Here is a 53,029-nt window from a genome sequence, read left to right as displayed (position 1 = left end):
GGTGTGGTGCTGGACGGCACCCCGGCCTAGCAACAACTTGATGTCGCGCTGCATTTCCCGAAGCATATCGTTCTGTTCGGCGCGGTTGGCGCGGGCCTCGGCCCGGTCGTTCTCGATCTGTTTTTCGAGGCGCGTCAGTTCCCGGGCGTTGGCATTCACCCTGTTTTCTAGCCGCATCAACCAAGCCACAGGGGTAACGATGAACGCGACGACGAATGCAAGAACCTTTCCGATTGTTTCCAGCTCTGTCATGCTCCCTCACCCTCGACCGGCTCCGGCGGCACAAACACCCCACCCACATAGGTCCAGCCGATCCCGACCGTATTTTCGGGGCCGATGACCACCCATCCCTCCGGCGGCTCGATGCTGGCCGGGGACACCACGACGCGGATGACGATGCCGTCCTCGATCTGCGCCACATAGATCATACTACCATCTCCACATTGACCTGATCTGCACGGACCACGAGGAACAGGAACCCGTCCCCGCCTTTGCCAACACTGGCCGCGCCGAGCGTATACGCGCCGCTGGATCCGTTGCTCCAATCCTCATCCGGCGAACTGACCTCTGTGACGCCAACGGTTCCAGCTCCGCCCCGGCACACCGTCCGGGGGGTTGCGATCCAGTCAAGCAACCGGCCCGCGCCGCCTGCACCGCCTATCCCGGACTGACCCGCTGCACCAACACCGCCAGCACCGCCGCCACCGCCGCCTGACCGCAGGGTGTTGACGCCCCCGAAACTGTCGCCGCCGTTAAACCCCTGACCAGCAGTGCCGGCGCCGCCCACGAATGGCCCACCACCGCCAGCCGACGCGCCGCCACCAGACCCGCCGGGCAGACCAGCAATGGAGCCTACAGACCCGCCCTTGCCGCCGCCGGTCACGGTCACCGTCCCGTCGGGCATGGTCAAGCTGCTGTCAGACCCCGACGATGTCGCACCCACCGTCGCAGTAGATGGGGCGCCCGCCCCGATTGAGACAGTATGGATCCCTGCGGCCAGAGTGCGGATGGCGTCATACAATCCGCCAGCACCGCCGCCGCCGGCAGTCCATCCAATGTTACTCAACCCGCCAGCACCCGCGCCCGCTGCCAGCGCGATGTGAGCGTCTATCTGGTCGCTGACCTCAAACGACCCGCCCTGACGCCACAGCACCTCGACATAATCGACACCGCCCCGCGCAAACGGGGTGATCGTGCCGCCCGTAACGGTCAGGGTGGGGAGAGGATCGACGGGCGGGCCGTCACCTGCCGCCCGCCCCATGCCCATCGTCATCCCGATACCGATGCCGATAAACATCAGACCCATCCGGTGATCAGTGTGGCCGTCGTGCCAGTGGCAAGGATGCGCACAGCGCTGACCGGATAGGTGCCTGCGGGCAAAGCGGCGGTGACATAGTCAGCCCCGTCCCTGCCCCGCCAGGCAAGGCTGCCGCCGCCCCCGATTGTCACAGCGCGCACAACCTCGGGCAGGTCAGCGCTGTCGCTTGGCGTAACGACAAACGACCCGATAGCCGGGCCATTGACCCCCATCAGGTGGGCGGCGAAACGATCATTGGGCATGGGATTCTCCATGAAAAAGCCCGCCAGAGGCGGGCGGGTTGAGGTTGCTTGATTGCGGGTCAGATCGGGCTGGGTGCCTAACCACGACAGATTACAAGATTCAGAATGGGCATACAGACAGAAGCTGCTGTGACATAGCTTTCAAATCCGTCCTTGGTGCACAAAGCTCAAAGTCATAATCATTCGCCACAAACGGAAACTGCGCTTTTTGGGCGTCCTTTGCGCGGGCTTTGGCACCTATTGACATGAAATAGTCATCGAACTTCGCGCCATCGCCACTCAACTCGCTTACGCAAGGCTCAATCCAAGCGCAAGGAATGCCATATGCGTGAGACACAATAACGCCATGGAGAGAAGATGATATAGTACGTTCGCAAGATGTGATTTCATCAATCACACTTTCGAAACCCTGATCGAGATGGATGATTTTTACACCATCCGGAAGAAATCTTTCAACGGACCTCCAAAACACACTGTCAACCACATGGGCGATGACACCCAGTGAATGAGTTTTTTCCGAAGCGCCCTCGTAGAAAGCAGGCAGGCAAAGCCCAGGATCTCCGACAACTTCTGGCACGTCATAACCGTGACGCTTCAGCCTCTCCTGCGTCACTGGCCCCCGCACCGCCAAGGTACGCTTGGGACGAGAGAAACGCTTGGATGCGGTGATGACCCCAGATCCCCACACAATGGCGACATCGTTTCGCGTCAACAAATGCAGGATGCTACCGCACGTGTAAAAGACCGAACGGCCTCCTCCTGCCTGATGTGCATGAGCGAGCCGAGGCCTTACCCCCGTCCGCTTCAGATAGATGTAAGGGCCTATCCAATCACCGAAATTCGTCCGGTTGCGGGGCCAAGCCCAATACATGTTATGATCGTCAAGGCCGCCGTCGAGCAGAGACTTGAGATCTTCTTTCGATGGTCGATCGATTCCAAACATGCCCGCCCCGGCCGCAGCTACCGCACCCGCCAGTACATCTCATGCGCACAACCTTCAACCCCAAGGCAGCGACTCCGCTCTTTGCCAACCCGGCGCCGGCCCTGCACGAAGGCCGGTCGACCAGGAGGCTGTCCGCATCGTAGCAAAAAACTGCTCATTGCCCTTACTGCGCGAGGAAGCTAACTGTTCCGCCCAGTTAGACACCTCGCAGAGAGGGCTTCTGCCTACGTGCCCAGCCCGCGAGACGGAGGGATTATGACAAAAATAATTAGTATTTTTGAGCGGTTAGGCGCTGGCGGCGGCGGAAAGATCAAGGCGGTGTACCACCGACTGAACGCCTTTTCCGAGATGCCGGATTTCGAACCGATTCTTCTCAATCTCAGCCACGCCACAGCACAAAAAGAGAACTTCTTGAAGCTCCAGGCGGATGGCACCATCTTTCCCAAGGTCAAGTATCTGACCCTACCAGAAGCATGTGCGGCCACAGATGCATCAAATTCTTTACCATTATTCGATATCGCCGCAGAAATAGGGCAAGCAAATGCCTCTGTGCGGATGAAGAACACTGGAATTGGACGCGTATTAAAGTACACGATTCATGAGAAAGATGTACGGCGCATCTATACGATGATTAACGATGAGATATTTCAGCTATCGGTCAAGAAGCCGGACGGAATCAGTGAAACGACTGACTATGCGCAAAACAGAGCCATTCGCTGGACAAGAACCAAAGGTGATAAGTTCCTAGTGGGCCGGAACCTCATCAACGGTAAATCATATGGAATGAACCGAGCCTTTATTCGCAGTTTCTACGAGATAGTTCCATGGGGACCAGCAATAACATTTTTTGACGGCATAACTTCAGCATATCTGTCTGCGGCAACGAAATCTCCAAGAGTCCTGTTCCTTCATGCTGATCACATGAACTACGCTGGAAAAACTCTCCATCGAGCGAAGCTGCTTATCGAGGGGTTCGCAGGAGAGGCAATCATAACCGCAACCAACGCTCACAAAAAGCAAATCGCATCAGATTTGAAACCATCCGCCGAAGTTCACGTGCTTCCGCATTTCTGCGAGATAGAGCCAGGCGCTAAACTGCCGAGAAAGGACTTGGTAACAGTCTCGCGGCTTGATCTCGAAGGAAAACCTATCAATGAATGCATCGACGCCTTCGACCTGATCAAGGAAGAATTCCCAGAAGTAAACTATCTGATCTATGGGGAAGGCGCTGGGCGAGATCAATTGATCAAGCAGATCGACAAATTAGGCCTCGCGGACAGGGTTAAGTTGATGGGCTATACAACCGCCCCTCTGGATGTTTTCCGGGGAGCAACGGCCTCGGTTTATCCCACCATGACGGAAGGTTTCGGGCTTTCCATATTAGAAGCCCTTTCATGCGGATGTCCAGTTGTCTCCTATGACGTCAATTACGGCCCTCGTGAACTGATCAAGCCGGGCAAGAATGGTGACTTGGTTTCGCCCGGAGATATCGATGCCATCGCGGCATCATTGCGCCGGATCCTAAAAAATCCAAAGCGATTTCAGAGGAACACCGGATATCAGTTGGAACGGTATACTAGAGATTCCTACGTTAATAACTACAGGGCTATCGCAGACAAGTTGACCGCGAGCACCTGAAATGGCAGCACCGTTTCTGGACAAGGGAAATGGGGCTATTCCGAGATGCCCTGATTGTGGCGAACGCGTTTATCCTGACGCAGACTTTGAGTGGGGCAGATTTGGCGCACTGATATGCACAGAATGCGGATGGGAGCAAGATGATGCCCCCGACAGCCTATTGCCTCCGGAGGTTTGTGGCGATGTGTCATCGCTCAACGAGGGCGAGCGACTGGTCTTGGCGTGTATCGCCGCAACGCCATATCCGTTCAAATCCCTAGCCGAATCGGTGGAGCAACATTGCCAAGCCCTATGCTCAAAGGGCTTCGTTCGCGTCGTATTTGTAGCGGGTGAGTTTCGCTATACCTTGGCCAGCGCATAGAAATGTGTCCTTGTCCTGTGCCCAGATCGGCACTGGATCGTCTGTCACTGACCGATCCACGCATTGATCGCAGCCCGTTGCTCTGGCGTGACGTCGCCTGACCCGAGCAAAACGATCCTGCGCACATCATGCTCGGCGCTAGTCGATGGCACGGTGTCTCCGATGGTCAAATAGTTACCGGACAGCGCCGTTCCGGCCGACCCCAAAGGCCGAGGCCCGGATCCGTCCGCATCAATCTGCGCAACGTCCACCCCGCTCTTGCTGAAGGTGAAACGATGCCATCCCAAAACTGGCGCTGCAATCGCCGTAGAGCCTGATGTCCCCAATCCCGCAAACTGCCAGGAAGGCGTCCCCATGGTCGAGCGGAAATAGAACTCCGGCGTGCCGAAATCGAGGATCTTCTGAAAATTGGTCGTGTCGTTCGAGAAATAGGCCCGACAGGCATATGTCAACTCCGACAAGGGCAGCGGTTCGCCCGCGCCGGAATTCACAAAAGCCTTGCTGTTGATCGCAAAGCGCAGGACCGGCGCATTGTCTCGCGTGGCTGGAACGGGCATCGACCCCGCACCAGATGGAAGGATGGAAGCCCCCGAACCGACGCGCGGCATCCAAGCTCCCGATCCTGCATAATCCACCGCGTCCCACGCCCCCAAAAGGCTGGGGATCGACGCGATAATATCATCCAGCAGCGGTTGATCCGAGAAGAATGCCTGCTCGGGATAGGACGATGCGTCCGCCAGAAAACTCAATGCCATCTCGCCCTCACAACTGAATGGTGCCGCCAAGGGCAGCACGAATAATCCGCTCGCCGGACAGAAACAGGGATGGCGCCTCGAAAGCGTCCCGAACCGCCCCGGTGCTGATCGGCCAGACGTCCGATACATCCTGAGCGTCTTGCTGCCGCCAAGCATACGCAAGGGTCTGACCCGCAGGGCTTGCGCTGCATTGCAGGGTGATCTGCCGTTGCCCGGTCTGAGTGACCGATTGAACGGTGATCGAGCCATCGCCCACCTTGAAACCCATATCCTGCCGGACTTTGCAGAAACTCGGGTCCAACCGTATGGGCGTCAGGCTATCGAACTCGACCGTGATGCTGTTGCCATCGACCGCGCCACCCACCATTTGCGGACAGCTCCATTCCCGGCCTTCCATGACCTCGCGCATGGCATGGGCATAGGTTTCACCCTGCAGGATGCGATCATAGTAGGCGTGATGGATATCTTCGAGCGATCCGTTATTGATGCCGAAACGCATGTGATAGCGCGGCATAACCATCGTGGCGTTCGCCCTTGCCTCAACAGCATCCACAACGGCCAGCCGCGACGGCCAAGCCCCGCCAAGATAGCTACCGGACCTCAAGCCGGATCCGCTGGCCTGATCGCAAAACCAGCGCACCGGCATGCCCGGCATGTCAGTCTCGATCAGTGCCTCGCGATCCGCCATCATTTCCAGCAGATCCGCGGAATATGAGGCGCGGGGTGTCTGCCAATCGGCCTCCTGGTGGGTAAAGCAGATATGGACCGCATCGACCTCATAGCCGCGAGCAGTCAGCAAATCATGCATGTATTTCAGGTCAGCCGTCCAGTTATTCCAGGACTGCACATAAGCGCCGGTGCTGTCCTTCCAGATTCCTGCCCCGGCTGTGTTCCCGACAAGTTTGTTCCCGCCCACTGCCGATGAGCGGCAGGCGAAAACCGGATAGGGTGCGCCGAGCAGGGCACCGAGCCGCGCAGCCGCAGCGGTCGAATAGGTCTGCAACGTGATCGCCGACCACGCGTCCGCATGGGCAGGCACCAAACGCTTCACCCCGGTTGGAGCCGCAACCCCGAGCCAACCGCGAAGCCCGCCACGGGGGCCTGAGACATCGTTGAGGGTAAAGATATGGTTTGGCATCGGCGGCAGCACCCACAGGAGCGGGTCATCCATCTCTGTGCAATCCGCGTTTGACTGGCCATAGACGCTGATGATGATCGCCCGGCGCGCGGCGCCGTTGACCACAGCGACAGGATATCGCACCCCGTCGACAGTCTCGAACTGATCCATTGCCATGATGCCGCGATCACCGGCCTGGTCCCACCCGCCACTGCCGCCGAGCCCCGACAAGCGCGGCCCATCAGGATACATGCGCATGATGTCGCGACCGCCGAATCTCATCAGCGCGCGGCTACCATCCGCATAGGACGGCGCATCCTCGAGAATGGTCAGTTTGGTGTCCACATAATCCCGGCCCGCAGCTTGGTCGACCAGATCCTCCGCCCGCGTTTTGGGATAGGCAAAGAGTCGCAGGAATTGCGAACCATAGGTCTCGAACACATAAGTCCGCCCCGCCTTCAGGACCGGCGCCGTGAAGGCAGAAAGATCAGTGTCACGGATCGTGCGCGTGACGCCTGCAACTGTCAGCGTAGCACTGGCGATCGTCGCATCCGTAACCGGAACGATCCTGACCAACCGGCCAGCCGTGAACGATTGCGTCCCGGCGCCTGCGGCAAAATCCGCTGTGATCGCGTCGGGCGTTCCTGCGACATTGACCAGGTTGATGACACCAGCATCCGCCGCAACGGCCCGGTCGCCACTTGCCCGGAGAGCGGCCTCGGCATTGGTTTCAGCCATCGTCACATCGCCGGTCGACACCCGCAAGACCGAGTTGCGGCGGCGCAGCTTGTAGGACCGGCCAGTGACAAATCCTTGCGCTGGCCACGCCTCGCCGTTTGGCCCCCGAATGTCATATTCCACGCCCGCAATCGTGATCTTGGGGTTGGCGGCGGCGTTGGTTTGCGCCGGAATATATTCAACCTCGGACAGCGCGCTCAGCGCCGTCACGCCAGCATCCAGAATGGATTGATGCAGCTCAGCTGTGATCGCGTCACCCGTGCCCGCGATATTGACCAGCGGCAACACCCTGGAATTGCGGATCGCCGCCGCCGTATCGACACGGGTCGCAACGCCCCACTGCGGATAGGTGCTGAACAGCGCGTCCGTTGTGGATCCGGGGCCACGGTAGACAATCGAGGACCCTTCAATCGTGACAATCCGCCCAATTGCGGGCGCCAGCGCGGCCTGACCAGCATCAACCGCCAGCTGGCGGGTTGCAAAGATCGGACCCGAATTGGCCGCGTCCGCCTTGCCCGCAATATCGCTGCGCACAAGTCCGGATATCCGCCATGCCCCCTGAAACCGCCGCAGCAGCAGCGGCGCGTTCGGCGACAGGTCGCCCGGCTCCAAAGGCTGGCCGCGATCACGAAACACGTCCCGCACAGCGTCACCCGCGATCGACAGCGTGACCGGGCCGGTGTTTGTCCCATTCGGCGACAAGATCACCTTGGCCAAACCGGTCACACCGACATCGACGCCGGACAACACCGAATAGACCTCTGCCGTGATATCATTCGCGGTGCCGCCGATGTTTTGCAATTCGAACAGGCCCATGATCTGGTTCGACGTGATGCGGCGATTGTCCAGAGCGGCGGAAAGGCCGTTGGCGGCGGCCTCAAGCCCTTCCTCGGTCGCATATTGGTTCGGCGCGGACCCTTGGACTGGCAGATTAAAGGTCGGTGCAGGCATTATCGGCCCCTATTTCAGGTGGTGGTTGCGCTCGCCGATGGCGAGAATTCAGACAGGTTGCCCCACTGGTCGCGCGCTCGCGTCCAGTAATATCGGGTGGTGCCGCTGGTCAGGCCGGTTTCCGAGGCCTGCACGGTCACAGATGCCCCCGCGTTGATCGGGGCGCCAAGCTGGGTGGCGGCCAGCGGGTTATCGACAGCGCCCGAATAGATCAGCAGCGCGCGGGCATTGCGATCATTGGACTGCTGCGCGGTCAGGTTGATCCGCAAAGGTCCCGGCGCCACCGCATTTGGCGCGGGTGGGGCGGCAATCGTGACCGCTGGTCCCTGCGCGGTGATCGCATCAGACACAACCCACTCGGATCGCCCCTGACTGCCGATCGTCTGGACCCTGATCTGATAGCGCCTGCCGACCTCAATCCATGGGATAGACGCGACATAAACGCCATCCGCATCAGAGGCGCTGCGGTCTATGACGCCTCCGGCGCGCCAGGATGACAGCACACCGTCCCCACTGACCGGCAGGAGCTTCCACTCCCACTGATACCGGGCCGCCGAGGCGGACGGTGACGCCGTCCATGCACCTACGACGCCCGGCACCGTCTCATCCCCGCTCGGATGCGCGGCGGCGGTGCCTGTGGTCATCACGGGCTTGGGCGGCGGCAGAACCCGGCCACGATTGCCGGTGAAACTGCCTGCAATCGTGTCCTTTTCTTCGGTTTCCGCATCCCGGGCATAGATTTCATCTGCGGTTTCGGTCAGGGTGACAGGCAGCCTGATCGTGATGGCATCCTCGTCGGCCAGGCCCGCTGTCGGGATGATGCTTTCGATCTCATACTTTCTGTTCCACGCCGTATATGGGGCAGGAAACTCCACCCGCGCGACCGATCCGGCCACCAGATCGAAACAATCCGGAAACAGTTCTGCGCTGATCTGGCGCTGCATGCGGCTGCGCATAGCCATGATTTTCGCCAGCCGCTGCGCCTGACGATGATCCGTCACGAATTCCAGGTCATGGGTCAGCCGCTTGGCGACGCCGCCATCTTCGGCCTGTGCGCCCACGACGATATAGGCCGGTGCCTCGGCGCTTTCATAGGCGCGGTCGGGCGCGGTGAAACGCACAACGGCCTCGGTATACAGGTCATCTGATGATCGCCACCGGACCAGCTCGACAGGCTGGCCATCGGTGACATCGCTGATCATCTTGACCGCAGGCCGGGCAATGGCCGGGATGATCGCCAGCTTGCCGCCGATCCGCGTGAAACGGGACGCGCCAGCATCCAGCAGCGGCTGCAACTGCCCCTCCAACTCGCTGCCCTCGGAAAACACCAGAATGCCATCGGCGCGATAGCGGGGGATCGTCCCGCCACCCTTTACGGCGACTTGCTGCCCCGCGACATCCGCCGCCCATGCGAAGGTATCCAGCCGCAGATAACTGTCGTCATAGGCCCGCAGCAGGTTGCTGCGCAGCGCATCCAGCACGATCAGCCCCTGATTGCGGGTGAATTTGGTCTGCCCGTCTCGCGGATCTTCGACAAGCGACCAGTTGCCATCGACGTTCAGCTCCGGCGGGCTGGCAGGCCAGCGTTCGGCCCGGTCATCATCGCTGCCAAGCCGGAAGCGCGCCCACAGCACCGTGCGACCGCGCCACCTGTCCATTGTGCTGAAATAGCCGCCCGAATTCGTGACGATATAGTCCGGGCATTTGGTCTGTGTGCCGTCACCGATCCAGATCCAGACATGCGGCCCGTTGTCCCCGGAATTGAACGGCCAGTTGGTGCCATTCGCGCCCGGCCCATCAAAATCAAACGGATCGCCGGTCAGATTGACCTGCCGCTTGTCCAGATAGACCGTAAACGGCCCGGCGCTTTGACGGCTGTTCAGCAGGTAACAGATATAAAGATCACGCCCCTTTACCGTCCAGCCAACGGGCGTTCCGGGCGCCCAGGTCTTGCCATAGACAAACCGATAGGCAGGCAGCGATGTCGGGCGGGTCAGCTCCTGCCGCATTGCATCCTGCCCGATGCGCTGGTTGATCAGCCGCTGCGCAATCATCGACAGACCGATGGACGCCGCCATTGATACGACGCCCGCGACGACGGCAAATGCAGCGCTGCCAGCAGCGCCAGCACCAAATATAGCTGTCGCAACCCACGCCCCGACCGGCGCGGCACTGGCTGGACCGGCAAAGGCGAATCCGACCAGGGCGGTCGAAATCAGCAAGAGCTTACGCAAGATACCACCCCTTGGCCGCCGCCCGCACCATGGCGATGCCGCGCGGCGATTTTCCGGCCCAAAGGCCCGGCTGAATGCAAATCAACAGCGACTGCCGCCGCCCCGGAAAGCAGGACAGAGCCAGCCCGCCCGTTCGATGCCCGTCACAAAGACCGACGCGCCGCGCCAGCACATCCGCCAGGCCGCCAAGGCCGCCATGACGCGCCATCAGGCGATGGGCTGCCAGTGCGCCGCTGTAGCCGCGAACAGAGGCCATCGGATCGACACCCCACAGCGCCCCGAACACGTCGCAAGCCGCCGAACAGCAGTCACATGGGCCCCATGCGAAAGACCGCGCCATGATCCTTTCCGCCTCGGCCATGACCCTTGCCGGGGTCACGGCTCTGGCCATTGGGTTTTCTGCGCCTCTGCCTGTGCCAGGATCAAATGCCGCCCCGCCGTATCTGCGGGATATTGGCGCTGTTGATCCTCGTGGCTGTGGGCGATGGCAGCCATCGACCGATAAGATGGGCCGGTCGAAAACGCGACCGTCAGCGTGTAGATCGTGACCACCTGATCACCATCCGCCACCTCGGACCGCAGCACCATGCCGTCGCAGGTGCCCGATATCACGTCAGCAGCGCCGATCAGATCGGTCCCGCCGCGCGATGCCGTCGCGCCCAGATAGACAGTCCCACGGCGCCCGCGGATGACGGTATCCGCATAGGTGGCAAGCTCTGGCAGGTCGCAGGCGATCGACATCGTGAATTCTTCGGGGATGCCCGCGAATGCCTCGCCCGGCAGATCGACCGATCCGAATTTTCCGACGCCGACAAAGGCCTGACCGCCAAAGGTGATCGTGCCCGCATTGCTATGCGCCCGCAGGCGCGCGCCGGGCCAGTCAACATCGACCAGCACCACCGGATAAAAAAACGGCCCCGAAAGGGCCGTGAGAAGCGCCGGGGGCGTGCCGCGCGTCAGGTCCATGGTGATCGCTCCGTAAATCCACCGACCTCATCGGCAAAAACCTCGCGAAACGACCAGGTATAGGACCAGTCGCCGGTGACCGGCTGCACAGCCCGGGGCAATGCGCCATCGACCCGGAAAACGCCCTCATCCTGTCCTGCCAGATTGACCCGCCCGCCGCTGATCGTCGGCACCCGGTCCAGCCGCAGGGTCACCGCACCCGATCCATCCGTCACGGCCGGACGCACCACGCGCGCAACCTCTGTTATCGAGACATCGGCCAGATTATGGATGCGGATGAAATCGCCGGGCCGCGCGACCAGCGTGTTCGCCGGGGCATTGGTAATCGGCAGCAGGCCCCACATCCCGGAAGCCGACGGCACCCCGCCGGTAATCACAGACCCTGTGAAAAACAACAGCCGGTTCGGACCTGCCCCGGCCTGCCACGCAAGCGGATTGCCGCCCGTTCGCCAGGCTAGAGGATCCCCGTTGAGTGCAGCGCCACTCCGATCCACCTCATCAAGCCACCAGTTGATCGGCGACGATTGCAGCCGCACCGCATGGATTCCGCCTTCCAGAAGCTGCTTGAGCATTTCGCAAAATCCGGCACCCATGCGGCCATTTGCCAGCGCGGAAACCACCACCGTGGCAATCCGACGCTTGCGCTGGCTGGCCTGCATCTGATCGCGCCCCGTCAGGGCCGAACGGAGCCGCGCGACCGGCGCGATTTCGGTCCATTCGGCCCCGACCGCACCCACAGGTGGCCATGGATAGACATTGATGGCCATGGATCATTTCCCCAGGAATCTGCTGGATTTGCGGTTCATTTTCACGGTCTGCTGCACCGCGCCGCTCTGGATCGAGGGCGCGGCTTGAGTGACCACATTGCCCGCGATGTCATACATCGTTGCGGTCAGTGACCCCGTGGACCTGTCAAACCCGATCGAGATATTCCCGCCGCCCTGTCTGGCCGCCCCCTTGCTATGGTCAAGGACTGTCTCATCAGGATGCAGCATGGCGAGGAAACCACCCTTGCCATCCAATCCGCCGGAACGGGGCGCATCCCCGTATATCCGCCACCATCGAACGACAGCAGGCCGCCGACCGTGCTGATCAGATTGCTGCCGAAAGATGTCCCGCCCAGCAAACCAAGGGCGGCTTTCGCGAATTGAACCTTGGCGATCTCCATCAGCAGGTTCGCCAGGGCCTTCTTTGCGCTGTCGGAACCTTCAAGGATCGAACCGAACATATCCTTGAACGCATACCTACCACGCTCTGTCGCGGTGCGAATCCGCTCAAGGGCTTCCTCGGCGGTCACATGGGCCTCGGCCATTTCCTTGATGCTTTGGGTCAGCTCTGGGGTGATCGCGACTCCGGCCTTTTGGGCAGCGTTCAGAAGTTTTTGCTCTTCCTCGATGACGGCCAGCGCATGCTCCCAATCGCCGCCCACAGACACGATCTGCGCGATGGCATCCGCCTGCCTCAGATAGGCGTCCGTTTCCGACTGGATGTCAGCGACGGCGCGCTCAAACCCGTCGATGCGCGCGGCCTTCCTGCCGCCACCCGACGCCTTCCGCCGGGATCCAGCACCGCCGGATTTCCGATCTGCCGTGATCAGCGCGGACCATTCGCCCTGCAGGGCAGCGTCAAGGTCGACCTGGTCGAGATGTGCCTGCAATTCAGCATCCGACATGCCAAAATATTCAGATCCGAACGTATTGCGGCCATTCAGAATTTCTTGCTTGCGACCTGCGATTTCACCGGCACGGCGCGCGTCCAGGGCAGAGCCTCCGGCTTCACGAACCGCCCTGGCCGCGTTGATCTTGGCATTCATGATCATACCGCCGCCGATGGCTGAAATCAGTGAATAAGCGCCCTGCAGCTCCGCATTGACCTGCGCCATGGCACTGGCCCATGCCAATGTCTGGCTTTCATTGTCATGCAGCGCCGCCAGCGCGTCATACAGGGCATCTTTCTGTTCGTCGGTGATATTCAGGCTTTCGATAGCGGCGACCTGCTTGTCATATTCCGCATCAAGTTCCGCCTGCCGAACCACCAGGGATTCCTCGCCATGTTCGGCGATCAGCTGGTTCATGTACAACTGCTGTTCCAGCGTCCCGAGCATTTCCTGCGCCTTGGCCTCATCCGCCGCCCGGATCTGCGCGCGCCCGGCCTCGCCTTCCAGCAGCGCCTGCTGCAAGGGGATCATCTTTTCATCGATCGCGACAAGGGCAGCCTCATCGGCCCCGGCGTCCTTCAGATCGCGCAGTTGCTGCGAATATTCGTCCAGCCGCTCACGCAGACCCGTGAGGTAATCATCCAGCCCGCCCTCTGCGATGGGCTGGTTCACATAGGCATAGATTTCGCGCAGCGTGTTGCCAAGCGCCTCGGCCATGGCAATGTTTTCACGGTTGACACCGCCCACACCGAAAAGCGTGTCTCCCCACGTTTTGTTATCCAGACCAAGCCGGATGGCGGCCTCGGCGCTATTGCTGGACTCGATCCGCCCTGCACCGTCGATCCCACGATCCCCGAACGCATCAAACCCAAGATCGCTATAGGCCTTGGATATGATCGACGATACCGCTCCCCTTGTCTTGTTCGCCTCCATGATCATGACGCGGCGGGCGATTTCGGCACCCTTCTGTGCTTCTGCGCCGTATTTGCCTTCCGAGGCCCCGGTGTAAAGCAACGACAGGCTCAGCGCGTCATTATAGGTCGACATGCTGTCCGTCAGCTGATCGAACGCGGATTTGGCGTTCTTGGCTTCCTCCTTGGCTGGCATCAGCCACTGCACGGCGGCAGCCCCGAATCCGATGACGCCAATCGTGGCCAGGGAAATGGGGTTGAGCATACCGACAAATGCAGACCCAAGCGCCCTGAGCGCGCCGACGCCACCACCCATCTGCGTCAGGACCTGACTGATCTGGGTGCCCTGCTGCAGTGCCAGCTGCAGCGGGTTTTGACCCGCAGCCAACATCACGCCAATATCGTTGAACTGCGAAACCAGGTTGGCATTTGCGGCAGACGCGGACCGCATGTCCTTGCTGGCAGATACCGCCGCGCCCTTGATCGCTCCGATTTCGGCTTTGGCCTTGGTCGCGCCCGCCGTAAACCCTGCCGTATCAAGGCCAAGCGTGGCCTTCAGGACGCCGATATTGGAGGCCATTAGCTAAATCCCAAAAACATGATGTCAGGCGATCAGACCGCGCCCCAGGTGGCAGCAAGGACCCGCAAGGCGGCTTCCTGCTGTTCCGGGCTTTGCGGACCCCGGTCCACAGCGGTATCGCTGCGGAAAAACTCATCGAAACGCGGAAGTTTCCCGGCCATCGCGGACCCGACCAGCGCGGCAGTGTTCCATGCGCTGCGGTTGCGCATGGTCATTTCGATCTTCAGGCGGGACATCGCCCCATGCATCTGTATCGCGTAAAGTCGCGGTGTCAGATCCCAGAAATCAACCGCCCGAAAGCCCGCCGCGACATAATTCCGATAGAGCTGCGGCAGGCTTATTTCGCGCGGCGCCTCTTCGGGCGCCGGCGCTTTCCCTCGCCACCGCCTTCCTTGGGCACGTCGCCGTCCTGCGGTAAGGAGGACTGAAGCGCCCTCACAAGCGCATCCGGGTTGGAATCGAGGATTTCACCGGCAAGCTCGATGGTGACATCCGCATCATGCGTTTTCAGCCCGCCAAAGATCAGCGCGCGCAGATCCCGCGCACTGACCAGACCGGCCTGCAGGCCGCCAGCGGCAAGCAGGTTCAGCATTGCAAAGCCGTTCTTGCCGGTCTCTTCCTCGAATGTGCACAGCGCCGCATAGTTGATTGTCAGCCCATAGGACCGCCCATCATGGCTGAGCGTGATCTTGCCCTGCAGGTTCATGGCGCGACCTTACGGGGCCGGAACGGCAACAAGCGCCGGCTTGCCGGACGGCTTGATGGTCACCGACGCGGACAGCTTACCTTCCGGCGAAATCTCGCCCGGCCTGAATTCTGTCACCACCCCCGCGAACTGCATCGCCACGGTGCCCGACGGGAAAGTCAGTTGGAAATCACCCTTGCCAGCCTCAAAAGCCGCAAGCAGGGGATCGGATGCGGCCGGAATCCAGTTCACGTCGAACGTGCAGTCCGAAGCGGTTTTCAGGCCAGCGATGAACTCGGCCCAACCGTCCGGGCTTTCGAGATGCGTGGCATCGACGGTGTTGCGAGACCAGCCCGCAGGCGTGATGCGCGTGACTTCGGCCACCGCCGTATAGGTCGCGCCGCTCTTGATGCCGAACTTGGCACCAAGCCCGATCTGAGCATTGGTTGCAGGCATGATCAATTCTCCATGTCGATATGTTGGGGACGCGCGGCATGAGCGGCCCGGATTGGCTGTTTCAGGGGGTTTCCGGCAGGGTGGCCTCGGGCCGCATCGTGGCGACCTCGAAGGTCATCACCAGCGTGCCGATGTTCCGGGCGCCGTCGGTGTTGCTGACAACGGTGGTTTCGCGCAGAAAACAGAACCTGTTCTGCCCCCGGATCGCTGCCAGCACGATGGCCTCGATAAACTCGCTGTCTTGGTCAAGGATATCCTCGACATCCTCACCGCCTTTGCGCCGGACAGCCACCTGCACAAGCGTCTTGCGTTCGGTGCTGGTAAAGCTCTCCATGCGGCTGGTGTCTTGCGGCGTCAGAACGCCGATGACAGGCAGGCTGGCGTCATCGACAGCACCGGGCCAGACCTTGGGCGCGGTAAAACCCGCAAATCGCGAATGCGCAATAAGTGCTGTGCGAGCCAGCGCCCGGATATCAGTGCGATAATGGCTCATGGAGTGTCCTCGATCTGACATTCGCAGATGTAAAAAGCATCAGCCGCTGGCGAACCCGTCGGGTGAACGACCATGACGCGGAACATTCGCCCATCCGGAACCTCGATCCGGTCACCACGCGCAACCCCCGGCGCCAGATCACGACGCACCCGCCAGGTGGGCGCGTCGATCCGAACGATTTGACCATCAGCGCCATCGACTTCGATCGGGGTTTCCCGAAAAATCGACTGGATGGCGCCACCCGGACCTAAAGCCGGATGCCAGATGACGGGGGACCCGAACACGTCGGACAGAATCCCCGTCATCCCGTCGAAGATCGAGGCCATCAGCGGATGGTGCCGTCCAGCAGCACGATGCCCGTGGCCGAGGGGTTCGCCGCAACCTCAACGGCCGCGCCGATCAAGGTGTTGCCCGATGCCGTGGTCGTGACCACCTTGTTGGCCGCATCCCAATAGACCTTGGCGCCCGCCGTCCAGGCCTGGGCCGAGGTCTTCGGCAACTCGAAAACGCCGCGGCGAACCAGAACGACCGGTTCGCCCAGGTCAGCATCGCCCTGCGCGACACCGAAAATGGCGCCGACCAGAACACCCTCGCCGCCGGTGACAGCCGCCGCCGCTTCTAGGGTGATATGCTCACCCGGCTGAATCCAGTTTTTCATGTCATGTCCTTTCCCGAAGGGTTGAAACGACGAAGGGCGGCTAAAGCCGCCCCTTCGTCACAGGTGTTTGGCCGACATCAGGCCCCGTTGTTCTTGTAGGAGCCCTTATATTCGACGGCGGCAGCGCCGAAGATGTGGCGCGCGTTCATCGTGACCGCATCGGGGTTCATCCCTTCGATCGTCTGCACGGTGGGCGCGTTGTAGCCTTCCAGATAGGCATGGGCGATAGGCGGCAGGTCGCTGGAAATCAGATACCACGCCGTGTCCGAACCACCCGCCGCCGCGCCGAGGTTCGGCACCACGCTCGGCTCCAGGCTCGACTTGTAGGGGTTCACCGATCCATCCGTGGCCGGAACGGTGTTCAGCTTGAACTGCAGCGCCAGCAGTTCCAGCGCCGGGGGCACGATCAGGCGGTCGGGTTCGACCTGCATGAAATCGTCCTTGTCCTTGCTGCCGAAGACGCGCTGTTCCCACATCGCTTTGCGGGCCGCAGCGACCGAGGTAGCCGAGATCGGCGCTGCCGCCGCGCCCGAACCCAGGTTGCCGTGGCTGGCGTGAAACAGCGCGGTATTGTCGGATTTCAGCGCCGCGTTTTCCCGGATCAGCGCCCAGACCATCGAGTTTTCCATGGACCGCGCCGCCATGGCGAATTCGGTGGGGATGCGCTGGAACGCGCCCATGTCATCGTTGATCACCGCTTCAAAGGTCAGCTTGATCGTGCGACCACGGCGCTCGACCTTCAGGCCCTCGGCTTCATCTGCCAGCGTTGCCGACTTGTATTCGCCGTTTTCGGCCACCGGCTTCAGCGAAAAATCACCGCCGAAACGAACCGAATGCAGCTCGCGGAAATCGGTGGCAAGCAACGGCGCACCGGTCACCAGATGCCAGGTTGCCGCGCGGCGCTGATAGGCCGCCAGCAGGCTGCGGTTCATGACCTCGGTGGTCACATAGGCGAAATCGCTGATGCCATAAGCACCGCCCATCATGGTGGTGGCCCGCATCCCGCGACGGATTGTCTCCGCATCGTTGAAGCCGCGACCGGGGCCGGCCAGTTCCATCGCCAGGTGACGCAGGCGCATACCCCGGAACTGCTGCGCGGGGCCTTCGACCTGCCCCATCATGGCGCCGATCATGCCCTCCATCCGCGTTTCGGTCTCATCGCGGGTGATGGTCGCGCGCTGGCCGCCGGTGCGACCGGCAGGTTCAGCCGCCGCCATGGTGGCCATCAGCCGGGTTCCGGCGGCATCCGCCGTGACGCCCTCGTCAATCAGGACATCGACGTCCGCCTGCATCAAACGGCCAGACCCGACAAAGGGCGATGCCATTTCGCGGATCGCCCGCACCCGCGCCCGTTCGGCGCTGATAACATCTGCTGCCGACAGGGCGGACATTTCCGGCGCGACCGGCGCAGGCCGCCGCGCAGCAGCGGCGTTGGCCGCAGCGGGCGCAGCAGCCTGCATCTCGGCGGGCGTGCCGCCTGCAACCGGCGCGGCGGCTTCCGGCGCGGCAGTCGTGTTTCCTTCGGCATGACGCCCTCCTTTCGCTGTTTGCCGCGCGCAGCGGCGGAGGAAAAATTCGGATCGTTGCTTGCCTGCATGCGATCGAGCAGCAGGCGGCCGCCATCCATGCAAGCGGCCTTGGCCGCGTCCAGCGTGGCAGCGGCCGGAATGGCCGGGGCAGCGTCGACAAGGCCGTCGGCAAAGCCTTCGGCAATCGCAGCCTCGGGACCAAACCACATTTCGGCCTTCATGATGGCCCGCGCCTCTTCCGGGGACTTGCCCGAGGCAGCGGCATAGACCGTCGCATAAGTCGTGGCGATGACGCCGAGCTGGTCGGCGTGGCGCCGGGCTTCGTCTTCATTGCCCCAGATCGCACCGGACGGATCGTGGATCATGATATGCGATCCCGCCGACATCAGCCGTTCCGCCCCGGACATCAGGATCAGGGACGCCGCCGAGGCCGCGATCCCTTCGACAATGATGCGGCAACCGCCCGGATGCCCCGCCAGGGTGGCCCGGATCTGTTCGCCCGCATCCGCATGCCCGCCGCCGGAATTGATGCGGACGGTCACGCGACCATCGCCCAGCTCATTCAGGGCAGCGCGCACCATCGACGGGCTGAAGAAGACGTCTTCTTCCCACATCCAGCCAACATAATCGTCAAGGATCACGTTGCCGCTCAGGATCAACTCATCATTCACGATCAGATCACTGCCGGTTCTCATCCTGCCCATCCTCTTGCTGTTCTTTTCCGCGAGACGAGCGGGACGGCTCTTTACTGCGCAGCCCAGCCCGCTCATCGTCCGTTTCGTCTGCAACTCGCTCCTCACGGATGCGGTCGGGGTCGCGGCCCAGCTCACGCTGGACGCCTTGCCGACCGTTCAGACCGGCGTCGATTTCCTCGATCATGGCCGGGATTTCCCTGGTCGGATCGACAAGGATCCGCCGGGGCGGCGTCCAGTCCATGGTGAAAGCAATTCCGCCATGTCCGACCAGTCGCAACCCGTCCCGGAACCAGCGTTCCATGCCGGCGCCGAACTGGGCGATCATCAGGCCGCGCTGCCACATCCGGACCAGTCGATCCATTTCGTTGCGGCCAAGCCTGCCGGAAGAAAAGTTGACCTTTTCCAGATCCACGGCCAGCGATTCATATGTAATACCGATCCCCGCCGCGACGGCCCGCAGGCCCTGCTTCATGAAATCAGGATACCCCTCGACCGTGGGCGGATTGACCGGGACAGGCTCGGCACCTTCCGGCAGCTCCACCACCGCACCCGGCGCCAGTTCCTCAAGCCCCTTTCCGGCCGATGCCGGGCGGGGCGCGCCACCTGTCCACTTCAGCATGATCGCCATCAGCGATGACATCCGCTGCTTGAGGATCTGGGCCTCTTGGTAATCCGACAGCTCACCCAGGGTCATCATGACCGGGGCAAGCCACGGGACGCCGCGCAACTGTCCCGGCCTGTCGAAACGGCGCATATGGATGACATCCGACCAATGCACCCGGGACGATTCCTGCGGGCGCCGATGCCGAACGGCACCGGGATGCTCGGGCAGAAAGTGATAGGCCTCGATGGCGCCCGTCGGGCCGTATTCGACGCCCTCGACAACAAGGTTTTCGCCGTGGTTCTGGACCGTGAGGTCCAGGCAATCCGCCTCAAGCATCTCGACCTGATAGGGCAAGGCCAGCCCTGCCCCATACCGGGCGTTTCTGGCGCGGCGGCGCAGAAAGACCTCGCCGTCGCTGAACACCGTGGACATGCAGATCTGCTGCATCTCCTGAAGGTCATATTCGCCAAGTGCGTCAAGATCGTTCGACAGCAAGTGCCGGCGGATCAGATCCTCGATCACCGGCTTGGCGTTTTCGTCGGATGATCGGATCGAGGGCAAAATCCCCTCGCCCACTACGTTCGCAACCACCACATCGCGGGCGCGGGCGGCATAGGCGCGGTTGCGGATCATGTCACGGCTGAGCTGCCGCAGACGCTCGCGCTGGCCATATGCCGCAGCATCGGCTGCCGTCGACGGAGCTTTCCAGCCGTAAGCCCGGCGCCCGCGCGATGCCGCGTCATAGTTCATGACGACCGATGTCTGCGCCCGGGCCGTCGCCCTGCGCAGCCCGGCCTGCGGGCTGAAATATCCGACAACGCGGTCGATGATGTTCATCACAGGCCCCGCGTGGTCAGCGGATAGCTGACACGAAAAGACGATGCAGACTGGCCCGCAAGCTCGGCCTCGATCATGTTTAGCGCCTCGCGCATCTCTGCCAGCGAACGAAAGCGGACCCGCTCGCCGTTGACCTGCACTTCTGCAGCGCCCTTTGCGATGGCTGCGCGCAGCTGGTCCGCATCGGCGCGGGTATATGGCATGGCTCACCGCCTCCTTAGAAAGTTGATACTGCGCGGCAGTTCCGGTTCTGGCCGGACGCGCGCGCTGTCTGGATCGCCCGGGCGTTCCAGCTGGACGGCATTCGGGTTCGAAAGCCCGGCAAGGCACCATGCCGGGGGTGCTTCCCAGTTCACCCGGTTCAGGCCCAGATGTTCGGCCAGCGCGAGGCCCTGCACCGAATGGTCGAATCCTTCGTTGCGCAGGATGCCCTTGCGCGGCTCCCAACCTTTTTCACCACGCCGCTCGGCCAGATGCTCGGCGACATGCTCAGCGTCCATCCAGACCGGGATGTGCTGGGCCCCTACCGTCGTATCAAAGCGCCCGAGGGCGGCGGAAACCGAATCCTTCAGCCTGTCCACGGCCATGTTGAGCAACTTGATACCGCGGGCTTTCTTGCCGCCCGATGCCCGTTCGGGCGCCTCATGCCAAACCCGGTCGCGCTGGTTGAACCCAGGGCGACCTATCGACAGAAAGAATCTCCTGCCGCGCCCTTCCCGCGCCTGTCGACGCCAGAACTTTTCGGCATTGTCCGACCAGCCCTTGGGGCCGTTGAAGTCGATCACCACCGCGACCGGCTTCAGGCCCCAATCTGCCCCATCGACCGGATAGACCCTGTCCACTAGTTCGGCCAGGACCCAGGCATCTTCTGCATATCGCCCCGGATCGACCGCCCGGTATTTGCCATCATCACCCTTGGCACTGGGGGCCTCGTCCGGCGGCTGATGGATTGCAAACCGATCTACCGCTACCCGTTCGCCCTTCTGCCCCCAGGCCATGACCATGACCTCGAAACGGTTGCCCTGCACGTCCACCATGACCGTGACAAATCGCGCCCAGGACGGGGCGACCCCCTTCGGCAGTCGCAGGGCGTGATCGCGCAGCGCCTCGACCGTCAGATCATCCTCATCGCCATCTTTCGGCCGACGATAGGGGACGCCGATTTCCGTGTAGTGCACCCCGGCAAAATCCAGATCGTCGCCGTCGATTTCGAACGACCTGCGCGCCGTCTCGTAGCGCTCGACCAATCCTGACCACGACGAAAACGCTGCCGCAACGCCGTTGAAGCCGTAGCTGGCGAAAGGCGTGTTGCGGATATCCGCATCATCTATCCTGACCAGACGGCGCTGGCCCGTGGCCTCGTCAACGCTGCGCCCTTCATGCAGCCACCCGCCATGATGTTGCGCGGCGCGCCGGTTCAGTTCGGCCTTGTGCCGATGCGGCAGGACCGACCCGCAATGTGGGCATACCATGACGGCGGTATCACCCGCCTCGCCGGGGTCCAGATCGCGATTGCAATCCAGCCGGTCATACGTTGGTTCGAATAGACCATCACAATCCGGGCATTGCCAATACCAGCGCCCGCGCGTGCCCTCGTTATACAGGTTCACGATGCCGCCCGTGGTGGCAGGCATCAGATGCGGCTCAAGCGGGTTGGCCGCGCGAAACTTGCCCTCATCCACCGGAAAGGCGGGTGTGCTTTCGGCAAAGACGCAGCCCCGGCTCAAGAAGGTCCTGATCCGCTGCAACGCCATACCCCAGGGCGATGCTTCCGGGGCATCCTTCGGGCCAAGGCGTTGCGGCATGTGGTCGTAATCCGTCAGCAGCACCATGCGCTGCGACCGCGACGAAAGCTGGTTGGGCACCGGATAGCCGATTCCCCAGGCGCATCCCCTTGAACCGCTTCCGGCTGAAGGTGCTGTCATCACGGGCCTTGCCCAACCGCTCGTAGAGCAGCGGGCTGTTCATGATCGCCGGGTCCAGCTTTTCCTCGACCCAGGCATCCGCATCCGTCTTGGTCATATGGATCAGCTGCACCGGCCCCGGCGCGCAGGTGATCGCATGTGCCGAAACCGACAGCAGCATCTGGCTTTTCCCGCTCTGCGACGGGCCGACGAAGATCACGCCCTTGAATCGCCGCGACTGCGAAATGTCCTGCGGCTCGATCGTATAGGGCGCGACACCGCGATCATAGGCGCTCCAGCGCCCGGCCACCGGCACACGCAAAGCCCTCTCGGCGGCATCGGTCACCGAAATCCGGCTGGGCGGATCAAGGAGCGGCAGCGCATCGGCAACGATTTCCTCGGCCGTGATGAACGGCGGCAGGGGCGGAATCTTGCCGCCACCTGACCAGCCCTGCATGACAACCATGTCAGCCCAGGTCCATGGCCGATTGTGTGCCGGGCAAGGCTACAACTGCGCCGCCGCGCCCGATCCGATCCTCGACCAGCCGCCGCGCTTCACCGCGCGCCTGGTCGCAATAATCCTGCATCTGCGCGACCTGCGACGGCGACAGTCCGAAATTCATCTCGGCGAAGTCCGGCAGGTTGTCCATGGCGGCGCCGAAGGCCACCAGAAGATCCTCGATCAGCGCCCGCGTCCTGTCCGCGCGCAGCAGGTCGCCCCGCTGTTCGGCCACCCGGTTGCGGTGATATTCGGCCTCGGACCATTTCCGCAGATCGTCGGCGGTCAGCTCGGCCTCTTCCTCGGCCTGGTCATCATCCAGATTCCGAAACGCAAGGGCCGCCTGCGCCGCCAGCTGATCGCCGCGCAATTTCGCCGCTCGGGACCGTTCGTCGCGATCCTGCCGCCACGCCCAGCAATGGGCGAGGCGGAATTCGTAGGACACGCCGTTCTGGCCTGCGCTCTCGACGGGCATGCCCTGAGAAAGCCATTTGGTGATGGTGTTTTCCGAAACAGCGAAGGCCTTGGCCAACTGCGCGCGGTTCAGCGGCGTGCCATCATCGACCACACCATCCGGCAACGGATAGCGCGCGACATCCAGCACGCCCCCATCCGCCAGAGTGATGGTGGTCATGTCAGCATCTCCAAGATCAAGATGAACAACAGCAACCCCAACCACAGCATCAGGTTGAAATTGCTAGCGTAAATGTAACGGGGCCCGAATTACCCCCGTGCGCGACCTCGCGGGGAAGGACCCAAGGGGGTGTTGCACGGGTGCCACAGGTTGCGGATCGGCACCAAATCGCGGTCAGCCCTGCCCCCGCGCCGCCGCCCGCGCGATCCGCGCCTCGATCTGCTGCCGCAGGTGGATGGGCAGGCGCATCTCGAAGACCTCATCCGCGCCCTCATAAAACCCGAGCCTCTTTTGATATTGAGGCACAACGCGAGTGAACCGCAGGACCTGGTAAATCACCCCGTCAGGGTCGCGCTTCCAGATCCCCGCAGGCAGGCGACTGTCCTTGCCCGGCACGAAAAAGCCCGCCCTCTTGCGATTGCGGCGGCGTGACGCCCGGGTCGTGTTCGCCGTCGCATCCCGCTGCGCCTGCACCGCCGACAGGGCCTGATTTCGCTCGCCTTTCGACCAGTTGCCATAGGCATCGAGGGTGGCGAAGGGCGCAGGCACGGCGGCGGTGATCAGCCCGTCATAGGCCAACCTTGAATTCAGCAGTTCCTCCAGCCCGGTGCGCGGCCTCAACCCGCCCGCTTCCTGAACTTTGAGATAGTCACGGTTTGCCTGTCGTGGCCGCTCAAAGACGGTGGCCTCAAGCCGCTCGGTATGAGCCTTGCGCATCCCGAAGGCGTTGCGGGTGAAGCTGGTTGGACGATCAAAGACCGCATCCACCCTGCCCCGCACATGGGCAAGAACATCAGCCGCTGTCAGGTCCAGCGCGTCCTTGGCCGCCCATTTGACTTTCTGCCCGGACAGGCCGGACAGCCCAATCTGAAGGTCCCGATCATCAAGCTTGAGCGTGATCATGGCACCCCCGGAAACGAAGAACGCCCGCGCGGGGATGATCCCGCCGGGCGCACGTCTAGATGATATTCAGATCCTTACACGCGTGTGACTTAAGCCGTCAAGATGTTTTGTCGCCCTCCATCCTCGCCAGACAGCGCCGCAGCGCGTCAACCAGCAGGCCAGCGTGCCGCGCGTTCACCCCCCAACCATGGCGGCGCAGAACGGCCCTGAACGATTGCCCGCGCAAACAGATCGCATCGACAAGATCACGATCAGTTATATTCCGGGCCAGATCACCACTGCGCGCAGAGCGCCGCGCGCGCCGAACCTCGATCGCGACACCCGACCCGATGCGCCGGCGCAACCATTCAATCTCGCGCCCCTCATCCACATATGCATCCATGAACTCGCCGCCGGTGGACGGCCCCGCAGCATTGCGCACCTCAAGACTGGCGCATTTCATCCCGGCCGCGTCATGACGCTCGACCAGATCACGATACCGCCGCGCAACCGCAACCTGCCCCTTGGTGAACGGAGAGACACAGGGGGTACCATCCTTGCCTTTGATACGCTCCGCCCGGCGCGCAAGATCATCAAAGATATCGATCTGGCGCGTTGCCATGAATCCTCGCCAGCCCGTGCGCTCGACCTTGTATCCATCCGCCGTCTTTTCGTCCGGCATCACGACATGAGGAGCGAAAGCAGACTGCGGCCCACGCGCCGGCGCAACCGGGATAAGCGGGCCGCAGCCATCGGGCGGGACAGCCCGCGCCTTGATCGCCGCCAGCCGCGCCCGCTCTGCCGCAAGCCGCTTTGCTCCCAGATCTGGATTATACGCCGTCATGCCGCGCCCCCTTCCGTGATATCCCTGCACTTCTGCAATGCAGCCAGACGCCGCTCCCGCCATGCCACCTCGTCCGGTGAAAGCGTCTCCGTGCGGGCAAGCCGCGCATCCAGATCCCGCATCCGGCGCACAGCATCACCAGCCGCATCGCGCACCGTTTTCAGCGACCACGATCCCGGCCAGCGGCGGGTTTTCCGGATCTCCGCCAGCAGCTCGGGGCCCCAACCCTCGGCGATTGCATTCTGCCCGATCTGATGGGCAAACACCGCCCGCATCAGCGGCGAGGCGCTATCACCCGGCGGCTGAATTTCAGCAGCCCATTGCAGGATCTGGTTGGCGATCGGGAAGCGATCACGGTCCTTGCCGCCCGGATTGGCCGCCACCTGTTCCTCCAGCGCGGCCAGACTGATTTCGCTCATATAGGCCAGCTTGGCGCACATGGCCGATACCATCTCATCAAACCCCGTCACCGTCAGGGACGAAGGCTTCGCCAGCCCGCGCGCCTTCAAAGGATCGACCAAAATACGCATCACGCGCTTTTCGCCCTCGGCTTGCTCTACAGCGTCCATCATCCTTCCTTTCTCAGCAAAGTCCCGACTTATCCACAGGCGATGCGCCCGACAGTCCGGGGATGGGGTGTGTTTTGTCTTTTCTTTTCATTGTCTATGTCCCTGTCGTGCAGGACAGTCCGAGACTGTCCGAGACTGTCTTAAAGTGTCCTTCGGACAATTCAGGACAGTCTTAGCGCCGCCCTGCCGGCCCTTTTCCAGCCAATGAAAATGAATGATCCATCCAGCGCTGAATGCCGCGCTCGATCCATGATGACGTGCGATATTCACAGCCTTCGCTGATCAACCATTCGTCAATCCAGCGAACCGCAGCATCATTTGCCGCAAGGTCCTTGTGATAGCCCGCGACCGTGATGCGCAGCCGCTGTAAACGTTTCGCGGCATTCGCCGCCTCATTCTTGGCGCGGTTATCCTCGCGCCGCGCCAAGGCATCCTGCAATGATCTGACAACCATCGGATGCATCAGGCGAATTTCCGCGCCGCAGCGGACGTGAACCCACTTGTGCAACGGGCCGAATTCCAACCGGCAAATCTGGCGGAAATGCGCAGGATCGACCATCAGCATCTTTGCCAGTAGATCCTGATCATCCGGCAACGTGCCAATGGGCGCCTGATCGTAAGATATATTGATCAGATCAAAGAAAAGCGCCCGGCATTCGGGCGTACCGCGCAGGCGCATTTCGCTGTTCAGCCAGCGCCGCCGTTCCCATGCCATGAAGTAGTGGCTATCCAGCCGATCATCCAGGGTGAACGGATATTCCGGCAGGTCATCGGTCGACACGGGGCCAACCACGCGCAGCGTGGAACTCATGCGTGCGCCCCTTCCTGCGGATCGCTATCGGTTGCCAGCTCACCACCACAAGCGGCGTACCCGGCCAGATCGATCCAGTTGTCGAGATGCGCGGGATTGCCCCATGCCCGGCAGGTTTTCAGATCCGCCAAAAGGATGCAGACCTTGGCGGGCGTCAGATCGACACCGATCCGTGCGCTCCAGACGCTGGCAATCATGCCGAACGTATCCTCTGGTCGGCCATGGGTGGCGGCGCGGTCGCGCGTTACGCAATCCTTTGCTGTGTCAAGAATCGGGCCGCGCTTCATATCAGGACCTCCTGGCGCAAAGCTTCACCATCAGCCCGGTCCATGAAACGAAACGCAGGCTCCGAGCCCTCATAATCCCGATCCCACACGAACCAGGCATTGCGCTGCGGCGGGCTGCCTTCGCCGGTGAAATCCAGCTTCCAGCGCATCAGATAGCAGTAGGAAAACGGCCGCTGATCCAATAGCGCACCGAGGCCATTCGCCCGCGCCGCCGGCCAATCCCACGACAGAAGAAGCGCGAGATAGCGCCATCCGGGCATATCCAGGGTGTGGCGCAGCCAGCGCCCGTGGCCATCCCGCGCATTGATCAGGTTGAACGGCGGATTCGTGATGACCGCAGGCGCCCGGGCGCAATCGCATTCAAAGAAATCCGCCTGATCACTATCAGGGCAACCCCGGTCGATCAGGTCGGTGGCAATGCAGGGCAAGCCGAAATCGCGGATCTCGCGCACAAGCGCCCCATCCCCGCAGGCCGGTTCCCAAACCGAACCGCAGGCACGGATGGCATCACCATCACGCGCCAGCAGCCCCCGGATCGCCTCAGGCTGTCCGGTGGGATAGAAATCATGCTCGCGCCGCACCTCGACACGCGGACGGGTGCGCACAGGCGCATCAGGCAGCAGCGGCAGCGGCTCTTTGACTGTCGATCCTTGACCACTGATGGCCCGGAAAAGAGGCTTGGCAGAAAGGGCGGTCATATACACTCTCCGCTCACCGGCATGGCCACGTTCGCAGATCGCGCCGATATCTCGCGCGCCGCAATTTCTGCAATCAGTACAAGCGCCATTCTTGACCGGTCCCCCTCTCCCATCGCCAAATAAGTGGTTGTCAGAGACCGGCAAAAATCAGCAGGATTGGCAAATCGGCTCAGCGCCTTATCAATAATGGATGCAGCATCAGACATGAGACAGATCCCCATAGATTGCCCGCATTGCTCGACGCGCAACGTTGCCGCGACAGTGCGGGCGGTATCGCCAGAAACACCCACCACCTCGTCCGCATTCGCGACCTGCAACAAGTGTCGCGTAGGAGTGGTTTTGTATTGTGAAAACCCCCCGCTGCCGGACACCCTGCTTACTGGCAGGGACTTGGATATTTCCACCGCCGAGGGCGTAAGACTGGTCAACACGCTGGCCGTCGCGCGAATGGAACCCCAGTACCCCAGCCCAAGACCTATCCTGCATATGCCGCAGCCAGTCCAAAACGCGTTTGAAGAGGCCGAGGCCAACTTTGCCGACCAGCGATGGCCAAGTGCTGCTACCGGATACAGACGCGCGATTGAACGCGCGCTCAAGGTTTTGCACCCCGAGGCGAGGGGCATGCTGAACGAACGCATTAGGGCACTCGAGAAGCAGAACTCGCTGCCCCCATCCATGATTGCCCTCATGGACAATATCAAATTTCTTGGGAATGACGGGGCCCATGAGATGGAGGACCCAGAGGCGAATGATGTCGCAGTAGGTCGTGACTTTGCCACGCTGCTGCTGACTTACCTCTTCGAACTGCCCGAGCGCGTTCGCTTGGCGACAGTAAGGCGAAACAAGGCTGCCATGACTGAACAGTAACGAATCCGACATGATCATCATACCGCACCCTCCTTTGCCCGCGCCTTCGCGGCGGCGGCCATGCGCGCGGCATCGGCCTGCATCAAGGCCATATAGATGCGGTCATATTGGCCAGACGACAGCCATCGATAGGCCGTGGTGGGGCTCACGCCAAGCGCCACATAAAATGCCGATCGGGAAGGCCATTCGCGACCGAACAAGGTGACAGGTCGGGCGGGCGCGCCGGCGCTCCTGTTATTCGGACCGGTCCCCGACCCGACACCCAGAAATTCGAGGCTACCGTGCCGGGCCAGATGCCACTGGACGGTTCGCAAGTGCACACCCGCCGCCTCAGCCACCGCTCTCGCCCCAACATACTCGTGACCGCGCCAAAAATAGACCCCCGGGCCACCCCGGCGATCTGGCATGTCGGGCGGGCGGTTCGTCCCCACCACCCGCCCGACAACATCACCGGCGCAGGGAGGTCGTGACCGCCGGTGAATTTTCGCCCCGCCGCCATTCTGACGGCTCTCGGCCGGGCCAGCCGCAGGTTTCGTGATCGCCGTGGTTCCCCTACCCGGGGCGGCGGCAATCACGGCGGGCTTCCCGGCTGTAAGTCCGGCGGACAGGTGCTGCGCCCCGCCCGTGTCATGCCCGCCCCGGGCAACCTGAAACCCCGCGACCGTCATCCGCGCATCACCCGCTGATAATCAGGAAGCGCGCGCATCGCGAAATCGACCACATCGCCATAGGGGCGGTGGGTGGCGTCCATCCAGTTGCAGGCTGTCTGCTTGGTGACGCCGAAAAACTGGCCGCACTGGGCGGCGCTGGAAAAGCTGACGATCATCAGCGCAGACCAGCGGCGCATGAACCCATCGGGATCAGGGCGCGCGCTGGCATGGGCGCGGCGGGTCGACCGGACGCACCGGCCGCGACCGCCCCGCGGCGGCAAGGACTTTTTCGCGCAGACATGCGCAGGCTGACCGCGATCAGCAGCCTTCAGAGGATTCGACATGACAGGACTCGTTGGAAGGGGCCGCAGATGCGGCGGGTTGAGGGATGGAAGCACCGAGCGCAGACGCCAGATCGGGGCGAACGTCCCGAACCTGAACCCCAATCGCCGCAGCGAAGGCAGCAGCGCGAGCTATGCCAATGCGCCGCTGCCCGCTTTCGATCAGGCTCAGCATCCCCGGAGAGATACCTACTTCGCGACAAATTTCAGTGCGCGAACGCCCGCTGGCGGCGATATGATCGGTGATTTCCATGCGCGATGGTTTACACACAGTAAACGCAAGATCAAGCAGAAATGTTTACACACAGAAAGTTTCCAGCCGATCGCGCGAATGGCATCTTTGTAAACACCATGAAATTTCGCATAAAAGAACATCGAGACGCACGGGGGTGGTCCCAACTTCACTTGGGTCAACTGGCAGGTCTATCAAAGGGATACGTGTCACTGCTGGAGAACGGGCGCCGTGATCCTAGCGCCGAAGCCTTGCGGTCGATAGCTGCGGCGTTCGGCATCGACGTCACAGAATTGATTGAGCCTAGCTCTGATGGGGCGCAGAAGCTCATCGATCACCTTACTGTTTTTCAACAGCTTTCCGAAGATGATCAGGACGCGATTGCCCGGATTGCTCGAAAGATGCTTCCAAACGAAGACGGTTAACATCGCGGATCAATTCGTCTTTTTTGACAGGATCGAGCCCCATCAAGATAATCACGTAATCGAACACATCTAACCGCAAGACATCCTCCCTCGCCATCAACCCGAACAGACCTAGAGAACGTTAGCAGAACAAAAATTGACCTGTCTCAACCATGACGCGATTCGCGACCTGTCCTTTCAGGCAGTCAAGACGGAATTATCGCCAATGCCCCAGAACCCTGATGCCGACGATCTGACCGCCCTGCGCGGGTTCCTTCCGGGCCAGATGGTAGAGGCTCCGGTCGAACCAACGAAAGGTTGAGAAATGACTGACAAAGATAGAATTATTGCCCTAGAAGAGCAGTTGGCGCAGTTGACCGAGAACGCCCGGCAAGCCGACGCAACCCTGGCTCTCTTCCTTGGGATGCTTATCGAGCTATCACCGTCAACATTTTCGTTCGACCCGACGGCAACGCTGGGGACGATAGGTGCGCCGGGGTGGCCCGATACATTGATCGAGCGGATATCCGAAGGTCAAGAGATGATACGCCGGTCTAGGAATCATCATCATTAGCGACCACGGAAGCCTTTAGGGTTCCGTCGCTACCCAGCCCTATATGGATCGTGTAACCTTTGTCTCCTGGGGTGATATTGCCGCCGGCGCGTGTGCGCGCTACCCGTTCCCAATGCCGCACACCGTTATCTTCCCAGGCACCGATCAACAGGGCGTCGCCCTCAATCGATAGTTCCCACTGGTCTTGCGGAAGCAGTTTCATCTTCTCTCCTTGCCCGCCCCACGGCGGGCTTTTTCATGCACCGCTGCCCGGCGCTGGCTTTGTGCGGCGGGACTGGACAGCAGTCCCGCCGCAACCCCATCATCAGGTCACCACAACCAACAGATGAAAGGGAACTGAATGGAAAAGCTTATCGAAACCATCCTGTGCCGTGACGACAGCGGCAATGAATACAAGGTCGAGGTCCGCCAGAAGTTCACTCTCAGCCGCCATATGCAAGGCGAAGACTGGATTCCCGGCCTAAAGCGGGCGTCCCTGCCCACAGGTGAGAACGTCAACTACATTGACGAATTCACCTTTAAGATCGTCCCAACCGGGATAATCCTCCATCGGCTCTGAAGGCACGAACTTGACCCAGTGAAGAAACCCGTAATCTTGCCAGGCACCAAGCAAAAGACAACCGCCCTGAAGGCTGACGCACCACTCCTCGCGCGGTAACAACTCCATCGCACCCCCTCAGCCCGCCCCACGGCGGGCTTTTTCATGCGCCGCTGCCCGGCGCTGGCAGGCGGACTTTAGCACGGGCGAATCGGTTCAGCTATCGGAAGTTTACACACAGTAACTTTTCGGTTGACCCGTAAAGTTTACATATAGTAAACATAGCCCCAGCAACCCGATGGAGCGACCCATGTCCCCAATCCCTCACAGCCGTGCCCCTTGGTGGGCAGAATATGACGAAGACGCCGCTGCTTGGTTCGTCTCTTCGACCGAAAGCCGCCAGGAAGGCAGCACGATCTGCCATGTGTTCCGGGGTGAAGCCGACGCCCGCCTGATCGCCGCCGCCCCGGATATGCTGGCCGCGCTGAAGGCCGTTGTTGCGGGCGATCCTCATGCCGTGGATCTGGCCCATTCCGCCATCGACAAGTCGCGGGGGGCCTGACCATGGAGACCCGCCACCCCGATCCAGATGTTGGCCCCTGCCTGCCCCTGATCGGCGTCATTGCCACCGCGATGCTGGTGGTGGTCGCAACCATGGGTCTGATCCTGATCGCCGCCAGCATCGACTGGCAGGCCGTCGCGGATTTCATCGCCCCCACCGCCGCCCAGTCCCGCGAAACCGGCTGGCAGCAGATCGCCGAGGGCCTGTGATGATCGTCAACGGCATGCACATCCTGACCAACTGGCGCACCAACCGGACGGTGGTGCTGACGCGCACCGAACTCGATCGGTTTTTCGACAACCGCGACCCGCGCGACTGGATCGTCTGATGCATTGCGCGTCCAACCGAAACAACAGGAGGCCTGATGGCACCCTTTCTCACAATCATTGGCGGCGTCGTCGTCATTGTCCTGATGGTCTGCGGGGTTCTGTGGATCGTCGAACGCTCAAATTCTGACGAATAAGTCATGAGGTATCAGATGGTAGGATTTCCACAAATCGTAGGTGCCACGGCAGTAATCTGCGCGGTCATCGGCATCGGCGGGCTGTTCGGGTCATATTACACCGTGGACGAAGGGGACCGTGGGGTCGTCGTCAAGCTCGGGGTTGTCAAAGGTACATCCGAGCCGGGCATCCACTTCAAGGCGCCCTTTGTCACCAGCGTCTACCACATTCCGGTGCGCAATCAGATCAAGTCCTATGAGGGCTTGGAAGCATACACGACCGACCAGCAAATCGCGACAATCGAGGGGATCAGCATCAGCTACCGCATCCCGACAGATCGGGTAGAAGACGTATATCGTGAATACAGGACCCCGGATGCGGTTGTTGATCGGTTTGTCGGGCGGCGCGTCAATGCCGAGCTGGAAAAGGTTTTCGGCCAGTATTCGGCCGAGCGTTCTGTTCGCGAACGGTCCGCGCTTTCAGCCGACGTTTCTAATGCTCTGAAAAAGCTGCCAGACGGCGCCCCCATTGAAATCCTGTCCGTCGAGCTGACCTCGATTGCCTATTCCGAAGAATACAGCCGCAAGATCAACGAGCGCATGGGCGCCGAGGTCGAGGTTGCCAGGAAGATGCAGGAGGTTCGGCAGGCCGATCAGGATCGGCAGGCCGCACAGCATCAGGCAGATGCGCGGGCGTACGAAATCAAAGCCAACGCAGACGCGCAGGCCCACTCTATCCGCGTCAAAGGTGAAGCCGAGGCAGAGGCGATCCGCCTGCGCAGCACAGCACTCGCCAACAATCCGGCGCTGATCGAACTGACGAAGGCCGAGAAATGGGACGGCGTTTTGCCGACCAGCATGCCACCGCAATCGACGGTCCCGTTCCTGAACGTGAAGTGACCATTCGGCCCTGCGCGCCCCCTCTGCTTGTCGCGCGCCCGGCCATAACTGCCCCCGGTCACTGCTCGGACCGGGGGCCTTTTCCAAAGTTATCTCTAACCTTGAAAGGCACTCAAGTGGACGAACCCCGAAAACCGCCCGAACTTCGCAGTCTCGATCAGATGCTGTCGCTGGCCGATGCTGGTGATTATCTGCCTGACCTGCTGTCCAGGATCGAGGCGAACAACGTCGAAATGCGCAGCTTCGCTCAGCAGTATTCCACTACTGCGAAGGGCAAGATCACACTGACAATCGATGTGAAGGTCGATCCTTTCGGCGCCACCGAAATGGTCATCGACGACAAGATCGTCGGGCCGAAACCACCCAAGCGCAAAGCGGTCGCATGGATGACCGGCGACGGCGCAATCACCACCCACAACCCCGCGCAATCCCGAATGGAAATCCGCGATGCCGGGAACGGCCGCCGCGAATTGCGCGCCGCTGAATAAGGACCAGCACCATGACCGAGACCCCCAAGAACATCGCTGAAACGATTATCGACGAACTGCGCCGCGTCGGTTCTTACGAGATCGTCAGCCACGCCACCAGCGAACAGCCCCTTGCCCCCTACATCGTCAGCGCGCCGCAGGACATGCAGCTGCATGACCTGACCGATAAGGTTCTGGCGGCGGCACAGTCGCTGAAACCTATTCAGCGCACCGGCAAGGCCCATCTGGCAGACCTCGACAGCCTGATCGAGTGGACCAACCGCTTTAAGGGCGCCGACACGGTGATCTTCGGCCAGATCCATCCCGCGCCCCGACTGACCACCGTGATTGATTACCATGGCCAGGGCGCACCCATCAATTCGCCCACCGACGCCGATCCGCTGGCAAATTACGGTCGCCACCGTGCGGTCTACGACTTCCCGGTGTCCGAAGAATGGAAGCGCTGGACCGCCATCGACGGCAAGGCCCTGGACAAAGACGTGTTTGGCGAATTCATCGAGGCACAGGCCGGTGACTTCCTCGACCCCACACCCGCTCTGATCGGCAGCACCGTCAAAGATGACGACATCGAGGCTTGGGAACGTCGCATGATAGAGGTCGCGGCCAAGATCCAAGGCCGGTTCGGCCAGTATTCCGCGATCAACCTGCTGTCGCGCGAACTGAAGATCCACGAGGTCGGCCATATCGAGGTCAAGACCAACCGAGACACGGGCGAAGCGCAGGTGCAGTTCCTGACCGAACACCGCAGCCCTGACGGGACGCCCCTGACACTGCCAAACCTGTTCATGATCGCGATCCCGGTATTCGAGGAAGGCGCCCTGTATCGGTTGGCTGTCCGCTTCCGCTACCGCAAAGCCGGTTCGGACGTGAAATTCATCGTCTCGATCTACAACCCCGACGCCGCACTGCGCGATGCCGCGCGCGAAGCCATGGCCACTGCCAAGGAGGCGACCAATGTCCCGCTCATGATGGGCATCCCCGAAATTGGCGCGGCCTGATCCTTCCGGTGCGCAGCGCTGCGGCGCTGCCATCCCGAACGATCAAGAGGTATCCAGCATGAGCAGCAGCTATCGCGGCATCACCATCCTGCGCCCCGAAGTGCCGGGCGCTCTCTACATCTGGGCGCACGATGAAACAGACGCGCACGGCGCCGCAGAGACGATAGACGAAGCGAAAACCCAGATCGATCGGCATCTGGGTTGGGATGACGCTCAGGGAGAACCTGCCTGATGCCGATCTATCCTCCCCATCCCGATCCCTTCGACTGCGCCATCTGCGGCAAGGTGCGCCCGCTGCAATGGCAAGACCCGTCGCATATGGACTATCCACCGGTCTGTTGGAGGTGCGAGCAATTCGGGTGGAGGCTGGGGCCGATCACCCGCAAGCCCGACATGCGTCTTGCCAAGCAGATTGCGGCGCTGGCCGAGGCGCTGGACGAAGAAGCCAGCCGGAAAATCTATGAGGCTCGCCATGGCTGAGCGGGACTATGTCAGCACACCGGTCGCGGACAGCCTTGGGCTGCGCGATATCATCCTCGGCCTTGCCGCCGACCTCCAGCAGCTGCGCGACGGAAAGATCAGCCCGACCGAGGCGCTCGCGCGTGCTGCACTGGCCAAGCAGATGTTCAACGGCGTCCGGCTCTACATGCAGGCGGTGAAGACAATCGAGGCCGCCGCGAGAGATGTGACCGCGCCGCGCGCGATAAAGGGCGCAGACCAATGACCTTCCAACCCCACCTCCCCATGATCATCGACAGCTTCGCGGGCGGCGGCGGCGCGTCGACCGGGATCGAGATGGCCCTGGGCCGCTCGCCCGATGTGGCCATCAACCACAGCGCCAAGGCGCTGGCCCTGCACGCGGCCAACCACCCCGAGACGCTGCACTTGGACAGCAATATTTGGGACGTTGACCCGCTGACCGTTACGCAGGGGCGCCATGTCGGCCTGCTCTGGGCCAGCCCGGATTGCAAGCATTTTTCGAAAGCCAAGGGCGGGGCCCCGCGCGACCGCAATATCCGGGATCTGGCGTGGATCGTGGTGAAATGGGCCGAGGAAGCCAAGCCCGACGTGATCGCTATGGAAAACGTCGAGGAATTTGTGACATGGGGGCCTATTGATGATGACGGCCGCCCCATCAAGGAATTTGCTGGCGTCACGTTTGAACTCTGGTTGTCCCGCCTGAAAAAGGCCGGATACAAAGTCCAGTGGCGCGAACTGCGCGCCTGCGACTATGGCGCGCCCACGATCCGCAAGCGGTGGTTTCTGGTAGCGCGCCGCGACGGGCGCCCCATCACCTGGCCTAAGCCGACCCATGGCGACCCGAAATCGCCCGCAGTGCGCAAGGGCAAGCTGCTCCCTTGGGTCGGCGCGCATACCTGCATCGACTGGTCGCAGCCCTGCCCCTCGATCTTCGACACCGGCCCCGAAATCATGGCCAAGCACGGCCTGCGCGCGGTGCGACCGCTGGCCAAGAACACCATGGCCCGCGTGGCGCGCGGCATGGGCCGCTATGTCATCGAGGCGGACCGGCCGTTTCTGGTCAACCTGACCCACGGCGGGCGGGTCGAGGATGTCACCGCGCCCATTAAGACCATCACCGGCGCGCACCGGGGCGAAAAGGCTGTTGTGGTGCCGACCATCGTCGGTTGCGGCGGCAGGGCCGGGCAGAGTCGCCCGCGCGGCGGGGATGAGCCTTTCGCGACCGTGACGGCCAAGGCCGATGCCTGTGTCACCACGGCCCACCTGATGAGCCTCAAGGGCACGGCGCGGCGCGACAGCGCGATCAGCACGCCACATCCCACGGTGCTGGCCGGTGGCGGGCATAGCGCGCTGATCGCGGCCAGCCTGCAGCGCTTCAACAGCGGCGCGACCGGGCAGGATCTGCGCGATCCACTGGCGACCATCACCGCGAATAGCTGGATCAAGAAACCGGGCGGCGCGGCACCCCTTGGGCTGCTGGCGCCCTATCTGGCCAGCATCGCGCACGGCGACAGTGGCGGGCGGCGCGAATACCCCCTGACCGATCCGCTCGGCACCGTCACGGTCGGCGGCATCCAGCACGCGGTTATTTCGCCCGTGCTGACCTATGCACAGCAGGGCGGCGGCAATCGCTCGATCGAGGATCCGCACCATACGATTTGCGCCTCGAAAAAGGATCAGAACAGCTTGATCGCGGCTACCATGGTGCAGACCGGCTATGGTGAGCGTCAGGGCCAAGCCCCGCGCGCGCTGGACGTGCAGGCACCGCTTGGCACGGTGGTCGCCGGCGGTGCGAAGCACGCGCCCATCGCCGCATTTCTGGCCCAGCAGAACGGCGGGCCCCGCATGAGCGCGCACGCGGGCCACGATCCGCGCGACCCGATCAGCACCATCGCCGGATCGGGCAGCCACCAGACCCCGGTCGCAGCCTTTTTTGCCAAATACTACGGCACCGGCGACGGCGCGCGCACGGACGATCCGCTGCACACCGTCACGGTCAAGGATCGCATGGCGCACATGCAGGCCGAGCTGGCCGCGCCGCCCTTCGCACCCGAGCATCACGCCCGCGCGCGCCAGGTGGCCGAGTTCCTGCGCGATCATGGCGCATGGACCGGGGGCGAGTTCGTCACGCTGGAAATCGACGGCGCGACCTATGTCGTCATCGACATCGGCATGCGGATGCTGACCCCACGCGAACTGTTCCGCGCCCAGGGTTTCCCGAACGATTACGTAATCGAGGGCGTTTGGCAGCAGGATGAGGCCGGGGAATGGGTCTGGCAGGGATTTGCCAAGGACGTGCAGGTCAGCTGCTGTGGCAACAGCGTTTGCCCACCCATCGCCGCCGCCATCATCAGCGCGAATTGCCAGCATCTGGCCGCCGCGCGCGAAAGGGTGACGGCATGACCGAAGCACCGCACGGCGTCCTCGATCTGATTATGACCGGCCCGGTCTGGGTCCTCGCCAGATCCGATGACTGGACCGATTTCCTCGGCCGCGAAATCCACAGCCGCCTGACCTGGCGCGAGGCGCTGCAGATCCGCGCCGAGCTGCTGACCACTGATCCCGACCGGATCATCCACATGACGATTTGCCAAAAGGAGCTGGACAGATGCCGACAATGCAGCTGCTGACACCCACCGAAGCGGCCGCCATGCTGCAGGTTTCGACCAAGACCCTCACCCGCCTCAGGTCAAAAGGTTTGGCCTACGTCATGCTGACCGGTGGAACTATCAGATTCAGAAGCGATGATCTGGCATCATTCATCAACAACCGGACAATACAATGCCATACCGTCCCAAAAACTCGTCCTACTGGCACTACGACTTCCAGATCCGGGGTCGTAGATTTCACGGAAGTTGCGGCACAGCGGACTTTGAAGAAGCGAAAGCGGTAGAGGCGCAGGCTCGCGTTGCTGCCAAAGCATCGTCATCCGTCACAGGCAGGTTCACCCTTGCCGAAGCCCTCGGAACATACTGGACCGATGTCTGTCAGCACCAAAGCAGCGCCAGGACCGCGAAAAGCCAGGCGGCGATGATCCTCGAAACGATGGACGGAAGGAAATCAATGGCGGACCTGTCCAACGCTGATCTGGCACGATTTGTTGCGACACGACGCGCACATGCATCCAATGCAACCGTAAACCGTCATCTGCAAATGCTTGGCCGGGCGCTGCGCTACATGGGCCGCGTCCACAAGGCGCAGATGCCAGACATCGACCTCAAGGCGGCCGAGACGCCCGAACCGGTCGAACGAATCCGCGAACTGTCACAGGACGAACAAAAGCGCCTGTTCGAACACCTGCGCCCCGATCTGCATGCCTTTGTCAAATTCGCACTGATGACCGGCGCGCGCCTGTCCACGATCACCGAGCTGCGGTGGAGCGATATCGATCAGTCTACCCGCAGAATGACTTTCCGCCTGAAAGGCGGCACGTCTATGCAATTCCCGATCAGCCCCGAAATCTCCGCGCTGCTGTCAGCCCTGCCGAAGTCTGAACTGCCTGAACATCGCCGGTTCGTCTTCACGTTCGAAGTCCAGAACCGCAAGGGCAACCCACGCCGCAAGATCGTGCCGAATGGCGGCGGTCTCATGGAGGATTTCCGGGCCGCGCTTGATGCAGCAGACATCGAGAATTTCCGATTCCACGATCTGCGTCACACATTTGCAACCCGGCTGCTGCGCCGCACAGGCAACCTCAAGCTGGTCAGCCGCCTGTTAGGCCACACCAGCGTCGATACCACCACGCGCTATGCCCATGTGCTGGACAACGACCTTGCCGACGCCCTGGACGATTTCAGCGTCTTGCAATCAGCCGAATCCCGAAGTAAATCCCGAAGGAGAAATAAAAGTGCTTAATCACAAACCCCTATGCGTGGTGTCCGCAGCTTCCCAAGCTGAATACGAGGGTTCGATTCCCTTCACCCGCTCCAACATCCTTTTCGGGCGGGACCTGCCAGATGAGCGTTACGATTCTGCGCGCAGCCGATCATCGGCGAATGCCGTGGAAAAACGGCAAGGGCGAAACCATCGAAATCGCGATCCATCCCGAAACCTCCGGGATCGACAGTTTCGACTGGCGCATCAGCACCGCATCCGTGACCGAAGACGGGCCGTTTTCGGGTTTTGCCGGGATCGACCGCAACCTGTCTGTGCTGACCGGGGACGGCATCCTGCTGACGGTCGGCGGCGATGAAACCCGGCTGACCCAGGGCAGCGCGCCCTCTGGCTTTGCGGGCGACCAGCCGACCTTTGCCCGGCTGATCGGGTCGGCCATCACGGATCTGAACATCATGACGCGGCGCGGGCGTTACGACGCGCAGGTGACGCGGATCGACCTTGACGGCGCGCGCCTGATCGAGCCGCAGGGCACCGCCTTTCTGTTCATGGCCGAAGGCGCGGCCAGCATTGGCGACAGCCCGGTCGCGCCGCTCGATTGCGCGAAACTGCATGGCCCGGCGGGGGTCACCGGCCGGGCAAGACTGTTCCTGATCGAGTTCACCCCTGCCGCGCCCCAAAGCTGACGCATCCCGCGCTTGCCCTTGCCCTTGCCGGGCCGCGCTGCCATTCTGCCCAAGGTTTCAACAGAAAAAGGGGCAGCCCGCGGGTCGCCTTTGACATGTCAGATCTGATCCTGCTTTTCGTCGCGGGCCTTGTCGCGGGCATTCTGAATGCCGTCGCGGGCGGGGGCACCTTTGTCACCTTTCCGGCGCTGGTCGCGACCGGGGTGCCCATCGTCATGGCCAATGCCACGGCGACGGTGGCCGCCCTGCCCGGCTATCTGTCGGGCACCATCGGCTTTCGCAGCGACATCGCCCAGACCGACCGCCGGCTGATGCTGCGCCTGACATGGCTGACGCTGATCGGCGGCGTGATCGGGTCGCTGCTGCTGCTGGTGTCGTCGAACAAGGTCTTTGCCGTGCTGGTGCCGTTCCTGCTGCTGGCGGCAACGCTGATTTTCGTCTTCAGCGCCCCGATCCGCAGTTGGGCCGCGCGCAACCGCAATCTGGTCGTGCCCTTTGGCGCGGCGACGATGATTCCGGTGGCGATCTATGGCGGCTATTTCAACGGCGGTCTGGGGATCGTGCTGCTGGCGCTGTTTTCGCTGTGGGGCATGACCGACCTGCATGAGATGAACGGGCTGAAATGCTGGCTCAGCTTTGCGCTGGCCCTGATCGCCACGGCGATCTTTGCCGTAGGCGGCCAGATCGCGTGGTTTCCCTGTCTGGTGATGTCTGTAGGCAGCATCATAGGCGGGCTGGTCGGGCCGCCAATCGCGCGACGCATTCCGATTCCCGTCCTGCGCGCATTGATCGCGGCCATCGGCTTTGGCATGACGGCGCTATTCTTCTGGCGGATCATCAACTGAAAGGAATCCCCATGTCCGATATCAAGCGTATCGAGGTCGGCCCCCGCATGAGCCAGGCCGTCGTCCACAACGGCATCGCCTATCTGGCCGGTCAGGTCGCAGAGCCGGGCGCCTCGGTCACCGAACAGACCACCGCGATCCTTGCCAATATCGACCGGCTGCTGGCCGAATGCGGCACCGACAAGACCCGCATCCTGACCGCTCAGATCTGGATGGCCGACATGGGCGCCTTTGCCGACATGAATGCGGTCTGGGATTCCCGGGTGCCGCAGGGCCACACGCCTGCCCGCGCGACCGGCAGATCGGCGCTGGCGACCCCGGATTACAAGGTCGAAATCATCGTGACCGCGGCGCTGTGATCGCCTGAATGACCGAATGCGCGGCGCGCAGGCCCGGAGCCTCGCCGCCGCGCCCCAAGCGTTCCATCGTCAGATCCATCGCGGCGAATTGCGCCTTGCGGACGGATTCGTTTTCCAGCACGTCGAACAGCGCATTGGCCATCGGTCCCGGCTGGCAGGCCTTGCCCAGGAATTCCGGGCACCACGCGGGTTTCACTGACCAGATTGACCAGCGTCACCGTATCGGTTTTCAGCAAAAACCCGATCAGCATCCGGCTGAGCGGCGCGACGTCATAGCCGATCACCATCGGCACATTGTTCGCCGCCAGTTCCAGACTGACGGTCCCGGATGCGGCCAGCGCCAGATCGGCGGCGGCGAATGCGGCGCGCTTGGCGTCCTCGCCCTCGACCACGATGGGCGTGGTGGGCCAGCGCGAGGTCATATCGCGCACCAACGCCGAGACCCCCGGCACCGTCGGAATGACCACCCGGATTTCCGGCACGCGGTCGCGCAGCCGGATCAGCGCCTCGTCGAAACGCGGGCCAAGGCGACCGACCTCGGTCCGGCGCGAACCGGGCAGGCACAAGATCAGCGGCACATCGGGCGCAATGCCATGTTCCAGACGAAAGGCGGCGGTGTCCTCGGGCGAGGCCACGGGTTCCGCGACGACCGGATGGCCGACGAAATCGCAGCTCATCCCCGCCGCGCGCATATAGGGCGGCTCAAAGGGCAGGATCGCAAGCACATGGTCGATGACCGGCGCCATCCTGGCCGCCCGCCCCGACCGCCATGCCCAGACCGAAGGCGCGACGTAATGGATGGTTTTCAGATCCGGGCGCAGGGCACGCGCGGCCCGCGCCACGTGCAGGCAGAAATCGGGGCTGTCGATGGTGATCAGCGCATCGGGATTCATCTCGGCCACGGCAGCGGCGGTTTCCGCGATGCGGGCCTTCAATTCGCGGTATTTGGGCAGCACTTCCATGATGCCCATGATCGGCAGTTCTTCCATCGGAAAGCGGCTGTCCAGCCCATGGGCGGCCATGGCCTGACCGCCGACGCCCAGGAATTGGGCATCCGGGTCAAGCTGGCGCAGCCCCGCCATCAGGGCGCCGCCCAATCTGTCGCCCGAAGGCTCTCCGGCAATCAGGAAATAGCGCATGATCCAACCTTTGCCGCGTTCAACAGGCGGGGGTCGTCAGCCCCGCGCCCAAAGGAATAGCCCCGCTGCCTGCGCGTCCTGAATGGCACGTTCGCGTTCCAGCAAGATGACACCGCCCGCCTCCCAGGCAATACCGGCAAGGTCGGCCTCGACTGCCTGACGCACGGTATCGGGACCGATGGTCGGCAGGTCGATGCGGCGATCCTGAGCGGGCTTCGGCGCCTTGAACAGAACGCCTTTGGACCCGTTCGGGTTCGGCCGCAGGTCGCGGTGATCGCGCATGAATTCCAGCATCGCCTGCGTGCCGGGCAGGGATTCGACCGCCATGCACAACCCTTGCGCGACGATCGCACCCTGCCCGATGTCCAGACGGCCCAGTTCCGACACGATACCCGCCGCCTGATCGGCGTCCTTGCGGTCGCGATCCGACGGCTCACCCGCCAGAATCCCCGGCCTGCGGCACCAGTTCGGGCAGGATCTGGTCGACGGACAGGACGCGCAGCCCGCTTTCCTCGAACACGGCCAGCACCTCGCGCAGGGCGGCGTCATCGCCGGTCTGCATGGCCATCAGGATGCGCGGCACGATCTGCAGGGTCTGCGGGTCGAACAGGTCGGGTTCCAGCCGGGGCCGGCGGATTGCGCCCGCGAAAACCACCTGTTCGATGCCATCCGCCACCAGCTTGTCCAGAAAAGGCACCAGCCGCTCCAGCCGAAAGGGCGCGGCCTGAACCAGCGGGTTCAACCCGTCCAGCGCATAGACGGCGGGGCCGTCCAGCGCGCCGACGACGGCGGGGGCCAGCAGCCCCTCGCCCGCGATGACGGCGGTGCGGCTCATGGGTGGGGCGCCAGAAAGCTGCGGTCCGAAGGGCCGAGGATGAAATCCAGCACCTCGCGCACCATCGGGCCGTGTTCGCCTGCGGCCAGGTGGCGGGCGGTGTCGCGGAACGACCCCTTGCCCAGTTCCCCCAGCATGTCGCGCAAGGCGTGGATTTCGTCGCGCGAGGCCCCGCGCCGCTTCAGCCCGACCAGATTGAGCCCGTCCAGATGGCCGCGCGGACCCTGCACCAGACCAAAGGGGATGACATCGGCCGTGACCATTGTCACCGCCCCGATCATCGCGCCGCGCCCGATGCGGACGAATTGATGCACGCCCGACAACCCCCCGACGATCACGTCGTCTTCCAGATGGCAATGCCCCGCGACCGAGGCATTGTTGACCAAAATCACGCGGTTGCCGATCACGCAGTCATGGGCGACATGACTGCCCGCCATGAACAGCCCGTCATCGCCGATTTTGGTGACGCCGCCACCGCCTTCGGTGCCGGGGTTCATCGTGACATATTCGCGGATGCGGTTGCGCGCGCCGATCTCCAGCCTTGTGTCTTCGCCGCGGAATTTCAGATCCTGCGGCACCTCGCCCACCGAGGCAAAGGGAAAGACCACGGTTTCATCGCCGATAAAGGTCTGTCCCGCGACGACGACATGCGATTTCAGCACGACGCCCGCGCCAAGCCGGACCTGCGCGCCGATGACGCAAAACGGGCCGATGTCGCAGCCGGGGCCGATCTGGGCGCCCGGTTCGATCACGGCCGAGGGGTGGATGCGGGTCTCAGCCATTGTCGGAACGGTTCAGCATGGCCATGACCTCGGCCTCGGCGGCAAGCTGGCCGTTGACGATGGCGCGGCCTTCGAATTTCCAGATCTTGCCGCCGCCGCGCAGGGTTTTCATATGCAGTTCCAGCACGTCGCCCGGCACGACCTTGGCCCGAAAGCGGCATTTGTCGATGGACATGAAATAGGTGCCCATCCCCTTGTCGGCCAGATCCAGCGTCGCGCCGACCAGAACCGCCGCCGATTGCGCCATCGCCTCGATGATCAGCACGCCCGGCATCACGGGTTCCTGCGGGAAATGGCCTTCGAAATGCGGCTCGTTCGAGGTGACATTCTTGATGCCCACGCAGGACTGGCCCGGCACGATGTCGCGGACGCGGTCGACCAGCAGAAAGGGGTAGCGATGCGGCAGGATGCGCTTGATCAGTCCCGGGTCTGCCTCGGTCGGGGGCACATAGGCGATATCGTCGGCGGCCATCGTCGGTCCTTTTCGGAAGATTTTCATCTGCCTAGCAACGGGGCGTTTGCTTGGCAAGTTTCGCGGCGGGATCGCGGGTGGAAATCGGGGGCGGAATGCGCGGCTAGCCCTGCGCCCCACGCAGCCGCGCCCGCCCTTCGGACAGCCATCCGGCCAGCGCCAGACCGGCGATCAGCGCCAGCCAGGCCCATCCGGGCAGCAGCGGGCGGTGGGTCAGACCCGCGACGCTGGCCGCGTCGCGGGGCGTGATCGCGATCCAGTCGCCGGTCATGCCTTCGCCATGGGCGTCGCGGTCGGGACGCACGGTGCGCACCGCAGGTACGCCATCCGACAGGTTCATGATCGCCCCCCGCGTCGCCTCGGTCACGGCGCGAAAGGCATCGCCGCCGGCCACGGTCTGTTCGAATTCGCGCGGGGCGGCGGGGCCAAGGGCCAGCACCCGCGAAACCTCGCCATCGCGCAACTGGTAGATCCCCGGCCCCGGCGCCTGCCATGTCGCGGTGAACCGGCCCGGCCCGGCTTCGGTCAGGGGCAGTTCGCTTTGGCTGCCATCCGGGCCGGTGATGGTGATCGGCCCGGCCTCGTCCTGCATGGTGCGGCGGGTGACGGTGACGCGCAGATCGCGCCCGACATCGGCCAGCAGGGTTTCTTCCTCCAGTTCGGGTTCCTTCATCGACCAATGGGCAATGCGGCGCAACAGTTCCAGCTGCGGCCCGCCGCCTTCGAAACCGCGCCCCCACAGCCAGACCTGATCCGAGGTCAGCTGCGCCACCCGCCCCTGCCCGACCCGGTCCAGCACCAGCAGGGGCTGGTCGTCGCGCCCCGACAGCACGACCTGCGCGCCGGGACGCGCGCGGGCCTGCGACATGCGCAGCCAGCGGCCCCAATGGTCTTCGCCCTCGGCCCCCGTCGGTGCGCCGGACAGGCCGGAGGTCACGGGATGGCGCTGACCTTCGTCGGTCAGTTGCGGCAGGAAGGCGCCGTCCAGCACCCGCCCCGTCGGCATGGCGGGCAGGATGCCGCCCAGAGGCGAGAGGTTCAGGCTTTGCACCGTCGCCATTTCCGGCCCGGCAGAGACCAGCAGCGCCCCGCCTTCTTCGACATAGTGCTGGATATTGAGGTAATATTCGGGGGGCAGGATGCCGCGCACGCTGTAGCGGTCAAAGATGATCAGGTCGAAATCCTTGATCCGCTCCATGAACAATTCGCGCGTCGGAAAGGCGATCAGCGACATTTCATCGACCGGCACGGGGTCCATATTGTCCGGAGACCGCAGGATGGTGAAATGGATCAGGTCTACATTCGTGTCGGATTTCAGCAGGTTGCGCCATGTTCTTTCACCGGCATGGGGTTCGCCCGACACCAGCAGCACCCGCAGCCGGTCGCGCACGCCCTGAATCTGGATGGCGGCGGAATTGTTGCGGTCGGTCAGTTCGGCCGGATCCGATTGCGGCGCGGCAAAGCCTACCCGGACGACATTCTGCCCGGCATGTTCCGGCACGAATTGCAATTCCAGCGACTGGTCGGGGGGCGCGGCCAGCGATTGCGCGACCTGACCATCGACACTCAGGCTGAGCAGCGCGGGCGTGCCCTGGATCTCCGCCGGGACCGCGCCCTGATCCTGCACCCGGACGCGGATCGTCACGGGCTGGCCGATGATCGCGAAGGCCGGGGCTTCCTCGATCACAAGACGGCGGTCCCAATCGGCTGGCTGGCCGGTCAGCAGGACATGGACGGGCGCCGGAACCTGCGCGGGGATCATCGCCGGATCATGGGCCAGCCCGTCGGTGACCGCGATCACCCCGGCCAGACGGCTGTCGGGTTCGGCGGCGATCGCGCGGGTCATCGCCTGCCCCAGCAGGCTGCCCGCATCGTCGTCACCGACCGTCACGCGGCGGATTTCGGTGTTCGGCAGCGCCTCGATCCGGGCGGTCAGCTCGTCAAGCGCGGCATCGGTCTGACCGGGCCGGCCCGGCAGCGACTGGCTGGCGCTGCGGTCGTCCAGCAGGATGACGATATCGGACAGGGCCAAGCGGATCCCCGACTGGATGACCGGCACGGCCAGCGCCAGTGCGGCGGCCAGAATCGCCAGACCGCGAAAGGCCCAGCCCTTCAGCCCGTTCCATGCCGCCCATCCCGCCACGGCCAGCGCCAGCACCGCCAGCGCAGCCAGCACCGGCCAGGGCAGCAGCGGATCGAAACCGAGGCGTGTCATCGTATCCCCTCTTCGCCGCGCAGGCGGTCGAGCAGCGCAGGCACATGGACCTGATCGGATTTGTAGTTCCCGGTCAGCACATACATGATCAGGTTGATGCCGAAACGCATCGCCATTTCGCGCTGGCGCTGGCCGTCAAAGCCGCTGCCCACGGTGAACATCGGATTGCCGCGCCTGTCGACGGCCCATGCCTCGGCCCAGGCATTCGGCCCGATGATGACCGGGGACACGCCGTCGTTCAGCGTGCGAAAGGGCACGCCCTCGACCGCCGTGGCATCGGCGCGCGGGGCCTCGGCCCAGATCTGATTGCCCTGCCAGCGGCCGGGGAAATCCTGCAACAGGTAAAAGCTGCGGGTCAGCACATGGTCATGCGGCACGGGCGCCAGCGGCAGAATGTCCAGCGGTGCGGCCAGCGCCTGCAGGCTGGCCTGCCCATCCGGCCCGCCAAGCCCCGCGATGTCGCCGTCGCGCGTGTCGAACAGGATCATCCCGCCCGAGCGCAGGAAATGGTTCAGCCGCACATAGGCCTGCGGCGAGGGCGCGGGCTGGTCGTCGGTTACCGGCCAATACAGAAAGGTCAGCAGCGATAGGTCGTCCTGATCCAGATCAATGCCGATGGGTTCGCCGGGACGCACGGTCGTGCGCCGGATGAGTTCGCCCGAGAGGCCGCGCAGCCCTGCCTCTGACCCTTCGTCGATGCGGGGATCGCCGGTCACGACATAGGCCAGCGCGACCTCGTCCGCGGCGCGGACAAGGCGGGGGTCGGGGTCGCCGTCCTGCGCGCGCAGGGGGGCGGTCAGTGACAGGACGACCACGGCAATGGCCAGCAGCAGGCGGATCATGGCGCCCCCTTCGTGACCAGACGGCCACCCCGCGACAGCAGCGCGCTGCCAAGCGCATCCAGCGCAAACAGCACCGCCGCCAGCGCGATCAGCCAGCGCAGCAGCGCAATGCCCGGCTGCGCCCCCGCCGTTTCGACAAGCGCGCCGGGCCAGTCGGCCGGTTGCAGGGCACCGCCCGCATTCAGCGCGCTGCGCCGCTCGCCCGAGGTATAGACGCCCGCCGGCGCAAGCGGCCCCGGACCCTGCGCGAAATCGGCCCCCGACACGGGCGCCAGATCGGTTGCGGGCGTGGCGCGGCCAAAGCCGTCCAGAACCGTTTCTGCCGTCCAGAAACTGACTTCGGTTTCCGAGGCGGGATCGGATGCGGCATCCTGCGCGCGGGCGCTCTGGACCAAGCGGTCCAGCATCTGCACGAACAGCCCCGACAGCGGCAGGTTCGTCCATTCGGCATTGGCGGTGGTGTGGAACAGCACCAACTGCCCGCGATCCAGCGCGGCGCGCGAGACCAGCGGCGTCTGGTCGCTCAGCCGGGCGATGACATGCCGGTCCAGTTCCGGCCCCGGTTCGGGCAAAAGCTGGGCGCGGATGGTGACGTCTTCGGGGATGGTCAGCCCCGCGAAAGGCCCCGCCGCGTCAAAGGGCGCGATGCCGCGCGGTTCACCCCAGCTCAGCGCGCCGCCGATATCGCGGCCGCCCTCGCGCAGGCGCAGGGGCAGCAGCGGTTCGGCCAGCAGCCCCTGCGCGGCGGCCATGCGCGGCCCGGCGAAACGGATCAGCAGACCGCCTTCGGCGACCCATTCGGCCAGCGCGGGCGTGTCGGGCATGTCGGTCTGGTCGACGATGACGATGACATCCGGCGCAGCCTGCAAGACATCGCCGATATTGCCCGAAACGACGTCATTCGTCGCCGCGATCGCCTGACGCAGATAATGCATCGGGGACAGCAGTTCCTGACCTTCGGATGCGCGGTCGTCACCGACCAGCGCCACCTTGCGGCGGCGGATGCGGTCATCGGCCAGCACCACCGCCCCGGCCGAAGGCTGGCCCTCGATTTCAAAGCGGGTGATGCGGTTGCGCAGTTCCGACGGCAGGTCGATGGGCACGGGGCGGGTCACGATACCGGCATCCTCTTGTGCCTCGGCCGGGGTCAGGCGGGCCAGTTCGCGCAACACGCCCTGCGGATCGGGGCCGACGGCGCGGATCACCGGATCGGCGGTCGGGCCGGTCGCGCGCCAAGTCAGCCGGGGCTTTTCGCCGCCGATCAGCTCCAGCGATTGCACGGCGGCTTGCGGCGTCACCACCGTTACCGGACCACGCGTCGACAGCGCCGCCAGCCAGTCGGCGCGGCCCGGATGATCCAGCCCATCGGCCAGCCAGAGCGTGCGCAAGCCGCCCCCGGGCGCGCCGGACAGGGCCGCCTGCGGGTCGTCGGGATAACGGCTGTCCCAGGAGACCGGCTGGACCGCGCGCATCCGCGCCGCCAGATCGGTGCCCTGACCAAAGGGCAAGGCGCCCTCGTCGCGGCCATCGGCGACCAGCAGGGCGACCGGGCGCCCCGCGGATCCTGCGGCCTCGATTTCGCGGGTGGCGCGGGCCTGAAGCTGCGGCCAGCCGGGGGCATTGGCCCAACCGGCATCGACGACGAGCAGCAGCGGCAGGTCGGTGCCCTGCCCGGCCGAAGGCTTCCACACCGGCCCGGCGAAACCGATGATCAGCGCGGCAATCGCCAGCAGCCGCAGCAGCAACAGCCACCAGGGCGTGCGCTGCGCGATGGGGTTCGGATCGGCCAGCCCCAACAGCAGCCGCGTGCCCGGAAAGTCGACCAGTTTCGGCGAAGGCGGCAGCGCGCGCAGGATGATCCACAGCACCGGCAGCGCGGCCAGCGCGGCCAGCAGCCAGGGCGTCACGAAGCCAAGAGGACCCAGGATCAGCATCAGCCCTCCAACACCGAAGCGATCCACAACAGCGCCTGCGCGGGGGCGTTCGCCGTGTCATGCGTGCCGAAATGCCAGCCGCTGCGCGCGGCGGCCTGACGCAGCAGCTCGCGCCGCTCGGCCAGCCGGTTCAGATAGGCCGCGCGCAACCCTTGGGCATCGCGGGTATCATGGCGGGACGCGCCGCTGAGCGTGCGGAACAGGACCGCGCCGGAAAACGGGAATGTTTCCTCATCCGGATCAAGCACCTGCAGGATCGCGCCGCGCACGCCCATCCCGGCGGCACGTTCCAGATAGGACAGGACCGGGGCCGGATCGCCCAGAAAATCGGCAATCAGCAGGACGCGCTGACCGGGACGCAGGGCATGGATCGGGGGCACATCATCATCCGGCCCCGCGCTATCAGGGCGCAGCACCAGCCCCTGCGCGATGCGGTCGATCTGGGCGCGGCCCGCGCGCGGCGGCTGACCGGCCAGCCCGACCCTTTCGCCCCCGCGCAGCAGCGCAACCGAGATGGCCAGCGCCAGCAGATCGGCGCGGTCGCGTTTCGTGGCGCGATTGGGCGCACCCGAATAATCCATCCCCTGTCCGCCCGAGACCCAGACCACCGCCGCCTGCGCCGTCTGCAATTCGCGGTCGCGGACGAATTGCGCATCCGACCGGGCCGAGCGGCGCCAGTCGATGCTGCGCAGGCTGTCGCCGGGGGCGGCCGGACGGTATTGCCAGAACTCCTCGCCCGAACCGGCGCGGCGCAAGCCGTGGCTGCCCGCCGACAGCGCCGTGCTGAGCCGTTCCGCGGCCAGCATCAGCGCGGGCAGCCCCGCCGCCGCATCCTCGGCACGGGCGCGAAGCCGTTCGGGGGTGGCCTGTCCGGTCATAGGTCCTGCGGTCGCACTCACGCGGCGGCCTGCATCCGGTCTTGCAGCAGGCGCGCGATGATCGCATCGACGCTGTCGCCCTGCGCGCGCGCCGCAAAGCTCAGCGCGATGCGGTGGCGCAGCACCGGCGCGGCCATCGCCGTTACATCGTCCAGCGTCGGCGCGAACCGGCCCTGCAGCGCGGCACGGGCGCGCGTCACCATCATCAGCGCCTGCGCGGCGCGCGGCCCCGGCCCCCAGATCAGCGCCTCGGTCGTCCAGCCGGGCGCCTCGGGCGCGCCGGGACGGGCGGCGCGGACAATATCCAGAATCGCATTCAGCACCGATTCCCCGACCGGCATCCGCCGGATCAGCGCCTGCGCCGCAATCAGCCCCTGCGCGTCAAAAACCGCATGAGCCTGACCGGATTCGGTGCCGGTGGTCGCGATCAGGATGTCGCGTTCGGTGTCGCGGTCGGGGTAATCGACATCGACCTGCAACAGGAAACGGTCAAGCTGCGCCTCGGGCAGCGGATAGGTGCCTTCCTGCTCGATCGGGTTCTGGGTCGCAAGAACGTGAAAGGGACGGCCAAGCGGGCGGTGCTCGCCGCTGATCGTGACCTCGCCTTCCTGCATCGCCTGCAACAGCGCGGATTGGGTGCGCGGGCTGGCGCGGTTGATTTCATCCGCCATCAAAAGCTGGGTGAAAACCGGGCCTTCGATGAACCGGAATGCGCGGCTGCCGTCGGATTTCACGTCCAGAACCTCGGAGCCCAGAATATCGGCGGGCATCAGGTCGGGGGTGAACTGGATGCGCGCGCTGTCCAGCCCCAGAACCGTCGACAGCGTATCGACCAGCATCGTCTTGCCCAGCCCCGGCTGGCCGACCAGCAGCGCGTGCCCGCCCGACAGGATCGCCGCAAGCACCTGTTCCACAACCGCCTTTTGCCCGACAAACCGCCGCTCGACGCTTTGGCGGGCCTCGGTCAGGCGGCTGGTCAGCGCCTCGACATCGGAAACGAGTTTCTCATCCACGGCCATGACAATGCCCTTGTTCTGTTCTAGGACAGCATAAAGACAGGTGGCAGAAGGCTCCACAAGGAATGGCCGACAAGACTGACAAAAGCGTGAAATCGCTGGCCGAGGCGGCAAGCCAGGCCGGAAAGGGCGGATTGCCCCCGGTTCACCTGTGGAATCCCCCCTATTGCGGCGAGATGGACATGGAAATCCGCGCCGATGGCCGCTGGATCCACGAAGGCGCGCCGATCAACCGGCCGCAGATGGTGCGGCTGTTTTCGACCATCCTGAAACGCGAAGGCGACCGTTACTTTCTGGTCACCCCTGTCGAAAAGGTCGGCATCCGCGTGCAGGATGCGCCCTTTCTGGCCGTCGATGTGGATATCGACGGCACCCGGATCACCTTCACCACCAATGTCGGCGACAGCGTGACGGTCGGGGCTGACAACCCCATCCGCGTTGCCGGCACCCCCGATCAGCCGCGCCCCTATGTCCATGTCCGCGCCGGGCTGGACGCGCTGATCGACCGCAAGAGTTTCTACCGCCTGGCCGACATCGCCGAAACCGCCCCCGACGGGCGGCTGGCTGTCCGCACGGATTCGGGCTGGATGTCATTGGAGCCCTGACATGGCGCGTTTTGCCGCGAGCCTGACCTATCTGTTCACCGAATTGCCGATGCTGCAACGCTTTGCCGCCGCCAGGCGCGCGGGCTTTGACGGGGTCGAGATCCTGTTTCCCTATGACCTCGCGACCAAGGACCTCAAGGCCGCCGCACAGGACGCCGGGCTGGAATTCATCGTGCTGAACACGCCGCCCCCGAACTGGGCGGGCGGACCGCGCGGCTTTGCCGCCGAACCCGGCAACCAGTCGCGGTTCCGCAGCGATTTCGAACGCGCCCTGCGCTTTGCCGAGGCGCTGAAGGTCCGCCATATCCACATCATGTCCGGCAAGGCTCAGGGCGATCAGGCGCGGCAGGTGATGATCGACAACCTGACCTGGGCCTGTCGCCGCGCGCCCCATGCCAGCCTGGTGATCGAACCCGTGAATGCGGGCGATATCCCCGGCTATTTCCTGAACAGCTATGCGCTGGCGGCGGATATCATCGAACAGGTCGCCGCCCCCAATCTGGGGCTGCAATTCGACGCCTATCACGCCCATCTGATCAGCGGCGATGTCGTGGCGACATGGCACCATTATTCAAATCTGGTGCGCCATATCCAGATCGCGGGCGTCCCCGACCGGCATGAACCGCGTCACGGCGATATCGACTATGTCCGCTTTTTCCGCGAAATCGACGATTCCGGCTATATGGGCTGGGTCGGCGCGGAATATACCCCCCAGACCACGACCGAGGCCGGGCTGCGCTGGCTGCGCGAATGACCGAACGCAGCCGCGCGACGTAACGGGTGGACGGGGCGAACGGTCGCGCAAATGGGTCGCCCAACAGGTCAATCAAGTCCTGAATGACGCCCCCGACCAACGCGCCGCCCCCGGCAACCCGTGCCGATCAGCCATCAGCCATCAGCCATCAGCCATCAGCCATCAGCCATCAGCCATCAATAGCTGGTGCTGCCGGTCCCGGCGGGCAAGGCGCCATAGGGCAGCCAGATCGTCTTGTCGCGGCTGGCGTGACGCAGGAATGCCCGGCCCTGCGCAGCCTCGCGCTGCCAGTCATGGGCGGGCACGGCCCAGACCGGCTTGACGGTTTCGGCCGCCGCCATCTGCACCGCCTCCAGCCCCGCGCCGCTGTACCAGATCGCCTGCACGTCGTCATGCGCGGCCAGTTCCGCGATCAGGGGATCGCGCGCGCCGGTCACGATATTCACCACGCCCCCCGGCACGTCCGATGTATCCAGCACCTGATACAGCATCAGCGCCGCCAGCGGGTTCGACTGCGACGCCACAGCGACCACGGTATTGCCCACAGCGATCGCGGGCAGGACCAGCGACAGGAACCCCGCCAGACCCGAGCCATTCGGGCAGGCGATCCCCATCACCCCATGCGGTTCCGGCTGGACATGGACCAGATGGCCGGGCCTGGCCGCGATGGTCGTGCCGTCGAATTTATCGGCAAAGCCCGCGTAGAAAAAGCAGCGGCGGATCGCGGTATCGACCTCGGATTCCGATGTCAGGGCGGCGAATTCGCGGTGGCGCTGCGACAGGTTTTCGGCGATGAAATACAGCACCTGCGCGCGGCCATGCGCGCCCAGCCCCAGCCATTTGGCGCGGCCTGCATGGGCG

The 53,029-nt window shown here is 63.4% G+C and carries 66 protein-coding genes and 3 pseudogenes (2 of these 69 running past the window's edge); 22 read left to right on the top strand and 47 right to left on the bottom strand.

The window, feature by feature from the left end:
* The 5 genes from PE067_RS08375 to PE067_RS08355 all read right to left on the bottom strand — a co-directional run.
* A protein-coding gene (locus PE067_RS08375; RefSeq protein ID WP_276188812.1) for a hypothetical protein crosses the window boundary here: on the bottom strand, window positions 1-252 show its 5' portion. 24 nt of this gene lie to the left of the window's left edge; 252 of the gene's 276 nt are visible here — the first part of the coding sequence; its start codon is at window positions 250-252; its stop codon lies off the left edge, out of view.
* Window positions 249-428, bottom strand: a complete 180-nt coding sequence (locus PE067_RS08370) for a hypothetical protein (protein ID WP_276188810.1) — start codon at window positions 426-428, stop codon at window positions 249-251. The genes PE067_RS08375 and PE067_RS08370 overlap by 4 nt, the downstream gene beginning before the upstream one ends.
* Window positions 425-1,297: a glycine-rich domain-containing protein gene (locus PE067_RS08365; protein WP_276188808.1), complete on the bottom strand. Its 873-nt coding sequence runs from the start codon at window positions 1,295-1,297 to the stop codon at window positions 425-427. The genes PE067_RS08370 and PE067_RS08365 overlap by 4 nt, the downstream gene beginning before the upstream one ends.
* Entirely contained in the window at window positions 1,297-1,560 is a 264-nt protein-coding gene (locus tag PE067_RS08360; protein ID WP_276188806.1) for a hypothetical protein, read from the bottom strand. Before PE067_RS08360 ends, PE067_RS08365 begins: the two co-directional genes overlap by 1 nt.
* A 100-nt stretch (window positions 1,561-1,660) precedes the next feature.
* Window positions 1,661-2,503 (bottom strand): polysaccharide pyruvyl transferase family protein, encoded by an 843-nt coding sequence (locus PE067_RS08355; protein ID WP_276188804.1) that lies wholly within the window; start codon window positions 2,501-2,503, stop codon window positions 1,661-1,663.
* Between the two features lie 255 nt (window positions 2,504-2,758).
* Between PE067_RS08355 and PE067_RS08350 the strand changes: the two genes are divergently transcribed.
* Window positions 2,759-4,141, top strand: a complete 1,383-nt coding sequence (locus PE067_RS08350; RefSeq protein ID WP_276188802.1) for a glycosyltransferase — start codon at window positions 2,759-2,761, stop codon at window positions 4,139-4,141.
* A gap of 405 nt (window positions 4,142-4,546) precedes the next feature.
* Here PE067_RS08350 and PE067_RS08345 read toward each other — a convergent pair whose 3' ends face one another.
* From PE067_RS08345 to PE067_RS08210, 28 genes and pseudogenes are all read right to left on the bottom strand, one after another.
* Window positions 4,547-5,257: a hypothetical protein gene (locus PE067_RS08345; protein ID WP_276188800.1), complete on the bottom strand. Its 711-nt coding sequence runs from the start codon at window positions 5,255-5,257 to the stop codon at window positions 4,547-4,549.
* A 7-nt stretch (window positions 5,258-5,264) separates the two neighbouring features.
* Complete coding sequence (locus PE067_RS08340; RefSeq protein ID WP_276188798.1) at window positions 5,265-7,928, bottom strand: hypothetical protein; 2,664 nt, start codon at window positions 7,926-7,928, stop codon at window positions 5,265-5,267.
* Between the two features lie 149 nt (window positions 7,929-8,077).
* Complete coding sequence (locus PE067_RS08335) at window positions 8,078-10,297, bottom strand: phage tail protein (protein ID WP_276188796.1); 2,220 nt, start codon at window positions 10,295-10,297, stop codon at window positions 8,078-8,080.
* Entirely contained in the window at window positions 10,290-10,688 is a 399-nt protein-coding gene (locus PE067_RS08330; protein ID WP_276188794.1) for a hypothetical protein, read from the bottom strand. Before PE067_RS08330 ends, PE067_RS08335 begins: the two co-directional genes overlap by 8 nt.
* Window positions 10,673-11,263 carry a hypothetical protein gene (locus PE067_RS08325; RefSeq protein ID WP_276188792.1) on the bottom strand — a complete coding sequence of 197 codons (591 nt, stop codon included), beginning with the start codon at window positions 11,261-11,263 and terminating at the stop codon, window positions 10,673-10,675. The genes PE067_RS08330 and PE067_RS08325 overlap by 16 nt, the downstream gene beginning before the upstream one ends.
* Entirely contained in the window at window positions 11,254-12,030 is a 777-nt protein-coding gene (locus PE067_RS08320) for a hypothetical protein (RefSeq protein ID WP_276188790.1), read from the bottom strand. The genes PE067_RS08325 and PE067_RS08320 overlap by 10 nt, the downstream gene beginning before the upstream one ends.
* A 125-nt stretch (window positions 12,031-12,155) precedes the next feature.
* Complete coding sequence (locus PE067_RS08315; RefSeq protein ID WP_276189523.1) at window positions 12,156-13,337, bottom strand: hypothetical protein; 1,182 nt, start codon at window positions 13,335-13,337, stop codon at window positions 12,156-12,158.
* A gap of 711 nt (window positions 13,338-14,048) precedes the next feature.
* A pseudogene (locus PE067_RS08310) lies at window positions 14,049-14,282 on the bottom strand (phage tail length tape measure family protein); the annotation flags it as partial.
* A 161-nt stretch (window positions 14,283-14,443) separates the two neighbouring features.
* Window positions 14,444-14,647 (bottom strand): hypothetical protein, encoded by a 204-nt coding sequence (locus PE067_RS08305; RefSeq protein WP_276188789.1) that lies wholly within the window; start codon window positions 14,645-14,647, stop codon window positions 14,444-14,446.
* A gap of 101 nt (window positions 14,648-14,748) precedes the next feature.
* On the bottom strand, window positions 14,749-15,117 hold the full coding sequence (locus tag PE067_RS08300; RefSeq protein ID WP_276188787.1) for a hypothetical protein: 369 nt from the start codon (window positions 15,115-15,117) through the stop codon (window positions 14,749-14,751).
* A gap of 9 nt (window positions 15,118-15,126) precedes the next feature.
* Window positions 15,127-15,552 (bottom strand): phage tail tube protein, encoded by a 426-nt coding sequence (locus tag PE067_RS08295; protein ID WP_276188785.1) that lies wholly within the window; start codon window positions 15,550-15,552, stop codon window positions 15,127-15,129.
* Between the two features lie 61 nt (window positions 15,553-15,613).
* Window positions 15,614-16,045, bottom strand: a complete 432-nt coding sequence (locus PE067_RS08290) for a hypothetical protein (protein WP_276188783.1) — start codon at window positions 16,043-16,045, stop codon at window positions 15,614-15,616.
* The gene (locus PE067_RS08285) at window positions 16,042-16,371 is read right to left on the bottom strand and encodes a hypothetical protein (protein WP_276188781.1); all 330 of its coding nucleotides are present in this window, start codon (window positions 16,369-16,371) and stop codon (window positions 16,042-16,044) included. Before PE067_RS08285 ends, PE067_RS08290 begins: the two co-directional genes overlap by 4 nt.
* Complete coding sequence (locus tag PE067_RS08280) at window positions 16,371-16,703, bottom strand: DUF2190 family protein (RefSeq protein ID WP_276188779.1); 333 nt, start codon at window positions 16,701-16,703, stop codon at window positions 16,371-16,373. Before PE067_RS08280 ends, PE067_RS08285 begins: the two co-directional genes overlap by 1 nt.
* A 77-nt stretch (window positions 16,704-16,780) precedes the next feature.
* Window positions 16,781-17,995 (bottom strand): hypothetical protein, encoded by a 1,215-nt coding sequence (locus tag PE067_RS08275; protein ID WP_276188777.1) that lies wholly within the window; start codon window positions 17,993-17,995, stop codon window positions 16,781-16,783.
* On the bottom strand, window positions 17,995-18,927 hold the full coding sequence (locus tag PE067_RS08270; RefSeq protein WP_276188775.1) for a head maturation protease, ClpP-related: 933 nt from the start codon (window positions 18,925-18,927) through the stop codon (window positions 17,995-17,997). The genes PE067_RS08275 and PE067_RS08270 overlap by 1 nt, the downstream gene beginning before the upstream one ends.
* Window positions 18,911-20,368: a phage portal protein gene (locus PE067_RS08265; protein ID WP_276188774.1), complete on the bottom strand. Its 1,458-nt coding sequence runs from the start codon at window positions 20,366-20,368 to the stop codon at window positions 18,911-18,913. Before PE067_RS08265 ends, PE067_RS08270 begins: the two co-directional genes overlap by 17 nt.
* A complete protein-coding gene (locus PE067_RS08260) occupies window positions 20,368-20,571 on the bottom strand; it encodes a hypothetical protein (protein WP_276188773.1) in 204 nt (67 codons plus the stop codon). The genes PE067_RS08265 and PE067_RS08260 overlap by 1 nt, the downstream gene beginning before the upstream one ends.
* A gap of 3 nt (window positions 20,572-20,574) precedes the next feature.
* Entirely contained in the window at window positions 20,575-21,840 is a 1,266-nt protein-coding gene (locus tag PE067_RS08255) for a terminase gpA endonuclease subunit (RefSeq protein ID WP_346429685.1), read from the bottom strand.
* Window positions 21,814-22,729: pseudogene (locus tag PE067_RS21840) on the bottom strand (phage terminase large subunit family protein); the annotation flags it as partial. The gene PE067_RS08255 and the pseudogene PE067_RS21840, both read right to left, overlap by 27 nt.
* A gap of 10 nt (window positions 22,730-22,739) precedes the next feature.
* Window positions 22,740-23,405, bottom strand: coding sequence for a terminase small subunit (locus PE067_RS08245; protein ID WP_276188771.1), 666 nt, complete (start codon window positions 23,403-23,405; stop codon window positions 22,740-22,742).
* 174 nt (window positions 23,406-23,579) lie between these two features.
* Window positions 23,580-24,308 carry a hypothetical protein gene (locus PE067_RS08240; RefSeq protein WP_276188770.1) on the bottom strand — a complete coding sequence of 243 codons (729 nt, stop codon included), beginning with the start codon at window positions 24,306-24,308 and terminating at the stop codon, window positions 23,580-23,582.
* A gap of 97 nt (window positions 24,309-24,405) precedes the next feature.
* Window positions 24,406-25,131, bottom strand: a complete 726-nt coding sequence (locus tag PE067_RS08235) for a hypothetical protein (RefSeq protein ID WP_276188769.1) — start codon at window positions 25,129-25,131, stop codon at window positions 24,406-24,408.
* Entirely contained in the window at window positions 25,128-25,700 is a 573-nt protein-coding gene (locus tag PE067_RS08230) for a hypothetical protein (RefSeq protein ID WP_276188768.1), read from the bottom strand. Before PE067_RS08230 ends, PE067_RS08235 begins: the two co-directional genes overlap by 4 nt.
* A gap of 172 nt (window positions 25,701-25,872) precedes the next feature.
* Window positions 25,873-26,481: a hypothetical protein gene (locus PE067_RS08225; RefSeq protein ID WP_276188767.1), complete on the bottom strand. Its 609-nt coding sequence runs from the start codon at window positions 26,479-26,481 to the stop codon at window positions 25,873-25,875.
* Between the two features lie 26 nt (window positions 26,482-26,507).
* A complete protein-coding gene (locus PE067_RS08220) occupies window positions 26,508-26,798 on the bottom strand; it encodes a DUF6378 domain-containing protein (protein ID WP_276188766.1) in 291 nt (96 codons plus the stop codon).
* Window positions 26,795-27,496 (bottom strand): hypothetical protein, encoded by a 702-nt coding sequence (locus PE067_RS08215; protein ID WP_276188765.1) that lies wholly within the window; start codon window positions 27,494-27,496, stop codon window positions 26,795-26,797. The genes PE067_RS08220 and PE067_RS08215 overlap by 4 nt, the downstream gene beginning before the upstream one ends.
* A complete protein-coding gene (locus PE067_RS08210; RefSeq protein ID WP_276188764.1) occupies window positions 27,493-27,813 on the bottom strand; it encodes a hypothetical protein in 321 nt (106 codons plus the stop codon). The genes PE067_RS08215 and PE067_RS08210 overlap by 4 nt, the downstream gene beginning before the upstream one ends.
* Window positions 27,814-27,886: 73 nt before the next feature.
* On the opposite strand from PE067_RS08210, the gene PE067_RS08205 reads away from it, so the two are divergent.
* Entirely contained in the window at window positions 27,887-28,363 is a 477-nt protein-coding gene (locus PE067_RS08205) for a DUF4145 domain-containing protein (RefSeq protein WP_276188763.1), read from the top strand.
* A gap of 17 nt (window positions 28,364-28,380) precedes the next feature.
* On the opposite strand, the gene PE067_RS08200 is transcribed toward PE067_RS08205, so the two are convergent.
* Together PE067_RS08200 and PE067_RS08195 are read right to left on the bottom strand one after the other, a co-directional pair.
* A complete protein-coding gene (locus PE067_RS08200; RefSeq protein WP_276188762.1) occupies window positions 28,381-28,512 on the bottom strand; it encodes a hypothetical protein in 132 nt (43 codons plus the stop codon).
* 515 nt (window positions 28,513-29,027) lie between these two features.
* On the bottom strand, window positions 29,028-29,210 hold the full coding sequence (locus PE067_RS08195; protein WP_276188761.1) for a hypothetical protein: 183 nt from the start codon (window positions 29,208-29,210) through the stop codon (window positions 29,028-29,030).
* Between the two features lie 145 nt (window positions 29,211-29,355).
* Here PE067_RS08195 and PE067_RS08190 point away from each other — a divergent pair, with 145 nt between their 5' ends.
* The 3 genes from PE067_RS08190 (at window position 29,356) to PE067_RS08180 (ending at window position 30,564) form a co-directional block, all read left to right on the top strand.
* Window positions 29,356-29,700, top strand: a complete 345-nt coding sequence (locus PE067_RS08190) for a hypothetical protein (RefSeq protein ID WP_276189522.1) — start codon at window positions 29,356-29,358, stop codon at window positions 29,698-29,700.
* On the top strand, window positions 29,649-30,011 hold the full coding sequence (locus tag PE067_RS08185) for a helix-turn-helix domain-containing protein (protein ID WP_346429673.1): 363 nt from the start codon (window positions 29,649-29,651) through the stop codon (window positions 30,009-30,011). Before PE067_RS08190 ends, PE067_RS08185 begins: the two co-directional genes overlap by 52 nt.
* Before the next feature lie 304 nt (window positions 30,012-30,315).
* Entirely contained in the window at window positions 30,316-30,564 is a 249-nt protein-coding gene (locus tag PE067_RS08180; protein WP_276188760.1) for a hypothetical protein, read from the top strand.
* On the opposite strand, the gene PE067_RS08175 is transcribed toward PE067_RS08180, so the two are convergent.
* Entirely contained in the window at window positions 30,545-30,766 is a 222-nt protein-coding gene (locus PE067_RS08175; RefSeq protein WP_276188759.1) for a hypothetical protein, read from the bottom strand. The genes PE067_RS08180 and PE067_RS08175 overlap by 20 nt on opposite strands.
* 138 nt (window positions 30,767-30,904) lie before the next feature.
* On the opposite strand from PE067_RS08175, the gene PE067_RS08170 reads away from it, so the two are divergent.
* The 15 genes from PE067_RS08170 to PE067_RS08100 all read left to right on the top strand — a co-directional run bounded on the left by PE067_RS08170 (window position 30,905) and on the right by PE067_RS08100 (window position 40,696).
* Window positions 30,905-31,123 (top strand): hypothetical protein, encoded by a 219-nt coding sequence (locus PE067_RS08170; RefSeq protein WP_276188757.1) that lies wholly within the window; start codon window positions 30,905-30,907, stop codon window positions 31,121-31,123.
* Window positions 31,124-31,412: 289 nt separating this feature from the next.
* Window positions 31,413-31,664, top strand: a complete 252-nt coding sequence (locus PE067_RS08165) for a hypothetical protein (protein ID WP_276188756.1) — start codon at window positions 31,413-31,415, stop codon at window positions 31,662-31,664.
* A 2-nt stretch (window positions 31,665-31,666) separates the two neighbouring features.
* A complete protein-coding gene (locus PE067_RS08160; protein ID WP_276188755.1) occupies window positions 31,667-31,873 on the top strand; it encodes a hypothetical protein in 207 nt (68 codons plus the stop codon).
* Between the two features lie 257 nt (window positions 31,874-32,130).
* Complete coding sequence (locus PE067_RS08155) at window positions 32,131-33,006, top strand: prohibitin family protein (RefSeq protein ID WP_276188754.1); 876 nt, start codon at window positions 32,131-32,133, stop codon at window positions 33,004-33,006.
* A gap of 161 nt (window positions 33,007-33,167) precedes the next feature.
* Complete coding sequence (locus tag PE067_RS08150) at window positions 33,168-33,494, top strand: hypothetical protein (protein WP_276188752.1); 327 nt, start codon at window positions 33,168-33,170, stop codon at window positions 33,492-33,494.
* Between the two features lie 11 nt (window positions 33,495-33,505).
* On the top strand, window positions 33,506-34,492 hold the full coding sequence (locus PE067_RS08145) for a DUF2303 family protein (RefSeq protein ID WP_276188749.1): 987 nt from the start codon (window positions 33,506-33,508) through the stop codon (window positions 34,490-34,492).
* Window positions 34,493-34,550: 58 nt separating this feature from the next.
* Window positions 34,551-34,724 carry a hypothetical protein gene (locus tag PE067_RS08140; RefSeq protein ID WP_276188747.1) on the top strand — a complete coding sequence of 58 codons (174 nt, stop codon included), beginning with the start codon at window positions 34,551-34,553 and terminating at the stop codon, window positions 34,722-34,724.
* A complete protein-coding gene (locus tag PE067_RS08135; protein WP_276188745.1) occupies window positions 34,724-34,972 on the top strand; it encodes a hypothetical protein in 249 nt (82 codons plus the stop codon). Before PE067_RS08140 ends, PE067_RS08135 begins: the two co-directional genes overlap by 1 nt.
* The gene (locus PE067_RS08130; RefSeq protein ID WP_276188743.1) at window positions 34,965-35,216 is read left to right on the top strand and encodes a hypothetical protein; all 252 of its coding nucleotides are present in this window, start codon (window positions 34,965-34,967) and stop codon (window positions 35,214-35,216) included. The genes PE067_RS08135 and PE067_RS08130 overlap by 8 nt, the downstream gene beginning before the upstream one ends.
* On the top strand, window positions 35,213-37,375 hold the full coding sequence (locus tag PE067_RS08125; RefSeq protein ID WP_276188741.1) for a DNA cytosine methyltransferase: 2,163 nt from the start codon (window positions 35,213-35,215) through the stop codon (window positions 37,373-37,375). The genes PE067_RS08130 and PE067_RS08125 overlap by 4 nt, the downstream gene beginning before the upstream one ends.
* Complete coding sequence (locus PE067_RS08120) at window positions 37,372-37,602, top strand: hypothetical protein (RefSeq protein ID WP_276188740.1); 231 nt, start codon at window positions 37,372-37,374, stop codon at window positions 37,600-37,602. The genes PE067_RS08125 and PE067_RS08120 overlap by 4 nt, the downstream gene beginning before the upstream one ends.
* A 151-nt stretch (window positions 37,603-37,753) precedes the next feature.
* The gene (locus PE067_RS08115; RefSeq protein ID WP_276188738.1) at window positions 37,754-38,827 is read left to right on the top strand and encodes a site-specific integrase; all 1,074 of its coding nucleotides are present in this window, start codon (window positions 37,754-37,756) and stop codon (window positions 38,825-38,827) included.
* Window positions 38,828-38,928: 101 nt separating this feature from the next.
* Window positions 38,929-39,492 carry a HutD family protein gene (locus PE067_RS08110; RefSeq protein WP_276188736.1) on the top strand — a complete coding sequence of 188 codons (564 nt, stop codon included), beginning with the start codon at window positions 38,929-38,931 and terminating at the stop codon, window positions 39,490-39,492.
* A 95-nt stretch (window positions 39,493-39,587) separates the two neighbouring features.
* Window positions 39,588-40,337 carry a sulfite exporter TauE/SafE family protein gene (locus tag PE067_RS08105; protein ID WP_276188735.1) on the top strand — a complete coding sequence of 250 codons (750 nt, stop codon included), beginning with the start codon at window positions 39,588-39,590 and terminating at the stop codon, window positions 40,335-40,337.
* An 11-nt stretch (window positions 40,338-40,348) separates the two neighbouring features.
* Window positions 40,349-40,696: a RidA family protein gene (locus tag PE067_RS08100; RefSeq protein WP_276188733.1), complete on the top strand. Its 348-nt coding sequence runs from the start codon at window positions 40,349-40,351 to the stop codon at window positions 40,694-40,696.
* Here PE067_RS08100 and lpxB read toward each other — a convergent pair.
* From lpxB to PE067_RS08055, 10 genes and pseudogenes are all read right to left on the bottom strand, one after another.
* Window positions 40,674-41,835, bottom strand: a pseudogene (gene lpxB / locus PE067_RS08095) (lipid-A-disaccharide synthase). The gene PE067_RS08100 and the pseudogene lpxB sit on opposite strands and share 23 nt — an antisense overlap.
* A 36-nt stretch (window positions 41,836-41,871) precedes the next feature.
* Window positions 41,872-42,222 carry an LpxI family protein gene (locus PE067_RS08090; RefSeq protein ID WP_276188731.1) on the bottom strand — a complete coding sequence of 117 codons (351 nt, stop codon included), beginning with the start codon at window positions 42,220-42,222 and terminating at the stop codon, window positions 41,872-41,874.
* 46 nt (window positions 42,223-42,268) lie between these two features.
* The gene (locus PE067_RS08085) at window positions 42,269-42,670 is read right to left on the bottom strand and encodes a hypothetical protein (RefSeq protein ID WP_276188730.1); all 402 of its coding nucleotides are present in this window, start codon (window positions 42,668-42,670) and stop codon (window positions 42,269-42,271) included.
* On the bottom strand, window positions 42,667-43,452 hold the full coding sequence (gene lpxA / locus PE067_RS08080; protein WP_276188728.1) for an acyl-ACP--UDP-N-acetylglucosamine O-acyltransferase: 786 nt from the start codon (window positions 43,450-43,452) through the stop codon (window positions 42,667-42,669). The genes PE067_RS08085 and lpxA overlap by 4 nt, the downstream gene beginning before the upstream one ends.
* On the bottom strand, window positions 43,445-43,924 hold the full coding sequence (gene fabZ / locus PE067_RS08075; protein ID WP_276188726.1) for a 3-hydroxyacyl-ACP dehydratase FabZ: 480 nt from the start codon (window positions 43,922-43,924) through the stop codon (window positions 43,445-43,447). Before fabZ ends, lpxA begins: the two co-directional genes overlap by 8 nt.
* 103 nt (window positions 43,925-44,027) lie before the next feature.
* Window positions 44,028-46,139, bottom strand: a complete 2,112-nt coding sequence (locus tag PE067_RS08070) for a hypothetical protein (RefSeq protein WP_276188724.1) — start codon at window positions 46,137-46,139, stop codon at window positions 44,028-44,030.
* Window positions 46,136-46,981 (bottom strand): DUF4159 domain-containing protein, encoded by an 846-nt coding sequence (locus PE067_RS21835; protein WP_346429672.1) that lies wholly within the window; start codon window positions 46,979-46,981, stop codon window positions 46,136-46,138. The genes PE067_RS08070 and PE067_RS21835 overlap by 4 nt, the downstream gene beginning before the upstream one ends.
* Window positions 46,978-48,915, bottom strand: a complete 1,938-nt coding sequence (locus PE067_RS08065; protein WP_346429671.1) for a BatA domain-containing protein — start codon at window positions 48,913-48,915, stop codon at window positions 46,978-46,980. Before PE067_RS08065 ends, PE067_RS21835 begins: the two co-directional genes overlap by 4 nt.
* The gene (locus tag PE067_RS08060; protein ID WP_276188723.1) at window positions 48,915-49,814 is read right to left on the bottom strand and encodes a DUF58 domain-containing protein; all 900 of its coding nucleotides are present in this window, start codon (window positions 49,812-49,814) and stop codon (window positions 48,915-48,917) included. The genes PE067_RS08065 and PE067_RS08060 overlap by 1 nt, the downstream gene beginning before the upstream one ends.
* Entirely contained in the window at window positions 49,811-50,812 is a 1,002-nt protein-coding gene (locus PE067_RS08055; protein WP_276188720.1) for a MoxR family ATPase, read from the bottom strand. The genes PE067_RS08060 and PE067_RS08055 overlap by 4 nt, the downstream gene beginning before the upstream one ends.
* A gap of 62 nt (window positions 50,813-50,874) precedes the next feature.
* Here PE067_RS08055 and PE067_RS08050 point away from each other — a divergent pair, with 62 nt between their 5' ends.
* Window positions 50,875-51,414, top strand: coding sequence for a DUF1285 domain-containing protein (locus tag PE067_RS08050; RefSeq protein ID WP_276188718.1), 540 nt, complete (start codon window positions 50,875-50,877; stop codon window positions 51,412-51,414).
* 1 nt (window position 51,415) lies between these two features.
* Entirely contained in the window at window positions 51,416-52,168 is a 753-nt protein-coding gene (locus tag PE067_RS08045; protein ID WP_276188716.1) for a TIM barrel protein, read from the top strand.
* Between the two features lie 176 nt (window positions 52,169-52,344).
* Here the strand turns inward: PE067_RS08045 and PE067_RS08040 are convergent, their stop codons facing one another.
* Window positions 52,345-53,029, bottom strand: partial view of an aldehyde dehydrogenase family protein gene (locus PE067_RS08040; RefSeq protein ID WP_276188714.1) — the end only. Its footprint extends 1,646 nt past the window's final position; only the last 685 of its 2,331 coding nucleotides appear in the window; its start codon lies off the right edge, out of view; its stop codon occupies window positions 52,345-52,347.

Origin of the sequence: Paracoccus sp. DMF-8, assembly GCF_029309835.1 — a bacterium.
Classification (GTDB): domain Bacteria; phylum Pseudomonadota; class Alphaproteobacteria; order Rhodobacterales; family Rhodobacteraceae; genus Paracoccus.
Note: the sequence above shows the minus strand (reverse complement) of the source record. Positions and strands in the feature narration are given on the sequence as shown.

Excerpts from the sequence above, each read along its gene's own strand:
- PE067_RS08370 (WP_276188810.1), bottom strand. The coding sequence starts at position 428 with ATGATCTATGTGGCGCAGATCGAGGACGGCATCGTCATCCGCGTCGTG.
- PE067_RS08365 (WP_276188808.1), bottom strand. The coding sequence starts at position 1,297 with ATGTTTATCGGCATCGGTATCGGGATGACGATGGGCATGGGGCGGGCG.
- PE067_RS08360 (WP_276188806.1), bottom strand. The coding sequence starts at position 1,560 with ATGCCCAATGATCGTTTCGCCGCCCACCTGATGGGGGTCAATGGCCCG.
- PE067_RS08355 (WP_276188804.1), bottom strand. The coding sequence starts at position 2,503 with ATGTTTGGAATCGATCGACCATCGAAAGAAGATCTCAAGTCTCTGCTC.
- PE067_RS08350 (WP_276188802.1), top strand. The coding sequence starts at position 2,759 with ATGACAAAAATAATTAGTATTTTTGAGCGGTTAGGCGCTGGCGGCGGC.
- PE067_RS08345 (WP_276188800.1), bottom strand. The coding sequence starts at position 5,257 with ATGGCATTGAGTTTTCTGGCGGACGCATCGTCCTATCCCGAGCAGGCA.
- PE067_RS08340 (WP_276188798.1), bottom strand. The coding sequence starts at position 7,928 with ATGGGCCTGTTCGAATTGCAAAACATCGGCGGCACCGCGAATGATATC.
- PE067_RS08330 (WP_276188794.1), bottom strand. The coding sequence starts at position 10,688 with ATGGCCAGAGCCGTGACCCCGGCAAGGGTCATGGCCGAGGCGGAAAGG.
- PE067_RS08325 (WP_276188792.1), bottom strand. The coding sequence starts at position 11,263 with ATGGACCTGACGCGCGGCACGCCCCCGGCGCTTCTCACGGCCCTTTCG.
- PE067_RS08320 (WP_276188790.1), bottom strand. The coding sequence starts at position 12,030 with ATGGCCATCAATGTCTATCCATGGCCACCTGTGGGTGCGGTCGGGGCC.
- PE067_RS08315 (WP_276189523.1), bottom strand. The coding sequence starts at position 13,337 with ATGAACCAGCTGATCGCCGAACATGGCGAGGAATCCCTGGTGGTTCGG.
- PE067_RS08305 (WP_276188789.1), bottom strand. The coding sequence starts at position 14,647 with ATGTCCCGCCTGAAGATCGAAATGACCATGCGCAACCGCAGCGCATGG.
- PE067_RS08300 (WP_276188787.1), bottom strand. The coding sequence starts at position 15,117 with ATGAACCTGCAGGGCAAGATCACGCTCAGCCATGATGGGCGGTCCTAT.
- PE067_RS08295 (WP_276188785.1), bottom strand. The coding sequence starts at position 15,552 with ATGCCTGCAACCAATGCTCAGATCGGGCTTGGTGCCAAGTTCGGCATC.
- PE067_RS08290 (WP_276188783.1), bottom strand. The coding sequence starts at position 16,045 with ATGAGCCATTATCGCACTGATATCCGGGCGCTGGCTCGCACAGCACTT.
- PE067_RS08285 (WP_276188781.1), bottom strand. The coding sequence starts at position 16,371 with ATGGCCTCGATCTTCGACGGGATGACGGGGATTCTGTCCGACGTGTTC.
- PE067_RS08280 (WP_276188779.1), bottom strand. The coding sequence starts at position 16,703 with ATGAAAAACTGGATTCAGCCGGGTGAGCATATCACCCTAGAAGCGGCG.
- PE067_RS08275 (WP_276188777.1), bottom strand. The coding sequence starts at position 17,995 with ATGCAGGCGGACGTCGATGTCCTGATTGACGAGGGCGTCACGGCGGAT.
- PE067_RS08270 (WP_276188775.1), bottom strand. The coding sequence starts at position 18,927 with ATGAGAACCGGCAGTGATCTGATCGTGAATGATGAGTTGATCCTGAGC.
- PE067_RS08265 (WP_276188774.1), bottom strand. The coding sequence starts at position 20,368 with ATGAACATCATCGACCGCGTTGTCGGATATTTCAGCCCGCAGGCCGGG.
- PE067_RS08260 (WP_276188773.1), bottom strand. The coding sequence starts at position 20,571 with ATGCCATATACCCGCGCCGATGCGGACCAGCTGCGCGCAGCCATCGCA.
- PE067_RS08255 (WP_346429685.1), bottom strand. The coding sequence starts at position 21,840 with ATGGTATGCCCACATTGCGGGTCGGTCCTGCCGCATCGGCACAAGGCC.
- PE067_RS08245 (WP_276188771.1), bottom strand. The coding sequence starts at position 23,405 with ATGACCACCATCACTCTGGCGGATGGGGGCGTGCTGGATGTCGCGCGC.
- PE067_RS08240 (WP_276188770.1), bottom strand. The coding sequence starts at position 24,308 with ATGATCACGCTCAAGCTTGATGATCGGGACCTTCAGATTGGGCTGTCC.
- PE067_RS08235 (WP_276188769.1), bottom strand. The coding sequence starts at position 25,131 with ATGACGGCGTATAATCCAGATCTGGGAGCAAAGCGGCTTGCGGCAGAG.
- PE067_RS08230 (WP_276188768.1), bottom strand. The coding sequence starts at position 25,700 with ATGGACGCTGTAGAGCAAGCCGAGGGCGAAAAGCGCGTGATGCGTATT.
- PE067_RS08220 (WP_276188766.1), bottom strand. The coding sequence starts at position 26,798 with ATGAAGCGCGGCCCGATTCTTGACACAGCAAAGGATTGCGTAACGCGC.
- PE067_RS08215 (WP_276188765.1), bottom strand. The coding sequence starts at position 27,496 with ATGACCGCCCTTTCTGCCAAGCCTCTTTTCCGGGCCATCAGTGGTCAA.
- PE067_RS08195 (WP_276188761.1), bottom strand. The coding sequence starts at position 29,210 with ATGCGCCGCTGGTCTGCGCTGATGATCGTCAGCTTTTCCAGCGCCGCC.
- PE067_RS08190 (WP_276189522.1), top strand. The coding sequence starts at position 29,356 with ATGACAGGACTCGTTGGAAGGGGCCGCAGATGCGGCGGGTTGAGGGAT.
- PE067_RS08185 (WP_346429673.1), top strand. The coding sequence starts at position 29,649 with ATGTTTACACACAGAAAGTTTCCAGCCGATCGCGCGAATGGCATCTTT.
- PE067_RS08180 (WP_276188760.1), top strand. The coding sequence starts at position 30,316 with ATGACTGACAAAGATAGAATTATTGCCCTAGAAGAGCAGTTGGCGCAG.
- PE067_RS08175 (WP_276188759.1), bottom strand. The coding sequence starts at position 30,766 with ATGAAACTGCTTCCGCAAGACCAGTGGGAACTATCGATTGAGGGCGAC.
- PE067_RS08170 (WP_276188757.1), top strand. The coding sequence starts at position 30,905 with ATGGAAAAGCTTATCGAAACCATCCTGTGCCGTGACGACAGCGGCAAT.
- PE067_RS08165 (WP_276188756.1), top strand. The coding sequence starts at position 31,413 with ATGTCCCCAATCCCTCACAGCCGTGCCCCTTGGTGGGCAGAATATGAC.
- PE067_RS08160 (WP_276188755.1), top strand. The coding sequence starts at position 31,667 with ATGGAGACCCGCCACCCCGATCCAGATGTTGGCCCCTGCCTGCCCCTG.
- PE067_RS08155 (WP_276188754.1), top strand. The coding sequence starts at position 32,131 with ATGAGGTATCAGATGGTAGGATTTCCACAAATCGTAGGTGCCACGGCA.
- PE067_RS08150 (WP_276188752.1), top strand. The coding sequence starts at position 33,168 with ATGCTGTCGCTGGCCGATGCTGGTGATTATCTGCCTGACCTGCTGTCC.
- PE067_RS08145 (WP_276188749.1), top strand. The coding sequence starts at position 33,506 with ATGACCGAGACCCCCAAGAACATCGCTGAAACGATTATCGACGAACTG.
- PE067_RS08140 (WP_276188747.1), top strand. The coding sequence starts at position 34,551 with ATGAGCAGCAGCTATCGCGGCATCACCATCCTGCGCCCCGAAGTGCCG.
- PE067_RS08135 (WP_276188745.1), top strand. The coding sequence starts at position 34,724 with ATGCCGATCTATCCTCCCCATCCCGATCCCTTCGACTGCGCCATCTGC.
- PE067_RS08130 (WP_276188743.1), top strand. The coding sequence starts at position 34,965 with ATGGCTGAGCGGGACTATGTCAGCACACCGGTCGCGGACAGCCTTGGG.
- PE067_RS08125 (WP_276188741.1), top strand. The coding sequence starts at position 35,213 with ATGACCTTCCAACCCCACCTCCCCATGATCATCGACAGCTTCGCGGGC.
- PE067_RS08120 (WP_276188740.1), top strand. The coding sequence starts at position 37,372 with ATGACCGAAGCACCGCACGGCGTCCTCGATCTGATTATGACCGGCCCG.
- PE067_RS08115 (WP_276188738.1), top strand. The coding sequence starts at position 37,754 with ATGCCATACCGTCCCAAAAACTCGTCCTACTGGCACTACGACTTCCAG.
- PE067_RS08110 (WP_276188736.1), top strand. The coding sequence starts at position 38,929 with ATGAGCGTTACGATTCTGCGCGCAGCCGATCATCGGCGAATGCCGTGG.
- PE067_RS08105 (WP_276188735.1), top strand. The coding sequence starts at position 39,588 with ATGTCAGATCTGATCCTGCTTTTCGTCGCGGGCCTTGTCGCGGGCATT.
- PE067_RS08100 (WP_276188733.1), top strand. The coding sequence starts at position 40,349 with ATGTCCGATATCAAGCGTATCGAGGTCGGCCCCCGCATGAGCCAGGCC.
- PE067_RS08085 (WP_276188730.1), bottom strand. The coding sequence starts at position 42,670 with ATGAGCCGCACCGCCGTCATCGCGGGCGAGGGGCTGCTGGCCCCCGCC.
- lpxA (WP_276188728.1), bottom strand. The coding sequence starts at position 43,452 with ATGGCTGAGACCCGCATCCACCCCTCGGCCGTGATCGAACCGGGCGCC.
- fabZ (WP_276188726.1), bottom strand. The coding sequence starts at position 43,924 with ATGGCCGCCGACGATATCGCCTATGTGCCCCCGACCGAGGCAGACCCG.
- PE067_RS08070 (WP_276188724.1), bottom strand. The coding sequence starts at position 46,139 with ATGACACGCCTCGGTTTCGATCCGCTGCTGCCCTGGCCGGTGCTGGCT.
- PE067_RS21835 (WP_346429672.1), bottom strand. The coding sequence starts at position 46,981 with ATGATCCGCCTGCTGCTGGCCATTGCCGTGGTCGTCCTGTCACTGACC.
- PE067_RS08065 (WP_346429671.1), bottom strand. The coding sequence starts at position 48,915 with ATGCTGATCCTGGGTCCTCTTGGCTTCGTGACGCCCTGGCTGCTGGCC.
- PE067_RS08055 (WP_276188720.1), bottom strand. The coding sequence starts at position 50,812 with ATGGCCGTGGATGAGAAACTCGTTTCCGATGTCGAGGCGCTGACCAGC.
- PE067_RS08050 (WP_276188718.1), top strand. The coding sequence starts at position 50,875 with ATGGCCGACAAGACTGACAAAAGCGTGAAATCGCTGGCCGAGGCGGCA.
- PE067_RS08045 (WP_276188716.1), top strand. The coding sequence starts at position 51,416 with ATGGCGCGTTTTGCCGCGAGCCTGACCTATCTGTTCACCGAATTGCCG.